We start from the raw sequence: 57,671 nt of genomic DNA on the forward strand, positions 1-57,671 counted from the left end.
CTTCCTGCATCTCGGCAGCGGGCCGGACCAGACCAACAACGTCATGGCCCTGGCCTTCGGCCTGCTCATCGTCGCCCTGGTGCTGGTCGGCTCGCTCTGGATCATGGCCCATCTGAACGGGACCATGATGCCGATGAGCCCGCGCCTGGGGGGCTGAGGCCGCGATGCGGGCACGCCCATGAGCGCCACCCCATGAGCGCCACCCCATGAGCGCCACCCTCGCGCGCCGGGTCCGCTGGGAGGCGGTCCTCGACCGCCTGACGCCCCCGGCCGGCGCTTGGCTCTACGGCCTGCGGATCTGGAGCGCGACGATCATCGCCCTCTACGCCGCGTTCTGGCTGCAGCTCGAGAGTGCCTCCTCGGCCGCGGTCTGCGTCGGCATCCTATCCCAGCCGCGGCGCGGCCAGGCGCTCTCCAAGGCGTTCTACCGCATGGCGGGTACGCTGACCGGCTTCGTGGTCTCGATCCTGTTCGCGGCCCTCTTCGGCCAGGACCGCGTGCTGATGCTCGTCGCCTTCACGACCTGGCTCGGTCTGTGCGTGTTCTTCGCGACCCATTTCGAGGGCGTGCAGGCCTACGGGGCGGTGCTGGCCGGCTACACCGTCGCGATCATCACGATCGTCCACATCGATCAGCCCCTCGACGTCTTCGAGGCGGCCGTCGCCCGCGTGGCGGTGATCACGATCGGCATCGTCACGGTGACGTTCATCAACGACGCGCTGGGCGCCCCGCAGGTGCTCAAACCTCTCCGGGACGGCCTCGGGGCGGCGCGGGCCCAGGTGCGCGGCCTCGTCCGGCGCGGCCTGCGGGGCGAGGCGCCCCCGCCGGACGAGGCCGCAGCCGCCCTGCGCGCGGTCGGGGGCACGCGCGCCGACATCGTGGGCGTGGCCGGCGAGACCGACGACGGACACAACCGGGCCGCCGGGGCACGCAGCGCCGCCGCCGCGCTGATCGGCCAAGTGGGCGCGGGCCGCGCCTTCGCCCGCGCCGCCGCCCGCGAGCCGGCCGCCGCGCGGGCGGTCGGCCGACGCGTGGAGGCGGGACTCGACGGAGACCCCGCGGCCGCCCCGGCGCTGGAGGCGGACCTGCGGGCGGCGACGGCGGGCGGCGCCTCGCCCGAGACCGTCCTGCTCCTGCGCCGCGCCGCGGACCTGCTGCGGCAGGAGGCCTGGATCGCGGACGGGGTCCGCGCGCTCGAGACGGGCCGCGCGCCCCTGCGGGACGTCGATCTGCCCCTGCACCGGGCGTTCCCGGACGCGCTGCGCCAGGCGCTGCGGGCCGTGATCACGGTGGCGGTCAGCGCGGCGCTGTTCATCCTCAGCGGCTGGCCCGAAACCACCCCCGGCCTCATGCAGATCGCGGCGTTCGCGGGCGTCATGGCGATCAACCCCGCGCCCGCCGCCTACGCGCGGGGCGCCCTGCTCGGCATTCCGGCCGCTATCGCGGCGGCCGGGATCGTCCGGTTCCTCGTCCTGGACGGCGGCCAGGGCTTCCCGCTCCTCGCCATCGCGATCGCCCCGGTCGTCTTCACCGGCTGCTTCCTGAGCCTCGGCAAGGGGACCGCGAGCCTCGGCTCCGTGCTGCTCGTCTTCTTCCCGGTGTTCCTCTCGCCCGCGAACCCGCAATCCTACGACCTGCAGGCGTTCCTGGACGAGGCGGCCCTGTTCGCGATCTCCAGCATCGTGGCCTTCCTGAGCACGGGGTTCCTCAACGCCGACGACGCGAAGCGCCGGGCGTGGGCGCTGGGCACCCTGCGCGGGAGCCTTCTCGACACGCTGACGGCCGAGCCGGCCCGGGCCGGGCGGCGCGGGAGCCTGAACGGAGACCGGATCGCCCGGTTCTCCACCCTCAGGACCGCCTCCGAGGTCGCCCACCGCTCCTGGCTGCGGCACGCCTTCGCCCTGGCCGCGCTCGACACGGCGGCGGCCGGCGCCCAGGCGGGCCTCAACGACCTGATCCACGCGCCCGGCTTCGACGGGCCGATCGAGGCCGCGCGCGCCGCCCTGGAAGCCCTGGACGCGGACGCGCTCCGGGGCGCGGCGGCCGACCTCCTCGGGGCAGCGAGGGGGCGGGCCGCCGACGCGCGGACGCTGGAGACCGTCGCCGCGGTCGTGGCCGATCTGATGACCGCCGCCCACATCGCCGCCGACGAGGCCCGGGTCCTGCGGCGCCTGCATCTGCGGCATCCGGACCGGCGGGACGCCGCGTGAGGACCGAACCCCGCGCCGCAGCCGCACGGGAGGCCGTGCGCGGTCCCGCCCCGTCATCCGGCGCCGGGTCGCGACCGCGCCCCGCGGACGGTCGACCCGCCCGCGGGCGGCAGCGCTGCCCCTCCCTCGCCCCGGTCACGCCCCAGGCCGGCGGGCGGGTCCTTCCGCTGTTCGGCCTCGCCCGCAGCGTCCCGGAACGCGCCCGCCCCCGTACGCAGCATGGCCCGTAGGCGGACGACGCGGCCCCGGCGCGTGCGGCGGCTCCTGGCCGCCGGCGTGGTCCTGGCGGTCAGCGCGGCGGCGGCCGCCCTGGTCTGGATCTATCTCGACGCGCGTCCCTGGACCCGGGACGGGCGCGTGCGGGTGCAGGTCTCCAACATGGCGCCGCAGATCAGCGGGCAGATCGTGGAGCTGCGCATCGCCGACAACCAGTTCGTCCACAAGGGCGACGTGCTCTACGTGATCGATCCGTTCGACTACAAGGTCGCGCTCGACCGGGCCCGGGCCGAGCTGGAGAACCGTGCCGCCGACCTCCAGGTGCGGCAGGTCCAGGCCGAGCGCCGGGCGGCGCTGACCACGCTCTCGACGTCGATCGAGGAGAAGCAGCGCTACGCCGGCATGGCCAAGCAGGCGCAGGCCGCCTACGACCTCGCGCAGGCGCAGCTCGCGCAGGCCAAGGTCAACCTCGAGCGCACGCAGGTGCGCAGCGCCGTCAACGGCTACGTCAACAACCTGCTCCTGCGCGTCGGCGACTTCGCCACCACCGGCACCCCCAACGTCTCGGTCATCGACAGCGATTCCTACTGGATCGACGGCTACTTCGAGGAGACGAAGATGCGCAACGTCCGCGTCGGCGCGGACGCTGAGATCCGCCTCATGGGCTATGACGAGCCGCTGCGCGGCCGGGTCGACAGCATCACCCGCGGCATCAGCACGCTCAACGCGACGCCGAGCACCCAGGGCCTGCCGAGCGTCAACCCGGTCTACACCTGGGTCCGGCTCGCCCAGCGCGTGCCGGTGCGCATCCGCATCGAACATCTGCCCGCGCAGATCCCCCTCGTCGCCGGGACGACGGCCACGATCGATATCCGCACCGGCACCTGGGAACCCGGCGGCGGGCTGGCAGGCCTGATCGACGCGCTGCGCGGCCGCGCGGTGCCGGCCGGCGACCCGGCCCAGACCCCGCCGGTGCGCGGCACCGCGACGCCGGCGCGGATCCCAGGGCCCAGCATGCCGAGCCCGGTCCCCGTGGACCACGCGGCGCCGGGCATCGCCCCCGGCATGACGCAACCGCCCGACCAGCCCCGCGCGGGGCAGGGCCGGCGGTAGCCGCCGGCCGCCGCCGGGGGACCGGTCCTGCGGAGGATCGGTCCGCCCCGTCCGCGGGCGCTGCCCGAAGCATCCGCTTCATATCGAAAGACCGACCGTTGCGTATGGCGCGACCGTCCACCCGCCACGTTAAGCTTTGCATCGGCCCTGCCGCACACTGGAGTCACCGAACACGTGGTCAAGATCGTGAACGTGGCGGATCTCCTGACGGAGACACTGCATCAGGTCGGCGTCCGGCGCATCTACGGCGTGGCGGGCGACAGCCTCAACGGCATCACCGAGTCGATCCGTGCGCGAGGCGACATCGAGTGGGTGCACGTCCGGCACGAGGAGGTCGCGGCCTTCGCGGCCGGCGGCGAGGCCCAGGCGACGGGCGAGCTCGCCGTCTGCGCCGGCTCCTGCGGGCCCGGCAACCTGCACCTCATCAACGGCCTGTTCGACGCGCACCGCACCCGCACGCCGGTGCTCGCCATCGCGGCCCAGATCCCCTCCGCCGAGATCGGGTCGAACTACTTCCAGGAGACGAAGCCGACCGAGCTGTTCCGCGACTGCAGTTGCTACTGCGAGCCGATCGTCTCGGCGGCCCAGCTGCCCTACGTGCTCGAGACGGCAGTGCGCGCCGCCATCGGGAACCAGGGCGTCGCCGTCGTGGTCATCCCCGGCGACGTCGCGCTCCAGGACGCGCCCAAGCGCGCCGTCGCGCCGAATGCCGGCCTGATCCCGCCCCGGCCCGTGATCGTCCCGGCGGCCCGGCAGATCGACGCCCTGGCGGATCTGCTCAACGGGGCCAAGAAGGTCACCCTGTTCTGCGGCCGCGGCTGCGCCGGCGCGCGCGAGGCGGTGATCGCGCTCGCCGAGACCTTGAAGGCGCCGGTCGTGCACGCGCTCGGCGGCAAGGAGCATGTCGAGCACGACAACCCCTACGACGTCGGCATGACCGGCCTGATCGGCTTCTCGTCGGGCTACGCCGCCATGGAGGCCTGCGACACGCTCCTGCTGCTCGGCACGGACTTCCCCTACCGCCAGTTCTATCCCGAGGGCGCCAGGATCGCGCAGGTCGACATCCGGCCCGACAATCTCGGGCGCCGCTGCCGGATCGACCTCGGCCTCGTGGGCGACGTGGGGGCGACGATCGCCGCCGTGATGCCGAAGCTGCAGCCGAAGGGCGACGACGGCCACCTGCAGGCCTGCCTGAAGCACTACGCCAAGGCGCGCGAGGGCCTCGACGAACTCGCCACCGGCAAGGCCGGGCGCAAGCCGATCCACCCGCAATACCTGACGCGGCTCCTCAGCCAGGCCGCGGCCCCCGACGCCGCCTTCACGGCCGATGTCGGCACCCCGACGATCTGGGCCGCCCGCTACCTCGCGATGTCCGAAGGCCGCCGCCTGATCGGCTCCTTCGCGCACGGGTCCATGGCCAACGCCCTGCCGCAGGCGATCGGCATCCAGGCGGCGCAGCCCGGGCGCCAGGTCGTGTCGCTCTCGGGCGACGGCGGCTTCACCATGCTGATGGGCGACCTGCTCACCCTGGTGCAGCACGAGCTGCCCGTGAAGGTCGTGGTCTTCAACAACGGCACGCTGGGCTTCGTCGAGATGGAGATGAAGGCCGCCGGCTACCTCGACACCGGCGTGGCGCTGCGCAACCCGAACTTCGCCGCCATGGCGCGGGCCGCCGGCATCCACGCCGTCCGGGTCGAGGATCCGGCCGACCTCGAGGGGGCGATCCGCGAGATCCTCGACCATCCGGGTCCCGCCCTCCTCGACGTGGTCACGAACCGCCAGGAACTCGCCATGCCCCCCAAGATCGAGGCGGCGCAGGTGAAGGGCTTCAGCCTCTACATGCTGCGGGCGGTGATGAACGGTCGCGGCGACGAGCTCATCGACCTCGCCAAGAGCAACCTGCTGCGATGACGCGGGCTCGGCGTTCCGGCGCGGTCGCCGGCGCGGTCACCGGCGCGGCCACCGGCGCAGGGCCCGCGCCGGCCCTCCCGCCCCCGGCCTCCGGGCGGCGCGGCGCCAGGCCTCTCGGCCCGCGCGGCCTGCTGTTCGTGCTGCGCTGCTCGCTCTCGGCCACCGCGGCCTTCCTGGCCGCGACCGCCATCGGCCTCGGCCATCCGGTCTGGGCCCTGATGTCGGCCCTCATCGTGTCCCAGGAGAGTCTGGCCGAGACCCACCGCTCGCTGGGGGGACGGATCCTCGGAACGGTGCTGGGCGCCGCGACCGCCGTCGCGGTCCACGCCGGGTTCCGGGGCGCGGGCCTCGACGCCATGGCGGTGCAGGTCGCGGTCATCACGGCGGCCTGCGCGGTCATCGCCCGGGAGCGCCCGGCCATCCGCGTCTGCATGTGGACCGGCCCCCTCGTGCTGCTCACCGCCACGCCCGAGACGCCGATCGGCGCGACCGCCCTGCACCGGGGCGGGGAGGTGATCCTCGGCGGGCTCGTGGCCGCGGGGCTGCACGGCGCGATCGAGCGGGCCGCGCGGCCGGTCCTCGAACGCGCCCGCGCCGAGGACCAGGAGGCGGGCCGCCCCGGCTAGGGGCGAGCCCCGAGAGAGACGTTCCCGCGCGTCGTGCGCGAACCGGTTGCCGAGGAAGAGACCGCCCATGCGCGTCGGATTGTTCATTCCCTGTTACATGGATGCCTTCGAGCCCGAGGTCGGCATCGCCACCCTCGAACTGCTGCGGCGGTTCGACCTCGACGTCACCTACCCGTTCGACCAGACCTGCTGCGGCCAGCCGATGGTCAATACCGGCTGCCACGAGGAGGCCGCCGCCACCGAGGCGCTCTTCGTCCGCAACTTCTCCGGGTTCGACTACGTCGTGGCGCCCTCCGGCTCCTGCACCCATCAGGTGCGCGAGCACATGACGGCGATCCCGCAGACTCCCGACGTGGTCGCGGTACGCGCGCGGACCTACGAGCTGGTGGAGTTCCTGCACGACGTGCTCAAGGTCGACGCCTTCCCCTGGGCCGAGTTCCCGCACCGGGTCAGCTACCACAACAACTGCAACGCGCTGCGCGGCATCGGCCACGCGCGCCCGTCCGAGCTGCACGCGCCGTTCTACTCCAAGCCCCTGGACCTGCTCGCCAAGGTCAAGGGCCTCGAGGTGGTCGAGCTCGCCCGCCCCGACGAGTGCTGCGGCTTCGGCGGCACCTTCTGCGTGTTCGAGCCGGCGGTGTCGGCCAAGATGGGCCACGACAAGGTCCGCGACCACGCCCGCGCCGGGGCCGCGTACGTCGTCTCGGCCGATTCCTCCTGCATGATGCACCAGCGCGGCTCCGCCGAGCGCCTGGGGCTCCCGCTCAAGTTCATCCACATCGCCCAGGTCCTCAACGGAGCCGCCGCATGAGCCATCCGCAGGAGCCGGACCGCCACCGGATGATCCATCCCGATCTCGCCGTCTCCGACGACGAGGCCCCGCGCAGCCCCGACGGCCACCGGCTGGAGCACGGGGCCGGCACGTCCCGGCCGCTGCGGCCGCGGTCGCACGAGCCCCAGCCGCGGGGGGCCCGCGTCCACGGCCATCGGCCGATCGACCAGAACGAGGCCGCCGCGCGCTTCATCGCGGCACCCGAGCACGAGCAGATGCACGACGAGCGCCTCTGGGACCTGCGCCAGAAGCGCGACCGGCAGATGCGCGCCATCCCCGAATGGGAGGAGCTGCGCGAGATCGCCTCGCGCATCAAGCAGCACACGCTGAGCCATCTCGACACCTATCTCGAGCAGTTCGAGGCGGCGGCCAAGGCCAACGGCGTCCACGTGCACTGGGCCGAGGACGGGGCGGCGCACAACCGCATCGTCCACGCCATCCTGCGCGACCACGGCGCCCGGCGCCTGATCAAGTCGAAGTCGATGCTCACCGAGGAGTGCGGCTTCCGCCACTACATGGCGGCCAGCGGCATCGAGGTGATCGAGACCGACCTCGGCGAGCGCATCCAGCAGCTCGACGACGAGGATCCGAGCCATATCGTGGTGCCGGCGGTGCACAAGCTGCGCGCCGACGTGGCCGACGTGTTCGCCCGCAAGCTCGGCACCGACCCGGACAACGACGACGTGCACTACCTCGCCGAGCGCCAGCGCGAGGCGACGCGGCCCCTGATCCTGGAGGCCGATGCCGGCCTCACCGGCGGCAACTTCGCGGTGGCCGAGACCGGCAGCATCGTGGTCTGCACCAACGAGGGCAACGCCGACCTCTCCGGCAACGTGCCCAAGCTCCAGATCCACTCGGTCGGCATCGAGAAGATCATCCCCCAGGTCGCCGATCTCGGGATCTTCGTGCGCCTCCTGTCCCGCTCGGCGCTGGGCTCGCCGATGACGCAGTACACCTCGCATTTCCGCGGGCCCCGGCCCGGCACCGAGATGCATGTCGTGCTGGTCGACAACGGCCGCGCCGCGCGACTGGGGATGGAGGAGTTCTGGACCTCGCTCAAATGCATCCGCTGCGGCGCTTGCATGAACACCTGCCCGGTCTACCGGCGCTCGGGCGGCCTCTCGTACGGGGCGACCTACTCGGGTCCGATCGGGCTCATCCTCGACCCGACCTTCGACAAGCGCAAATACTCGACCCTGCCGTTCTCCTCGACGCTCAACGGGTCGTGCAGCAACGTCTGTCCGGTGAAGATCAACATCCACGAGCAGATCTTCGCCTGGCGCAAGGTGCTGGCCGAGGCGCGCGAGCTGCCGCTCGTCAAGCGCGCGATGATGTCGGCGGCCGGCAAGGTCCTGTCCCATCCGGCGCTGTACCGCACCGCGATCCGCACGGCGGATTCGGCCCTGAAGGTGCTGCCGCGCTTCGTCGTCTACAACCCGCTCAACACCTGGACGCAGGGCCGCGAGATGCCGCCGGTCCCCAAGAGCACCTTCCACGACTGGTACGCCGCCAACCATCCGGCGCCCGCGGAGGACCCCACCAGCCCGGAGGCGAAGCCGTGAGCGCAGACGACGTCGTGAGCCCTCGCGACACCATCCTGGCCCGCATCCGCGCCAACCGGCCGGCGGGCGAGCACCCGCGGCCGGACGTGCCCCGCTTCCCCGTGCTGCACGCGGGCCGGCCGCTGGAGCCGGACGATTACGTGGGCGTGTTCGAGACCAACCTGAAGGCGATGGGCGGCAAGCCCGCGCCCGAGGACGCGGACGACCTCGCCGCCCTGGTGCGCCGGCTGTTCCCGAAGGCCGGCGTCGTGGCCTCCCGGGTCCCGGAACTGGCCGGGGACATCGACGTCGCGGCCTGCCGCCCGCAGGACCTCGCCGGGGTCGACGTGGCGGTGGTGCGCGCCGCCTTCGCCATCGCCGAGACCGGCTCGATCCTGCTGAGCGAGGCGGAGCTCGGGGTCAACGCGCTCGCCTACCTCGCCCAGCACCTCCTCGTCCTGCTCGACCCCGCCGACATCGTGGCCTCGACCCAGGACGCCTATCACCGCCCCGAGTTCAAGGAGCGGCGCTACGCCGCCTTCCATACCGGCCCCTCGGCCACCGCCGACATCGAGGGCGTGCTGATCCACGGCGCGCAGGGCGTGCGCTCGCTCACCGTGGCGATGCGCCCCCGGGCCTGACCGGGCCCCTCACGATCCTCCCAACCCAGCCGCCACCACGAGGACAGACCGATGACGAAGCGTGCCCACACCGCGCGGGGCGTGGCCCTGCTCGAGAACCCCGTCACCAACAAGGGCACGGCCTTCACCCTGGCCGAGCGCGCGACCCTCGGCCTCGAAGGGCTGCTGCCGCCCTCGGTGGAGGATCTCGACCGGCAGGCGGAACGGGCGGAGAGCCACCTCGCCGCCAAGCCGAACGACCTCGAGCGCTACATCTACCTCACGGGCCTGCTCGACCGGAACGAGACCCTGTTCTACCGCGTGGTGATGGCGGACCCGATGCGGTTCCTGCCGATCGTCTACGATCCCACGGTCGGCGAGGCCTGCCTCAAGTTCGGCCACATCTTCCGCCGCGCCCGCGGGATGTACGTCTCGCTCGAGCACAAGGGCCGCATCGCCGAGGTGCTGCGCAACTGGCCGGTGAACGACCTGCGCTTCATCTGCGTCTCCACCGGCGGACGCATCCTCGGCCTCGGCGATATCGGGGCCAACGGCATGGGCATCCCGATCGGCAAGCTCCAGCTCTACACCGCCTGCGCCGGCGTCCCGCCCGAGACCCTGCTGCCGCTGCTGCTCGACATCGGCACCACCAATGCGGCCCTGCGCGCCGACCCGCTCTATCTCGGCCTGCGCCGCGAGCCGCCCCCGACCGAGGAGCTCGACGCCTTCGTGGACGAGTTCGTGGCGGCGGTGCAGGAGGTCTTCCCCGGCTGCTGCATCCACTTCGAGGACTGGAAGGGCACGGACGCGATCCGCTACCTCGCCCGCTACCGCGACCGGGTGCTCTGCTACAACGACGACATCCAGGGCACCGCGAGCGTGACGCTGGCCGGGCTCGCCACCGCGCTCCAGATCAAGGGCGAGTCCCTGGCCGACCAGCGCATCCTCTTCCTCGGAGCGGGCTCGGCCGGCATCGGCATCGCCAACCTGATCGTCTCGGCGCTGGTCGAGGAGGGCCTGTCGGAGGCGGACGCGCGCGGCAAGATCTCCCTGTTCGACATCGACGGGCTGATCGAGCCCAAGCGCAAGGACCTCTCGCCCGAGCAGAAGGTCTACGCCCACGACGCGAAGCCGTCCGACGACCTCCTCGCCACCGTGAAGGCGCTCAAGCCGAGCGTGCTGATCGGCGTCTCGACGAAGGGCGGCGCCTTCACCCGCGAGATCGTCGAGGCCATGGCCGAGATCAACGAGCGGCCGATCATCTTCCCCCTGTCGAACCCGACCGAGAAGGCCGAGGTCTCGGCCGAGGACGCCTTCACCTGGACCGGGGGGAAGGTGCTCTACGCGGCGGGCGTGCAGTTCCCGGACGTGGAGCTCGACGGCAAGACCTACCATCCGGGGCAGGCCAACAACTTCTACATCTTCCCGGCGGTGGGACTCGCGGTCTACGCGACGCGGCCGGAGCGGATCACCGACGCGATGTTCATCGAGGCGGCCCGCGCCAGCGCCGACCAGGTCGGGTCCGACCTGCGCGACAAGGGCATGCTGTTCCCGTCCCAGCGCAACATCCTGGAGACCGAGATCACCACCGCGGCCCGGCTCGCCGAGTGGATCTTCGACCAGGGCAAGGCCACGGTCGAGCGCCCCGCCGACATCCGGGCCTGGCTCGAGGGGATGATCTACCGGCCGGCCTATGCCGAGCAGGTGGAGGCATGATCGGCACCATCACCCAGGCGCTGGCCCCCGTGGTCTTCGTGACGGTGCTCGGCTGGATCGCCGGGCACTGGCGCGTCCTTCCCGAGAGCGCCGGCGCCGTGCTCTCGGGCTTCGTCGTCCGCTTCGCCCTGCCCATCAACCTGTTCCTCGCCGCAGCGGCGATGGACCCGAAATCCGTGCTGAACGGGCCCTACCTGGCCACCATCGCGATCGGGTTCATGGCCATCTGGGCCATAGGCCTCGCGCTCGGCTACCGCAGGGGACACACGCTCCCCGAGGCAGCCATGCGGGGCGTGACGACGTCCTGCCCGAACGTGGGCTATTGCGGGCCGCCGGTGCTCGTCGCCGCGGTCGGCTCGTCCGGCATGCTGACGGTGGTCGTCGGCAACCTGATGGCGGCGCTCGTGATGATCCCCCTGACCCTCGTCCTGCTCGAGGGCGGCGCGGGCATCGGGAAGTCCCTCCGCAGCGCTCTCGTCAAGCCGCTGGTCCTGCTCCCCCCGGTCGGACTGGTCATCGCCTTCTCCGGCCTGCACCTCCCCGACCTCGTCCGGAACGCGGCCGACGAGATCGGCCGCTCGGCCGGCGGCGTCGCGCTCTTCGCCCTCGGCTTCATCCTCTCGGGCATCGAGCCGCGGATCAACCGGCAGACCCTGCTCAATGTCGGGCTGAAGAACATCCTCCAGCCGCTCGCGATGGTGGGACTCGGGTTCGCGTTCGGCCTGCGGGGCGACCTCCTCAAGGAGGTCCTTCTCCTGGGCGTCCTGCCGGCGGCCACCATCGCCCCGGCCCTCGCGCTGGCGCACGAGACCTACGCCCGGGAAGCTGCCCGCAGCGTCCTCGTGAGCACCGTCCTCGCGCTGCCGGGCATCGCGGCCGGCATCGCGATCGCCGGCCTGATGTGACCGGTCCGACGTGACCGGCCCGACGGGATCGCCCGCGGTCGGGCGGTCACGTCCGCCGTCCCCGGGGCGGCCAGCTCGTCCAAGGAGTCGTTCGATGTCGAAGAAGGTCGGCCAGGTCATCGTCGAGGCGCTCGAGGAGGCCGGCGTCAGGCGGTGCTACGGCATCGTCGGCGACACGCTCAACCAGATCTCGGACCCGATGCGGGCGAGCGGCCGCATCGCCTGGGTCCACGTGCGCCACGAGGAGGCGGGCGGCTTCGCGGCCGGCGCCGAGGCGCTGCTCACCGGCACGCTCACGGCCTGCGCCGGGACCTGCGGGCCGGGCAGCCTGCACTTCATCAACGGCCTCTTCGAGAGCCACCGCAACCGCGCGCCGGTCATCCTGATCGCCACGCAGGTGGCGAGTTCCGAACTCGGCGTCGACTTCCCGCAGGAACTCGACCTGCGCCAGATCTACAGCACCTGCAGCGTCTTCTGCGAGGAGCTGCGCGCGCCGAGCGAGGCGCGGCGCCTCACGGTGCTGGCCGCGCAGGCGGCGCTGACGAAGCGCGGCGTCGCCGTGCTGATCGTGCCCGGCGACATCGCGGCGATGACGACGGACGACGCGGTGCCCTACCGCGTGCACGCGCCGGCCAGCATGCGCCTGCCGCTCCAGGCCGACCTCGACCGGCTCGCCGAGATCCTGAACGCGGGCCGCAAGGTCGCGGTCTACGCGGGCGCCGGCGCCGCCGGCGCGCACGACGAGGTCGTCGATCTGTGCCGCCTGCTCCAGGCGCCCCTGGTCCACACCTCCCGCGCGAAGGATTTCCTCGAATACGACAATCCCTACAATGTCGGCATGACCGGATTGATCGGGGTCCGCTCCGGCTACCACGCCGTCAGCACCTGCGACACGCTGCTGCTCATCGGGGCCGACTTCGCGTGGCGCCAGTTCTATCCCGACAAGGCCCGGGTCATCCAGATCGACCACGAGCCCGCTCATCTCGGCCGGCGCCACCCCGTCGAACTCGGCGTCGTCGGGGACGCGGCGCCGACCCTGCGGCTGCTCCTGCCTCTGCTGAAGGCCAAGACGGACAGCCGCTTCCTCGACGACTGCCTCGCGATCGCGCGCGATGTCCGCGAGAGCCTGGAGCGGGAGGAGCGGCCGGGTCGCGACGGCCTGATCCATCCCCAGCAGGTCGCCGCCCTCGTCGGCCGCCACGCGAGCGAGGACGCGGTGTTCACGGCCGACGGCGGAAGCCCCATGGTCTGGCTTCTGCGCCACGTCGCCGTGAACGGGCGGCGGCGCACGCTGCTCAGCCTGCTGCACGGAACGATGGCGAACGCCATGCCGATGGCGCTGGGCGCGAAGAAGGCCCTGCCGGAGCGGCAGGTCATCGCCTTCAGCGGCGACGGCGGCATCGCGATGCTGCTGGGCGACCTGCTGACCGCGGTTCAGGAGGAGATCCCGATCAAGGTCGTGGTGTTCAACAACGGCACCCTGGGCTTCGTGGAGATGGAGATGAAGGTCGAGGGTCTGCTCGACACCTGGACCAAGCTGAAGAACCCCGACTTCGCCCTGCTGGCCAGGGTCGTCGGCTTCGCCGGCTGGCGGGTCGAGCACGCCGACGACCTCGAACCGGCCGTGCGCGCCTTCCTGGACCACGACGGCCCGGCGCTTCTCGACGTGCGGGTGAACGGGATGGAACTCGTCATGCCGCCCGTCATCGAGGCGTCGCAGGCCGTCTCGACGGCCCTCTACGCCGCCAAGGCGACCCTGAGCGGCCGGGTCGGGGACGTGGTCGAACTCGCCCGGAGCAACTTCCTAGATTGATGGCGTCGCGGCGCGAAGGGCCGGCGCCGGGCCGGCCGCCGCCAGGACGGCCGCCGCCAAGACGGCAAGCCGAGAGGGCGACAAGCCGAGAGGGCGACAGGCGGGCGCCGGATGGGCGCGATCGCGGAGGTCGGGCCCGCCGGCCGCGCGCTCAGATCCCGCCGAGTTGCTGGGTCAGCTTCAGGAAGCGGAGGATCACCGGATCGCGCTCGCCGCGGCGCGTGGCGATGGCGATGGGCGCCGAGAAGGGGGCGTCCGCGATCGGGCGGTAATCGACCTCGTCGGGGTGGATCTGGCTCAGCGAGGCGGGCGTCAGCGTCACGCCGAGGCCGGCGGCGACGAAAGCGAGCGCCGTCGCCTTCTCGGGCGCCTCGACGCGGATGCGCGGCGTGAAGCCGGCGCTGAAGCAGCGCTGGATGATCGCGTCGTAGAGGCCGGGCGCGAGGAAGCGCGGCCAGAGCACGAAGGGCTCCTCGGCGAGGTCGGCGATGCCGATCTGCGCCGCCTGCCGCAGGCGGTGCTCCGGCGGGAGCGCGATCCGCATCTCCTCCTCCGCCAGGACCCGGATGGTCAGGTCGGACGGCGCCTCGATCGGGGGGCGGATCAGCGCGATGTCGTCGGTGCCCGCGCCCAGGGCGGAGCAGAGTTCGTCGGTCGGCGCCTGCCTCAGCGTCAGCTCGACCGCCGGCAACTCGCGCCGCCAGAGGCGGACCAGAGCCGGGATCATGGGATGGAAGGAGATGCCCGGGGTGAAGCTGACCGTCAGCTCCCCGATCTCGCCTTGTCCGACCCGTTCGATCTGCTGGCGCGTCTCCTGGGCCATGGCCAGGACCGAACGGGCGCTCTCGAGCAGGATCCGCCCGGCATCGGTGAGTTCCACGTCGCGGGCATGGCGGATGAACAGCTTGTGGCCGTATTCCTCCTCGAGCCGCATGATCAGCTGGGAGAGGGGCGGCTGCGAGATCCCGAGCTTGTGCGCGGCGCGCCGGAAATTCCGCTCCTCGGCGAGCGTCGCGAAATAGAGCAGATGCCGGAAGTCCACGAAGCTTCTCCCTGACCAAATGCTGTGCGGCACACGCCGTCCCGTTCGACCCGTCGGGACAGCCGGCCTGCAGGACCTGCGATCAGTCGATGCAGTCTACGGACGGGCCGACCCGGTCCTCGCGTACGCATGCGGGGACCGCATCGCGCTCAGGCGTGCTCGGCGACGGCGCGGCATCGCTGCCGTCCGGGCAGGCGCTCGCCTGCTTCAGGTACGCCACGAACTCGGACACGATGACGCGCTGGTCGGTGGTGCGCGTGGCGAGGCTGAGCGGAACCCGCAGGGACAGGCCGTCGATCCGCCGCCGCATCGTGCAGCCGAGGGAGAGCCGTCCGAGCGAGGCCGGGACGACCGCCAGCCCGACGCCGGCCGCCACGAAGCTCAGGAGGCTGATCAGTTGCGGGACTTCCTGGACGATCCGCATCGTGACGCCCGCGCGCACGAAGGCGCTGATCATCGTATCGTACAGCGTCGGGCTCAGGTCCCGACGGAACATGACGAAGGGCTCGTCCATGAGGTCGGCGGCCGAGAGCGCGGACCGCTCCGCGAGGGGATGAGCCGGCGGAAAGATGAGGGCCATCTCCTCCTCGAAGAGGACTTGGCAGTCGAGTGTGGCGCAGGGAACCTGCATGGGCCGCATGAACGCCGCGTCGAGGCGGCCGTCGGACAGGCTGTCGCAGAGATCCTGGCTGTCGCCATCCGAGAGCACGAGATCAATGCCCGGCCTGATCTGCCGGTAGGCCTGGATGGCCGCCGGGATGAACGGGTTGAACGCTGTCGAGTCCGCCAGACCGATCCGCAGAGTCCCGATCTCGCCGCGCGCGCCCCTGTTCACCCGGTCGGGCAGCGCCTCGGCCTCGCCGAGCATCTTGACGGCGGCCTGTCTCAGCACCTGTCCGGCGCGCGTCAGCTCCAGGGTGTGGGGCCGACGCACGAAGAGCCGCGTCTTGAGATCGTTCTCCAGGGCGCGCATGGACCGTTCGAGACTGGCTTGGCCGAGATCCAGGCGACTCGCGCTAAGCTTGTAATTACAAGTTTCTACAACCGTAAGAAAATATCGCAGATGTCTGACTTCCATGTCTGACTCCAGGAACCGGACATTGGGTCCGGCAGCGGGTCTATTAGGCCAGAAGTCATTTCACATTCAACAGAGGCCAAGTTTTAGGCCGGAACGAACGTGTGAGCGCCACGATTATTTCACTGCGAGCGTTAATGTGGCGGCCTGGATTCGAGCGACGAGCGGGCACGAGGGGTGGGAACGTTGCCGGGTCCGGGATATGCCGTTCGCATCGTCTCACGGCCGGCTTCGTCCGCAGGGAAATCCGGCGCCGCGCAGTGCGCGTCGCGTTCGCGCCGGCCGGATCGGCCGGCGCGAACCACGGAACATGCGCGACCCGCCGCGGGACAGGCGCGCCGTTCTCAGCGCGCGCGCAACCGGCGCGGCTTCACGATCGTGGATTGCTTGCCCTTCGGGGCCCGGTATGCGCGACGCGGCCGACCGTTGCCCTCCGCGGCCGCATTGCGGTCGAGCCCGTCACCCGGGCTGTCCATCTGGGCAAGCTGGATATAGCCCCGGTTACCCGAGTGCTCGTTGGCCTGAACGGCCGAGTAGCCGCCGACAAGGATCAGGGCCGCGAATGCGAAGGCCTTCATATCGGGATGTCATCCTCTTCCAATGCTGAGCCCGAAGCTGCCCCTCCGGCACGCTCTCCTGTTGAGCTAGGCTCCGTCGGAGCAGCGCAAAGGTCTCAGCAGACCGAAAGCCGATATGATCTGCAGCGGAATTCGATTGGTCTGAGTATCTGGACGCGTATGCCGGGCGCGGCCTGGACGGAACGCCAGCGCTCTCCCCCGATGCACGCCGACGGGGCGCAGGCGGTGGCCGCCTGTTTCGAGCGCGTCCTGTCGCGGGCGCCGAAGGTCGACCGGACGCCGGGCGGCCGAGGAGAGGCGTGTCCGGCCGGCCTCTCGCCGAACTGGCTGGCCAGGGAGCGTGCGGGTCCCCGTCCGGTCGGACGGGTCGTCCCGGGCGCGGCCTCAGCAGTCGGCGACGTTGACGGCGAGCCCGCCGAGCGAGTCGCAGATCACCGCGTCGCGGACCGCGCCGTCGTCGAGCCCGGCGAGGATGCGGTCGGCGGCGTCCCGGCGACCTCCCGCCGGCCGTGGCGGCGCGGCGGAAGATCCCCGGGCGGCGCTCAGACGATGTCGGCGGCCGTCACCGTCGGCGTCGTGCCGCCGCCGCCCTGGAGGATCAGGCCGGCATCGGCGCGCCCGTCGCCGGTCTCGTCCACGAACAGGTAGCCGTCCGCGCCGGCCGTCCCGCTCGTGACGTAGGCGTAGGTGCGGCCCGTCAGGAGCACGTCGGCGAAGGCGCGGGCGCTGTCGAAATCGGTCACGACGCTGCTGGTGCCGGTCACGAAGTTCTGGTCCGTGCCGTCCTGCCCGAGATCGAGCCTGTCGGTGCCGGAGAGGAAGTTCGCGATCCGGTCGGCCGTCGTCGCGCTCAGGCCCGTGTCGCCCTGGCCGATGACGAAGACGTCGGCTCCGCCCGCGGCGACGAGGCTGTCCGCGCCCGCGCCGCCCACGATGGTGTCGGCGGCCCCCGAGCCGATGATCGTGTCGTTGCCGGCACCGCCGCTGAAGCGCGAGCCGGCCGCCGCGCCCGTGCCGACGATCAGGTCGTCGCCGGCCCCGCCGCTGAACACCTCCGTTCCCGCACCCGCGAGGATCGTGTCGTTGCCCTGGCCGCCGTAAACGGTGTCGAAGCCGTCGTTGCCGTAGATGAGATCGTCGCCGAGATTTCCGTAGATCAGGGCGGTCATCGGGCCGGAGGTGCGCGAGACGATCGTATCGTTACCCTGGCCGCCATAGACCGTGTCGGCCGAGCCGATCAGGTCGATGAAATCGTTGCCCTGGTTGCCGTAGACCAGGTTCGGGCCGAGGCCGCCGGCGATCGTGTCGTCGCCCAGGTTTCCGAAGATGTGCTGCCCTTCGGTCCCGGTCGAGTAGCTGTAGTTGATCAGGTCGTTGCCCTGGCCGCCGTAGACCGTATCCTGTCCGGCCGCGCCGGTGCCGCCATTGATCGTATCGTCGTCCTGGTTGCCGTAGATCAGGTCGGATCCGGCCCCGCCGTCGATCTGGTCCCGACCGAGGTTGCCGAGGATCGTGTCGTTGCCCCCGCCCGACTCGATCAGGTCGTCGCCCTGGCCACCGTAGAGGCGCAGCGCGGCCGCTCCGGCAGCGCGCAGGCTGTCGTTGCCCTGGTTGCCGTAGATGACATTGCCGAGGCCGGTCGCGGAGAGCGCGAAGGCGTCGTTGCCCTCCGCCCCGGAGAGCGTGTCGTTCGCGGAGGTGCCCGAGAGGACGAAGAGGTCGTTGTCCGCCGACCCCGTCACCGAGATGTTGCTCTCCGAAGAAATCAGATAGGTCGCCATCGCGAACGCTCCTCCGAAATCGGGCACTCTATCGCCGTCCATTGGTCGGCGAGGGCCCATCTTCGGGAGTTCTAACCAGATCTTCCGCGCACAACGACCGCTATAGCGAGCCGATCACCAGCCCACATGGCGTAATACGTTCGGTCGTGCGTGCGGGATGGCGTGCGGGGTGGCGTGCGGCGGCAGGGCCGTCGGGATCCGCGCGGAAAGCCCTCCGGACCGGCCGCCGGTTCAGCCGACCACGCCGTCGATGAGGTTGCGGCCGAGCAGGAACTCGGAGCTGAACGCGGTGCGCACCACCGGCTCCAGCGCGACCGACGGCGCCAGCGCGGCGGCCTCGGCGCGGCGGGCCTCCACCGCCTCGGCCAGGGTGACCGCCCGGAAGCGCAGGCGCGTGCCGGCCTGAGCCTGGGCGAGGCGGCCGAGATCGGCCCCGATCACGGTGGCGATCTTCGGGTAGCCGCCGGTCGGCTGCCGGTCGGCCATCAGGACGATCGGCAGGCCCTGGCCCGGCACCTGGATCGCCCCTTGCGCGACGCCGTCCGAGACGATGTCGTGGCCCCGGGCGTGGGCGAGCGGCGCGCCGTCGAGGAAGCAGGCCATGCGGTCGCCGCGCGGCGTCACGGTCCAGTCGCGGTCGAGGAAGGCCGCGATCTCGGAGGGGGCGAAGTGGTCGTCCTGCGGCCCGAGCACCACGCGGATCGTGCCCGGCGGCCGGTCGAGCCAGGGTGCGCCAAGCGCCGCCGGCTCGCCGAGGCCGGCCCGGGCCTCGGCCACGGGGAGCGCGTCGCCCGCCGCCAGCGCCCGCCCGTCGAGGCCGCCGAGGCGCGAGCGGGTGTGGGTCGCGGTGGAGCCCAGCACCGGCGGCACGTCGATGCGGCCGGCCACCGCGAGGTAGCACCACGCGCCGGCCCGCCCCGCACGCAGGGTGAGCGCCGTGCCGGGCCGCAGGGTCAGCGCGCAGGCCGGCGGCAGGGTCCGGCCGTCGCAATCGATCCGGAAGGCGCCGCCGGCGAGCGCGAGGTCGATCGGGCTCCCCTCGACGGTGAGCGCCAGGCCGCCGAGCCCCGCCTCGATCGCGGTGGCACCGGGCGGGTTGCCGAGCGCGCGGTTCGCGGTGGCGCAGGCCAGCGGGTCCATCGGTCCGGCCGGCGTGATGCCGTAGCGCAGGGCGCCGTGCCGGCCCCGGTCCTGCAGGGTGACGCCGGCCCCGGCGGCGAGGATGCGCAGGACCGGCCGCCCGGCCGCCGCCTCGCTCAAGCGGCCCTCCCGGCGACGACCTCGCCCGCAGCGGCGCGCCGCTCCAGGGCGGCGAACGCCTCGGCGCTCACCGGCTCGAACCGCAGCGTGTCGCCGCTCTCGATCAGGAAGGCGGGCTCGCGCTCCGGCGCGAACAGGCGCTCGGGCGTGCGGCCGACGACGTACCAGCCGGTCGGCATCGGCACCGTGCCGATGGCGGCCAGGCCGCCGCCGATCATCACCGCGCCGGGCGGGTGCGGCGGGCGCGGGCTCGGCCGGCGCGGCAGGGCCAGCGCCTCCGGCAGGCCGCCGAGATAGGCGAAGCCCGGCGCGAAGCCGTACATGTAGACCCGGTAGACGCCCTCCGCGTGCCGCGCCGCCGCGTCCGCCCCGGCCAGTCCCACGAGGGCCGCGGCCTCCTCGATGTCCTCGGCCAGCGCCGGATCGTAGCAGCAGGGGATGGTCCAGTGCCGCCCCCCGCCCCGCGCCGCCGCCCGCTCCGCCGCCCGCTCCGCGAGACGGCCCTCCACGGCCGCGACTAGGGCGGCCCGGGAGAGGGTCAGCGGGTCGTAGTGGATCATCAGCGAGCGGTAGGTCGGCACCGTCTCGGCGAGGCCGGGCGGCGGATCGGCGGCGAGCGCCGCGTCGAGGGCCAGCACCCGGTCGTTGGTCGCGGGATCGACCGCCGCGCCGAACTCCACCACCAGCGCCGCCTCGCCCGCGTCGAGGAAGCGGGGCCGGATGGGCGGTTCGGGGTCGGGTGTGGTCATGGGCGCCTTCGCGGGGACATGTCCGGAACCGGCCACCCGGTTCCGGCCCACCATCCTGCCGCCTCCCGCGCCGGCCGTCATCGGCGGAGAGGGGGCCCCGGTTCAGTGCGCGCTCGACAGCTTCATCAGGACGAGCCCGGAGACGATCAGGGCCGCCGCGGCGAGGCGGAGGGCGCCGACCTCCTCGCCGAGCACGGTGATGCCGACGAGGAAGGCGCCGACGGCGCCGATCCCGGTCCAGATCGTGTAGGCGGTGCCCAGCGGCAGCGTCCGCAGGGCCAGCGCCAGCAGGCCGAAGCTGCCGGCCATCGTCACGGCCATGATCGCGGTCGGCCCGGGGCGCGTGAAGCCCGCCGACTGCTTCATCGCGTAGGCCCAGGCGACCTCGAGCAGGCCGGCGGCGGTGAGATAGATCCAGGCCATGTCGGCCCTCCTGAAAGGGCCGGGCCGTCCCGGACTTGTGCCCCGCGCGCGGGGGGAGGACGTGGCCTCGCCGGCCGGCGGGATAGGGCGAGGGCGCGGCGCGGTCAATCCGCGCCCGCGGGCGATCTCGGAGGCCGGGACGGCGGCCGCCGTGTCGCCCGCTCGCGGGGGGGCTGGCCCTCAACCCTGTTCGCCCGCCGCCTCGACGCGCGGATCCGATCCGCCCCCAGAAAAATTACGTTATAACGTTGCGCAATCGCATCCGCCGTGTTGACTGCGCCCGCAGTCAAGGCGAAGGTCTTCCGGCCAAGGTTCCCGCGCGCTCCCGGCGCGCGGGCTAAGAGGGAATTCGGTCGGCTCCCCGGAGCGATGCCGAAGCTGCCCCCGCAACTGTACGCGGCGAGCCCCTGCCGCCCATGGTCACTGGTGCGTCGCACCGGGAAGGCCAGGCCGGGGCGATGATCCGCGAGCCAGGAGACCTGCCTTGCGCGTTGTCACGTCCCCCGGGCGGGGTGTCCCGGCGGAGCGCGTGCGCGGATGCGTACCCTCGGGACGCGCCCGCGCAGGCATCCGCTCGGCCGCCGACCGGCAACCTTGAGCATGCCGGTGATCCGCCGTCCGAGCCCGAACGCCGACCTTGCCGCGAACCGTCCCGCGCCCGCCGCGCGGGGGCGGCGCGCACCGCGCCTCGCGCTCGCGGCCGCGCTCTCGGCCGGAGCACCGCTGCCGGAGGCCCGCGCGCAGGACAGCGTGACGCTGGGAGAGCTGTCGGTCGAGAGCGTCGGGCCCGAGGGCGTCGGCAACGGTGCGGCGCCCGGCACCACCACGGCGCGGGGCGCGATCGGCCTGATCGGGCCGACGCCCGGCTACCGGGCCGACCGCGCGGTGAGCGCGACGCGGACGGACACGCCCCAGCGCGAAGTGCCCCAGATCGTCACCGTGGCGCCGCGCGAGGTGATCACGGATCTGGCCGCCACCCGGGTCGACCGGGTGCTCAGCTACACGCCGGGCGTGGCGCAGCAGAACAATTTCGGCGGCCTCTCGGTGTTCAGCTACGCGATCCGCGGCGTCACCACCTCCGAACTCTACAAGAACGGGTTCCCGATCAACCGCGGCACCCCGCCGCCGCCCGACACCCAGAACGTCGAGCGCATCGAGGTGCTGAAGGGCCCCGGCGGCGGCCTGTTCGGACGCAGCGACCCCGGCGGCCTCGTCAACATCATCACCAAGCAGCCGACGACCGAGCGCTTCGTCGAGATGGGCGGGCTCTGGGGCTCGTTCGAGCAGTTCCGCGGCACGGTCGATGCGGGCGGCGCGCTGAACGAGGACGGCACGCTGCTCTACCGCTTCAACCTCGCGGGCGGGCGCCAGGGGAGCTTTCGCGATTTCGTGGACGGCGACCGGCTCCTCGTCGCGCCCGTCATCAGCTGGCAGGTCACGCCCGACACCCGCGTGACCGTCGAGACCGAGTTCCTGCGCAACCGCATCGTGTTCGACCGCGGCGTCATCGCGATCAACCGCCAGCTCGGCCTGCTGCCGATCTCGCGCTTCCTCGGGGAGCCCGGCCAGAGCACCTACCAGTCGAACGACACGATGCAGATCCGCATCGATCACCGCTTCGACGCCGACTGGCAGATGCGGCTCGCCACCCATTTCAACACCGGGTCGCTGGAGGGCGAATCCGCCGAGATCAGGAGCATCGCCGCCGACAACCGCACGGTGGCGCGCGACCGCAACGTGCGCGACTACCGCTGGGACGTGGCGATCGGCCAGGCCGAACTCGTCGGGCGCTTCGACACGGCCGGCATCGGCCACACCCTGCTCCTCGGCTTCGAGCGCGAGAGCACGGACAGCCGCGTGCTGTATCTCCGCTCGAACTTTCGCACGAGCCCCTACAGCATCGACATCTACAACCCCGGCTACGGCCAGCCGCTGCCGCCGCTCACCATCCCGCGCAACAACCTGGAGCGGGTGACGAACACCGCCCTCTACGCCCAGGACCAGCTGAGCTTGAGCCCCGAGTGGAAGGCGCTCCTCGGCGTGCGCTTCGACTTCTTCGAGCAATCCTTCCTGGAGCGCATCCCGCGCTCGCTCACCGAGCAGTCGCGGGCGGCGGCCTCGCCGCGGGCGGGCCTCGTCTACCAGCCGATTCCGGAACTGGCGCTCTACACCAATGTCGGCACGAGCTTCCGGCCGAATATCGGCCCGGACGCCGCGGCGGTGGCGCGCTCCGGGCCCTTCGCGCCCGAGACCGGGCTCGGCTACGAGGTCGGCGCCAAGCTCGACCTGTTCGGCGGCGCGCTCGGGCTCACCGCGGCGGCCTTCCGGGTCGAGCGCCGGAACGTGCTGACGGCGGACCCCGCCAACAGCGGCTTCTCGCTGGCGGCCGGCGCGGTGCGCAGCCAGGGCTTCGAGCTGACCGCCGCCGGCCAGATCACCCCGGAGATCAAGATCCTGGCTGGCTACGTCTTCGCCGACGCGGTCGTGACCGAGGACAACGTGCTCCCCGTGGGTGCGCCGCTCATCAACGTGCCGCGCCACTCCGGCAGCCTGCTCGCCGTGCACGAGGTGCAGGCCGGCCTCTGGAAGGGGTTCGGCATCGGCGGCGGCGTGCGCGGCGTCGGCGAGCGGGCGGGCGACGCCGCCAACGGCTTCAAGCTGCCGGCCTACATCGCGGTCGACGCGCTCGCCTACTGGCGCTACGAGAATTTCCGCTTCGCGCTCAACGTCGAGAACGTGTTCGACACCGAGTATTACGAAAGCTCGCTCAATGCCTTCCGGGTCTATCCGGGCGCGCCGCGCCGCTTCACCGGCACGATGACGGTGCGGTTCTGATGGCGGAGGAGATGCCCGTCGATCGGACCGTCCTGGCGCTGCAGGGCGTCGTCAAGCGCTTCGGCCCGCGCACCGCGCTCGCGGGCCTCGATCTCAGCCTGCGCCCGGGCGAGGTCTTCGCGCTCCTCGGGCCGAACGGGGCCGGCAAGACCACGACGATCAACCTGATCCTCGGCTTCCTGCGGGCGGATGCGGGCACGGTGCGGGTGCGGGGCGTCGATGCGGGGGCCGACCCGGTGGGCGCACGGGCGCACGTCGCCTACATCCCCGAGCAGGTCGCGCTCTATCCCACGCTCTCGGGGCTGGAGAACCTGCGCTACATCGCGACGCTCGCCGGGCTCGACCTCCCGAAGACGGAAGGCCGCGCGCTGCTGGCCGAGGCCGGCCTCGGCGCGGACGCCCACGACCGGCCGGCCGGCGCCTACTCGAAGGGCATGCGCCAGAAGGTCGGCATCGCGATCGCGCTCGCCCGCCGGGCCGGGCTGCTGCTCCTCGACGAGCCGACCTCGGGCCTCGATCCGGGCGCCGCGGCCGAGTTCTCCGGCACGGTGCGGGCGGCGGCCGCGCGCGGCAGCGCCGTGCTGATGGCGACGCACGACCTCTACCGGGTGCGCGAGATGGCCGACCGGGTCGGCGTGCTCGGCGCCGGCCGCATCGTCGAGGAGATCGACCCGAGGAGCCTCGACCACGTCGCGCTGGAGCGGCTCTACATCGAGCGGCTCGCGGGGAGCGCGGCGTGAGGCGGGTCGCGGCCGAACTCGCCCTGACCTTGCGCGACGTGCGCCTGCGCTGGATCGGCGCCGTGCTCGTCCTGCTCCTCGCCGTCGCCGGGCTCGCCGCGTGGCGGGAGGCCGCCGCCTACGGCGCGGAGGTCGCGCGCATCACCGCCGCGGAGCGCGACCGCTGGCTCGGGCAGGACGCCAAGAACCCGCATTCCGCCGACCATTACGGCCTCTGGGTGTTCCGCCCCTCCGCGCCGCTCGCGGTGCTCGACCCCGGCACCGAGCCCTATACGGGCCGGATGGTGCGGGTGGAGGCGCACCTGTTCAACGACGCCGTCTACCGCGCCGTGCAGGATGCGGGCCCTCTTGCCCGCGCCGGCCTCGGCAGCGTCGCCGACATCGTGCAGCTGGTGGTGCCGCTCGCCGCGATCCTCATGGGCTTCTCGGCCTTCGCGGCCGACCGGGAGCGCGGCACGCTCCGCCTCGCGCTCGGCAACGGCGTGCCGCCGGGCCGGCTCTTCGCCGGGCGCCTCGCCGCCCTCCTCGTGGCGCTGGCGCTCGTGGTCGGGCCGCCGCTGCTCGGGCTCGGGGCGCTCGCGGCCCTGAGCCTCGGCTCGGAGGGCTGGCAGGTCTGGCCGCGCCTCATCGCCTGGGTCGCGGCCCAGCTCGCCTATGCGGGCGCCTTCCTGCTCGTCGCCATGCTGGCCTCGCTGGTCGCCCGCACGGCGCGCGGCGCGCTCTCCGTCTCGCTCGCCGCCTGGGTGCTGCTCTGCGTCGCCGCCCCGCGGCTCGCGGGCGCGGGCGTCGAGCTGGTGCGGCCCGCCCTCCCCTACCGCGCGGTGCGCGCCCGGATCGATGCCGGCTTCCGGGCGCATCGCACGGCGGAGGCGAACGACACACGCGTCCGCGAGGTGCTGGCCCGCTACGGCGCGAGCGATCCGGACGAGCTGCCGGTCGACCTGCGCGGCCTGATGATGTCCGAGAACGAGAGCCACAACTTCGCGGTCTACGACCGCGAGCTCGGCGCCTTCTTCGACAGCCTCGCCGCCCAGGAGCGGGCGGCGGCCTACGCGGGCCTCATCTCCCCGCGCGTCGCCCTGCAGGCCCTGTCGCAGACGCTGGCCGGCACCGACTTCGCCGCGCACGCCCACTTCGTCTGGGCGGCGGAGCGCTACCGCCGCACCATCTCGGAGCGGATGAACGCCGAGATCCGCGACCACCCGCAGGGCGGCGGCCGGGTGCTCGTGGCCGGGCCGGAACTCTGGCAGGAGATCCCGCCCTTCGCGCACGCGCCGCTGCCCCTCGCCCGCGCGCTCGCCGACGCGCGCGTGCCGGCCCTGATCCTCGCCCTGTGGCTCGGGGCGCTCGCGGCGCTCGCCGTGCCGCTCGTCCGGAGGCTGAAGCCCTGAGCGCCGCCCGCTTCTCCCGCCTCGTCGCCGCCGAGCTGCGCCTCGTCCTGCGCGAACGCCTGACCTGGGCGATCCTGGCGGCCCTCCTCGCGGCCCTCTGCCTCGCCGCCCGCACGGGCGCCGAGCGCGTCGAGACGGTGCGCGCCGCAATCGCGCAGGCGGAAGACGACGGCGCGCGCACCGTGCGCGAGGCCCGCGCGGCGCACGCGCGCTACGCCCGGCCGAGCCCGATCACCGTGAACTACTGGCAGGACCCCACCGACGCCTTCGGCTACATGACCTACTTCCTGGCCGCCCACGCGGTGAAGCCGCCGACGCCGCTCGCGCACCTCGCCGCCGGCCAGTCCGACGTGCAGCCCGCCTTGATGCGGATCAGCTTCGGCTTCAGCACGGTCTTCGACGATACCGCCTACGAGCTCGGCAGCGCCGCCCGGCTCCGGCTCGGCGCCTTCGACCTCGCCTTCGTGCTGGTCTACCTCGTGCCGCTCGCCGTGATCGCGCTCGCGGGCACGCGGCTGGCCGCGGAACAGGATACCGGGATCCTGAGGCTGATCGCGGCCCAGCCGGTCGGCCCGCGCCGGGTCGCCGCCGCGAAGTTCGGGGCCGTGGGGCTCGTCGCGCTCGCGGGCGTGCTCGGGGGGACAGGGCTGGCGCTGCTCGCGGCCGGCTGGGCCGGCCCGCTCGCGGGCTGGGGCGGCGTGCTGGCGCTCATCGCCGCATGTCTCGCCGCCTACACCCTGTTCTGGGTCGCGGCCTGCGCGCTCGCCGCAAGCCTCTGGCGCGGGGCGGTCGCGGCGCTCGCGATCCTCGTCCTCGCCTGGGCCGGCCTCACCGTCGCCCTGCCCACCGCGCTCGGCCTCGCGGTGGACCTGCTCGCGCCGCGCCCCTCCCGCATCGCGGCGATCGACACGAGCCGGCAGGCGCAGGCGGCGTTCTACGCGGGCGAGACCGGCACGCGGGTCGCGAGTGCGTGGCTCGCCGCACGCGCCCCCGAGGCCGCCGCTCGGCCGGGCCCATCCGAGAAGCCCGAGATCAAGCGGCTCGCCCGCGACGCCTTCTACGACGCGGCGCTCGGGCAGACCCGGGCGGCCCTCGGCGCGCATGCCCGCGCCCTGGCGGCCTGGAGCGGGCGCCTCGCCCTGCTCTCGCCCGCGAGCGCGCTGGCGCTGGCGCTGGAGAAAGCCGCGGGCACGGACGCCGCCCGGCACGCCGCCTTCCTGGCGGCGAGCACCGCGTATCGCCGCGACCTGCGCGCCTTCTTCGAGCCGCGCATCCTCGCCCAGGCGCTCGATCCGGTCCCGGTCTGCGCCGGCTGCCCGGCGCGGCTCGACTTCGACGCCTACGACGCCGTGCCGGCCTTCGCGCCAGCCCCGGCCCTGGCGGCGGCCCGGCACCAGGCCGGGCTCAGCCTCGCGGCGCTCGTCGCCATGGCACTCGCGCTGGCGGCGCTCGCCCATCGCCGGCTGCGCAGGTGGCCGGCCTGACCTCTCACGAGACGGTGACCCGGATGATGCCCAACACGGCCGCGCCCCCCGCCGTGCGAGCCCGCATCGGCTCGATCGACGCGCTGCGCGGCCTCGTCATGCTGCTGATGCTCGTCGATCACGTGCGCGAGTTCTTCTACCTGCACGCGCAGGTCGGCGACCCGATGAACCTCGCCGCGACGCCGCCCGACCTGGTCCTGACGCGGGCCGCCTCGCACGTCTGCGCGCCGGTCTTCCTCCTGCTCACCGGCCTCTCGGCGAACCTCTACGGGCAGAAGCACGGCGACCGGGGCGCCGTCAGCCTCTTCCTGCTGAAGCGCGGGCTGCTGCTGATCCTGCTCGAGATCACCCTGGTCAACCTCGCCTGGACCCGAAGCCTCTTCCCGCCGATCCTCTACCTGCAGGTGATCTGGGCGATCGGGATCAGCATGGTGGCGCTCGCCGGCCTGCTCTGGCTGCCGCGCCGGCTCCTCGCCGGCCTCGCGCTCCTCGTCATGTTCGGCCACAACCTGCTCGACCCGGTGCGGCTCGCGCCGGAGGAGACCGGCTACGCGCTCTGGTCGATCCTGCACCAGCGCGGGATGCTGCCGCTGCCCTGGGGCGCGGCGCGCACCTCCTACCCGGTGCTGCCCTGGATCGGCGTGATCGCGGCAGGCTACGCGCTCGGGCCGCTCTTCGCGGGAACCACCTCGCCCGCGCTCCGGCAGCGCCGGCTGCTCGCGCTCGGCGGGGCGCTGCTCGGGGCCTTCTTGGTCCTGCGCGGGCTCGACGGCTACGGCGAGCCGGTTCCGTGGCAGGCCGGTCCGACGCCGCTCCTGACCGTCCTGTCCTTCGTCAACCTGACCAAGTACCCGCCCTCGGCCGACTTCCTGCTGCTGACGCTGGGTCTCGGGCTCGCGCTCCTCGCGCTGTTCGAGCGGCTCCCCGCCGCCGGCCTGGGCTGGCTGCGCAGCTTCGGCGGCGCGCCGCTGTTCTTCTACCTCGCCCATCTCTGGCTGCTGCGGCTGATCCACGACGCCGCCCTGGCGCTCGGCCTCGGCGGCCGCTCCGGCGGGGTCGAACTCGCCGCGCCGTGGCAGATCTGGCTCGTCACGGCGTGTCTGAGCCTGCCGCTCTGGCTGGCTTGCCGCTGGATGGTCGGGTTGAAACGCCGGGCCGCTTGGCCGGGGCTGAGCTATCTCTGAGGCCGCTTTCACGGTGCTGAGGTTCGTTCCCCCTTCCCCGTGCGAAGCTATCGATGTTCACACATCCCGGGCGAAGCCCTTCGCGCTCTTCCCTCCCCCCTCTGCGGGGGAGGGAAGCACCCGAAGGGTGACGGGAGAGGGGTGAACGCTTCAGGCAGAGGCGGTGCCCTGCATAAGGCCGCGCCGTTGCCTGAAGCCGGGTTCCCCTCTCCCGACCCCTGCTGACGCAGGGGCCACCCTCCCCCGCAGAGGGGGGAGGGAAGAGCGCCGAGGATATCAGCAAGGCGTTGCGTGCCTCCCGTAGGAGCGCGGGGAGAGGGGGGCGCGCACCCTACCGCGTTGTGGGCAGGAGGGTGTCGGGCAGCCACATGGCGATGCCGGGCACGAGGCAGAGCACGAGGATCGCCACCGCCATCAGGATCACGAAGGGCAGCGTGCCCCAGATGATGTCCGAGAGCGGGATATCGGGCGCGATGTTCTTGATCACGAAGATGTTCAAGCCCACCGGCGGGTGGATCAGCCCCATCTCCATCGTGATCGTCATCACGACCCCGAACCAGACCAGGTCGAAGCCCGCCGCCTTCAGGGGCGGCAGGATGATCGGCGCCGTCATCAGGATGATCGAGACCGGCGGCAGGAAGAAGCCCAGCGCGATCACCAGCGCCAGGATCGTCACCAGCAGCAGCCAGGGCGAGAGCTGCATCGCCACGATCGCGGCCGCCGCCGATTGCGAGATGTGCAGGTAGCTCATCACGTAGGCGTAGAGCAGCGACATGCCGATGATCAGCATCAACATCGTCGATTCGCGCAGCGTCGCCGTCAGGATCGGCCCGACGTCCTTCGTGCGCCACACCCCGTAGATCAGCGCGATCAGCGCGAGCGCCAGAAGCCCGCCGAGCCCCGCCGTCTCGGAGGGCGTGGCGTAGCCGCCGTAGAGCGCCACCATCACGCCCGTGAGCAGCACCACGAAGGGCAGAACCCGCGGCAGGGTCGAGAAGCGCTCGCCCATGCTGTAGCGGTCCTCCGCCAGGATCGGCGAGGCGGGGCCGCCGGCCGCGTAGGCGGCTTTCGCCACCCCGTACTCGTGCCGGAAGCGGTAGACCGACCAGGCGGCGAACAGCCCGACGAGCAGCAGGCCCGGCCCGATCCCGGCCAGGAACAGCCGGCCGAGCGACTGCTCGGCGGCCACCGCGTAGAGGATCATGGTGATGGAGGGCGGCAGGAGGATGCCGAGCGTGCCGCCCGCCGCGATGATGCCCGCGGCGAATCCCGGCGAGTAGCCGCGCTTGCGCATCTCCGGGATGCCGGCCGAGCCGATGGCCGAGCAGGTGGCGGGCGAGGAGCCGGCCATGGCGGCGAACAGCGCGCAGGCGAAGACGTTGGCGATGCCGAGGCCCCCGGGGATGCGGTGCATCCAGGCGTGCATGGCCGAGTAGAGGTCCTGGCCCGCCTTCGAGCGCCCGATGGCCGCGCCCTTGAGGATGAAGAGCGGGATCGAGAGCAGCGTGATCGAGGCCATCTCCTCGTAGACGTTCTGGGCGACCGTATCGAGGGAGGCGCCGGGCATGAAGGCCAGCATGAAGACCAGCGCGACGGCACCCAGCGCGAAGGCGATGGGGATGCCGGCGAGCATGGCGGTGAGGGTGGCGCCCGCGTAGAGGGCGCCGATGGCGGCCACGCTCATCGCTTGGCTCCTGCGTTGGGGTTGGCGGTGGCGACCGTGGTGCCCATCGGGTCGGGTCCGCGGGGGGTGAGGTCGGGACGGTCGCGGACGTCGCGGTTGAGGTCGGCTCCGACGCCGATCTTGGGCTCGGCCCAGCCGGCGCTGCGGGGCCCGCGGGCCAGCGCCGCGGCGATCTGCAGGGCGAGCTGCAGGCAGAGCAGGCTCATGCCGAGCGCCATCATCGTGTAGGGGATCCAGAGCGGGGGCCCCCAGGTGGATTGCGAGACCTGGCCGTCGACCCAGGCCTCGTGGTCGAGCGACCAGCTCTTCCAGGCGAAGAACAGGCAGAAGGCGAGGCTGACGGCATCGACCAGGACGAGGCGGACGCGGTTGACGCCGGCCGGCAGGAGACCGGTCAGCGCCTCGATGGCCACGTGCCCGCGCTTGGCCTGGACGGCGGCGGCGGACCCGAAGGTGGCGCCGATGATGAGGAAGACGGCCATCTCGTCCTGCCACTCGGTCGGCTCGTGCAGGACGTAGCGGATGAGGACGGAGTAGCTCAGCACGAGGCAGGCGGCGACGAGCGCGAGCCCGCCGAGGCCGAGGATGAGGCGGTTGAGCAGGCCGATGGCGTGCTCGACCGCGCCGAGGAGGCCGGGCAGACGCGGGGCGGGCCCCGCCTGCGTCTCGGTGGCGGCGGTGGCCGCGTCGAAGCCGTGGCTCACGCGACCTGCTCCGCGAGCTTGAGGAGCTCCGCGCAGGTCGCGCTCTTGTTGGCGTAGTCCTTCCAGGCGGTGTCGCGGGCGATGGTGCGCCAGCGGCCCATCGTCGGCTCGTCGAGGTTCTGCACCTTGGCGCCGGCCTTGGCGAACAGCTCCTCGACGCGGGTGTCGTCGGCCTTGGCGCCCTCCTGGCCGAAGGATTCCAGCTCGGCGCCGACCGCCATGATCAGGTCTTGGCTGTCCTTGGGCAGGCGCTCGAACACGATCTTCGACATCATGATCGGCTCCAGCATGAACCAGTAGGAGCGCTCGCGGCCCGACGTCAGGGCCTTCGACAGCTCCTCCAGGCGGAAGGAGATCAGGCTGGTGGAGGAGGTGATCACCGCGTCGCAGGCGCCCGTCTGCATGGCGGCGTAGGACTCGTTCGAGGGGATCGAGAGGGTCGCCGCCCCCGCCTGCTTCATCATCAGGTCCATCTCGCGCGAGCCGCCGCGGACCTTCAGGCCCCGGGCGTCGTCGGGCGTCACGAGCGGGCGCTCGCGGCTCGCCACGCCGCCGGCCTGCCAGACCCAGGAGACGAGGACGATGCCCTTGGCCTCGAGGATCTCGGTGAGCTTGCGGCCGACGGGGGCCGCCTTCCAGGCGAGCGCCTGCTGGTAGGAGGTCACCAGCGCGGGCATCAGGCCGATATTCGTCTCCGGCACCTCGCCGCCCGCGTAAGGCGAGGGGTAGAGCGACATGTCGAGCGCGCCCTTGCGCATGGCGCCGAACTGGGCGTTCGTCTTCATCAGCGAGGAGCCCGGATAGACCTGCACCTCCAGCGCGCCCTTCGAGCGCTCGGTCACCGCCTTGGCGAACTTGCGGCACATCCGGTCGCGGAAATCGCCCTCGTCGATCGTGCCGCCGGGGAACTGGTGCGAGATCTTCAGGGTGGTCGCGGCCTGGGCCGCGCCCAGACCGAAGCGGAGGATGGCCGGCGCGGCGAGACCGGCGGCGAGCAGGGTACGGCGTGTCGGCGTCATCGTTCTCTCCCGCACCGCACAAGGGCGGCTCTGTTATTTATTGCAGCGCATCACGTATACTTGATGCCACTTCGAATATGGAGAAAAGACCGCCTTGTATATTTTGTCAACGCGTCCGTAGAATGCCGACGGAACGGCCGGGCCGCGCGACCGGAACGACGGACGGGGATGTCGGGAGCGGCGGACGGGACGGCGGACGGGACGACGGACATGAGCCAGGCACAGCGTCTCCGGCAGGTGATCGAGGAGGAGATCGTGGCGGGGCGGCTCGCCGCGGGTTCCCGGCTCGACGAGGCGCAGCTCGCCGAGCGCTTCGGGGTCTCGCGCACGCCGATCCGGGAGGCGCTGCTGCAGCTCGCGGTGACCGGGCTGGTGGAGACCAAGCCGCGCCGGGGCGCCGTGGTGAGCGCGCCCGCACCCGACCTCCTGTTCGCGATGTTCGAGACGATGGCCGAGCTGGAGGCGTCCTGCGGGCGCTTCGCGGCCCGCCGCCTCGTGCAGGCGGACGAGGCGGCGCTCCGGGCGGCGCTCGCGGCCTGCGCCACGGCCGCGGCATCGGGCGACACGGAGGCCTATTACGAGGAGAACCACACCTTCCACACGGTGATCTACCGGGCGAGCCGCAACGCCTTCCTGTGCGAGCAGGCCTACAACCTGCACCGGCGGCTGGCGCCCTACCGGCGGCTGCAGCTGCGGGCGCGGCACCGGCTCGGCCAGTCGCTCGCCGAGCACGAGGCGGTGGTGGCGGCGATCCTCGCGGGCGACGAGGCGGCGGCCGCCGAGCGCCTGCGCGGGCACGTGCTGGTGCAGGGCGACCGCTTCACCGACCTGATGATGAGCCTGCGGGCGATCGGCGACGCGGCCTGATCAGGCGGCGCGCCGCTCTCGCGCGCGGACCTGCGCGTAGGTGTCGAGGTAGCGGGCCGCGACCCCGGCCCAGGCGTAGCGGGCGAGATCCTCGGCGGGCGGTTGTCCCCGTGCGGCCAGGGCACCGTAGGCCTCCCGCACCGCCCGCGCCGCCGCGGCCGGGTCCGCGAAATCGCAGAGCGCGATGCCGGGGTGCCGGGCCGCGAGGTCCGTGAAGGAGGCGTTCGGGTGGACCACCGGCACCAGCCCGGCGCTCATCGCCTCGACCAGCGCGATGCCGAAGCCCTCGTACTCGGAGGCCGAGACGAAGAGGCTGGCCTCCCCGATCAGGTCCCGCACCCCGGCGGCGTCGAGCCCCGCATGGACGCCGACCGCCCCGACGAGCCCCGCCGCCTCGATCTGCGCCGTCAGGTCGGCGACCGTCAGGTCCGAGGGCACGCCGACGATCCGGAGCCGCCAGCCGGCCTCCTCCGCCCGGAGTTCGCGCATCAGCGCGATCAGCCGGTCGAGGCGCTTGTTGTGCGAGAAACGGCCGAGCGTCAGCAGGGTCCGGCAGGGCGCCGGGCTCGCGGCCCCCGCGAACTTGGCGAGATCGACGCCGTTCTCGATCACCGGCACGCCCCCCGGCACGATCGCGGCGAACTGGCGCGCGTCGCTCCCGCTGCAGCCGACGACGGCGCCGTAGGCGCGCGCCGAGGCGCGGGTCGGCCCGTTGAACCAGAGCCGCTTTAGCCCGGCATGGGCCTGGGTGTGGAAGAAGCCGCCATGGGTCGTGGCGACCAGCGGCAGGCGGTGCAGAGGTCGCGTCAGGGCGAGCGCGTCGAAGAAGAAGTCGATCGCGTGGACGTGGACGATGTCGGCGCCCTTGAGCCGGCCCAGGAAGCCCGGCGCCAGGGGGTAGCGCGACGAGCCGCGGAAGGGCATCCGCTCGACCGCGACGCCGTCGATCGTCTCCCGGGCCGCGAGCCTCCGGCCCGGTTCCGAGAACAGGCGGTCGAGGGTCAGCACCCGGACGTCGTGGCCGAGGCGCACCTGCGCGCGGGCGAGGTTGGCGACGAAGTCCTCCAGCCCGCCGCGGTTCGGCAGGAACTGGCGGACGACGTGCAGGACGGCGAGGCGGTCGGTCACGGGCGCCCCCCGCAGCGGGGCGCCGCGCGGGCGGCGGCCTCGATCACCGCGGAGAGCGGGCCCGCGCCCGGCTCGATCCGGAAGTGGTAGGATGGCGGCCACCAGTCGCCCGCGCCCCAGGCGGCCCAGCCGACCCACTGGGCGGGATGGGCGTTCACGTGGGCCAGGATGGCGGCGAGGTGCTCCGGGCAGCCGGCCTGCGCGGAGGCGCCGACCTCGCCGAGATAGGCCCGGGCGCGGTTCCGCAAGAGCCAGCCGGTCAGGCGCTCGACGGCAGCGAGCGCGTCGGCGCCGCGCGGGCAGGCCCCCGAGCCGCCCGAGAAGTCGGCGTCGAGATACTGGTGCACGTCGTAGGCGGCGTTCTCGCCCGGATCGACGAGGCCCGGCATCGTGCGGGCGTTGTTGCCGAGCGGCGTGTCGGCCTCCCAGCTGTGCACCCCCGTCCAGAGCGTGCCCGGCACCAGCACGAGCTGGCGCGCGCCCACGTCGCGGATCGCCGCCACCGCGGCGTTCGCGGCCGGGAGCCACTCCGCCGCGGGGATGTCGTAGGGCTCGTTCATCAGCCCGAAGGCGACGGCGGGCTCGCTGCGGAAATGCGCGGCGAGCCGGCGCCAGACATCCGCGAAGGCGGCCCGCGTCGCCGCGCCGGTGCCGATGCGGTCCCGGCCGTGATAGGCGAAGTTGTGCAGGTCGATCACCGTGCGCATCCCGGCGAGCTTGGCCGCGACCACCGCCGCGTCGAGGCGCAGCAGTTCCGCCGCGTCGAGGGGCTCGGCCGTCCGCGGCTGCAGCCGCTCCCAGCGCACCGGCAGCCGCACGGCCGTGAGGCCGAGGGCACCGAACCGGGCGATCGTCCGCGCCGACGGATAGGCGTAGTCGGTGCCGTGGCGGCCCGGCAGGGCGCCGAACTCGGGCCCGCTCAGGTTCACCCCGCGCAGGCAGGCCGGCTCCGCGGCCCGCGCGGCCGGGACGCTCGCCCCGGCGAGGGCGAGGCAGACCGCGACGGACGGCGGCGCGAGCCGGAGGCCGCGCGGCCCGCACTCAGCCGGCCGCATGGGGCACCGGATGCGGCGTCGGCCGGGGCAGGCCGCCCCCGACGGAGGGACGCAGGACCGCCGTCGCCATGTTGTCGACGCCCCAGCGCCGCCGCACCCAGGAACTCATCCGCAGGTTGTAGCTCAGCGTCAGCACGAGGTTGGCGACCGCCACCCCGAGCATGCCCAGGACGTCGGCGAGGCCGCAGAGCAGCAGCCCGTAGATTGCGAACAGCACGGCGTTGTTGACGAGCAGGAAGCGCTCCCCGCCGCCGATCATCAGGAGGGACACGCCCGACCCGAAGAAGGCCGTGACGACGGAGGAGAGGCAGAGCACCAGCAGGACGTCGAGATGGGCGACGAAATCCGGCTTGAACAGGGCGAGCGCGTAGGGCCCGACGACGAGCATGCCGAGGGCGCCGGTCACGGAGATCAGGAAGCTCGCGAGGGAGAGGCGGGCGACGAGGCGCTGGAGGCCGGACCAGTCCGCGGCCTGGATACGCGCCGCGGCCATGGGCAGGCCGACGGTGTCGATGGCCGCGACCGGCAGCAGCAGCAGCGTCGCGTAGCGCAGGGCGACGAAGTAGAAGGCGGCCTCCTCCATGCCGAGCACCGCGCCGACGATCACGGTCTCGAGGTAGAGCGAGAGCGCGTGCACGCCGTTGTTGGCGGTGAAGTACAGGCTCTGTGAGCGCCAGACGGCCCGCTCGGCCGGGGCCGCCACGGCGCCCCCCGGCCGCAGGTCGGACCCGTGCAGGCGGACGAGGTGAACGAGCTGGAAGGCGGTGGCGGCGACGAACAGGGCCAGCACCAGCACCATCGCCTCGGTCGCCCCGTGGAGCACGCCCGCGAGCGCGCCGAGCCAGAGCAGCAGCGCTGAGCCACCCCGCCACACGATCTCCCGGGGCAGCAGCGCCAGGGCGAAGCGGCGCTGGATGCGGAAGAAGTTCTGCAGGTACTCGCTCACCGCGAACACCGCCGCGAAGGCGAAGGCGAGATGGAGCCTGTCGTAGGGATCGGGCAGGGAGCGCTCCGCCACCACGACCACCGCGCCCGAGGCCAGCAGGAACGCCAGCGCGAGGCCGAGCCAGACGACGTTGTGGCGCACGAGCACGCCGTTGGCCGCGCCGGAGCCGGCGTCCATCCGGTAATGCTTCAGCAGGAGGTTGTGCTGGCCGAGCACGGCGACGAGGCCGAGGCCGCTGCCGATCGCGAACAGGAAGACGTAGATGCCGTACTCGTAGGTGCCGAGCAGGCGGCTGGCCGTCAGCAGCGTCAGGAAGCCGAGGATCGCGCTCGCGAAGCGCGCGACGAAGGCCGTAGCGAACTGGCCGGACAGGGCCGAGCGCCGGATCGTTGCGACGAGCTTGTGCATGGGGCGCCGCGTCTCCCTGACGGGTCTCGGTCGGCCACCCCACCCGGCAGCCGACCGGAAACCGGCTATCACGGGGCGGACTAGCGCGGGATTAACGGGACGCCCTGAAAAGCCGCAGGTCCCTTCACGATTTCGACAAGTTTCGCACACCCTCGCGACCCGCCATTAACCACAGCGAACGTTAATCATCTTCGCGCGCGTCGAGTTCACCTCCAATCCACCGGGCAATGGTTAGATTTCGCAGGAATGACGGCCCTGCAACCCGTCGCGATGCGACGGCCCCGGAGCGCTCCATGTCACAGTCGAAGGTCGATCCGAGCCCGCCTTCCTGGCCCGACGACCGCTTCGAGATCGAGGCGGTCGCGGTCCACGATCTCACCCGCGCGGCGGCGTTCGAGCATCTGCGCGCGGCCATGGACCAGGGGCGGCAGGTCGCGCTCGGCTTCTGCAACGCCAACATGCTGCTGAAGGCGCTCTGCTCGGCGAGCTACGCGGGGACCCTGAAGAACCTCGTCCTCCTCAGCGACGGGGTCGGCCTCGACCTGTGCTCGCTCCTGTTCCGCGGCCGCTTCTTCCGGGAAAACCTCAACGGAACGGATTTCGTCCCGGCCCTGCTCGGCGGCGACGCGCGGGAGCGGACCGTGTTCCTGCTCGGCGCGCGGCCCGGCGTCGCCGAGGCGGCGGCGCGCAACCTCGCCCTGCGCTATCCCCAGCACCGGGTCGTCGGCACGCGGCACGGCTACTTCGCCCCCGCGGACACCGACGCGGTGATTGCCGAGATCAACGCGGCGGCGCCCGACATCCTGCTCGTCGCCCTGGGGAACCCGGACCAGGAGACCTTCATCGCCGAGCACGCGCACCGGATCGACGCGCGGCTCCTCATGGGGGTGGGCGCGCTGATCGACTACACGGCGGGCATCGCCGTGCGGGCGCCCGCGCCCGTGCGGCTCCTGCGGCTCGAGTGGCTCTACCGGCTAATGCGGGAGCCGCGCCGCCTCGGGCGCCGCTACACCGTCGAGGCCGCGCTGTTCCTCGGCATGATCGTGCGGCTCCGCCTCGCGACGCTGGTGCGGGCGCGCCGCGCCGACGCGCTGAGCGCGCCCTGACCGTGCCGCGGAGCCGTCCCGTGTCGCAGACCCACGCCCCCCGCGCGCAGGCCGCGGACGCGCGCCGGCCGGAGCCGGAGATCCCGGTCGCGTTCGAGGGCCTGCACGGCTGGTTCGCCCCCGGATCGAGCCGCCGCGGTGTCCTCCTGTGCGGAACCTACGGCTTCGAGCAGCTCTGCGCCTACCGGGCGTGGCGCGGCCTCGCCCGCTCGATCGCGGCCGCCGGATGCGCCACGCTGCGGCTCGATTACCCGGGCCAGGGGGATTCCCGGGACGCATCCCCGGGCGAGGACGCGATCGCCGCCTCGGTCCGGGCGATCCGGCAGGGCATCGCCTTCCTGCGCGCGGAGGGCGGGGCGGACGAGATCGTGCTCGTCGGCCTCCGGCTCGGCGCCACCCTGGCGGCGCTCGCCGCGCGGGAGGGCGGCGTCGAGCGGCTCGCGCTGCTGGCGCCCTTCGCGACCGGCAAGGCCTACCTGCGCGAGATGACGATGCAGGCGCGCCTGCTCGACGTCCTGCCGGACCGCACGCCGATCGCGCAGCCCCCCGGCTCCCTCCTCGTCGGCAGCTTCCATCTCGGGCCGGACGCGCTCGCCGCGCTGGCGCGGCTCGATCCGGCGGCGGAGCCGGCCGCGGAGTCGGCTGCCGCGCCCGCGCGGGTGCTGCTGCTCGGCGCCCGCACGGACGCGCTCGCGGGCCACTACCGCAGCCTCGGCGGCGCGGTGGAGGCGGGCCCCTTCCCCGACCTCACCCAGCTCGTCTCCGACCCGCTCTTCGCCACCGCGCCCGAGGCGACCTTCGCGGCGGTCCGGGACTTCGCCTGCGCGGGCGCGCTCCCGCGGAGCATGCCCGCGCGGGCGCCGAGGGCGCCGTGCCGCATCGCGGGCGCGGGCTGGACCGAGGAGACCGCCCGGTTCGGGCCGGGCCTCGTCGGCACCCTGTGTGGGCCGCCGGACGCGCACCCGGCCGGACCGGCCGTCCTCTTCGTGAATTCCGGCCGGAACGTGCGCTCGGGCCAGGGCCGGCAGACGACCCGGCTCGCCCGCAGGCTCGCCGCGGACGGCGTCGCCTCCCTGCGCTTCGACGCGCGCGGCATCGGCGACAGCGCCGACCGGCCCGACGGCGGGCTGCCGGTCTACGCCGCGGACGCGATCGACGACGTGCGCGCCGCGCTCGACCACCTCGCGAGCCGGCAGGCCGGACCGGTCGTCGTCCTGGGCACCTGCAGCGGCGGCTACCTGGCCTTCCGCGCCCTCTGCGCCGAGGCCCGCCTGGCGGCGGCGGTCCTGGTCAACCCGTACTGCTTCGCGCTGAAGCCCGGCACCGACGTGGAGGCGATGATCCGCGACGCGTTCCGCGGCACGGTGAGCTACGCCGAGCGGGCCCGGCAGGGCCGGTTCTGGCGCCGGATCCTCGGCGGCGAGATCCGTCTCGGGACGGTGGTGCGGGCCCTCTGGCGGGACGGGCGCGCGATGGCGGCGCGCGGCGCGGCGCGGCTCGCCCGCGCGCTGCCGGGCCGCGGGAGCGTCGTCGGCGAGATCGCACGGCTGCGCCGCCGCGGCGCACGGATCCGGCTGGTCTACAGCGCGGGCGACATGGGCATGCCCGCCCTGCGCACGCATCTGGGGGCCCATACCGGCCGGGCGGCCGCGCGCCTCGCGCGCCGGCTCGGCTACCCGGTCACGGTGCTGGAGGGGGTCGATCACAGCTTCAGCCTTCCGGCCGACCAGGACCGCCTGTTCGCGATCCTGACGCAGGTCCTGCGGGACGCGGCCGACACGACCGAACGCGCCCGCATCCCCGCCCGACGGTCGGCCCGCGGGCCGGCGGACGCGCGGCAGCGCGCGGAGGCGCAGGGCGCGGTGCCCGCGGGCGCGGTGTCGGCCCGGATCTGACGGACGGAAGACGGATCGAGCGATGACGGGCAGGACCATGTTCGGACACGGGGCGACGCAGGAAGCCGGCTCGGGCCCGCGCGCGCCCGCCAGCCTCGGCCGGCTGGTGCGCCGCCTCGGTGCCGCCGTACCTGCGCGCGCGGCGGACGGCACCGCGCGGCGCGCCGTCCTGGCTGTCACGGGGCGGGAGGGGGTACGCTGCGGCGTCGCCGACTATGCGGACCGGCTCCGCGCGGTCGTCGCCGCCCGCGGGATCGACGTGCGGCTGGAGCGCCTGCCGCGCTGGTCGCTCGCCGGCCTGGCGCGGATCCGGCTGCGCTGCGGCCTCGGCGGGCGTGACGTGCTGCACATCCAGTATCCCTCCCTGGACATGGGCCGCTCCCCGGCGGTCGGGCTCGCACCGCTCACGATCGGCGGATCGCGGCTCTACCTGACGCTGCACGAGTTCACGATCTTCGGGCGGGTCCGCAAGCTCTACATGCTGCCCTTCGCCCTCTCGCGGGCGACGGTGATCTTCTCGAACGCCCACGAGCGGCAGGCCTTCGAGCGCTTCTTCCCGGTCCGACGCTGCCGGACGCAGGTGGTGCCGATCGGCTCGAACATCGCGGTGCGGGGCGCTCCCCCGGCCTCGGAGCGGGCGCGCGCGCTGGTCTATTTCGGTCAGATCGGCCCGGGCAAGGGGCTCGAAGCGTTCCTCGACGTGGCCGAGCGCGTCCGGGCCGCGGCGCCGGATGTCGAGGCCGTCGTGATCGGCTCCGCCCCGGACCGCGCCTGCCCGGTCTTCCGGGCGGTGGCGGAGCGGGCGGGGGCACAGGGCCTGCGGCTCGTGCTCGACGCCGAGCCGGAGCGGGTGTCGGAGGAGCTATCGCGGGCGCGCGTCGCCCTGCTGCCCTTCCCGGACGGCGTCAGCGAGAAGCGCGGCTCGGCCATCGCCTGCCTGGAGCACGGCCTGGCCGTCGTCACCACCCACTCGGACAAGACGCCGGACTGGCTCCGGAGCGCCACCGTCCGGCACGACGGCACCGCGGCGACGGCATCGCGGATCCGCGCCCTCCTGGATTGCCCGTCCGCGGCGGCCCCGGACCTCGACGCCGCCGCCTTCCGGGCCCTGCGCTGGCCGGACATCGCCGAGCGGCACGCGGGTCTCTACGGCTTCGGGTGAGCCGGCGGCGCCGCGCCGGCACGCCCCTCCCCCCGAGCGGCGACGCGGCGCGGGACGACGGCGGCGGGGCCGAGGACGAGGCGAAGCACAGGATCGGGGGACGGGCCGCGCGGCTCGGCACCCGGCAAAATCTGCAGCCCCATATCGGGACACGGACCGCAACCGCGGCAAACCCGGCCTTTACCGTACCGGCGGCATGGTCCCCTGGTCAGTCGCGTAACCGGTGTTTGCCATGGCTTCCCCGCGTACCGTGGTCGCTGGCGCACCCGCCCGGAAACAGGTCTCGCGTACCGGGCGGACGCCGGCGCCGCGGATGGGTCTCGTACCCGCCCAGCGCCTACCTCTCGACGAGGTGCTCCTCGGCGACTGCGTCGCCCGGATGAACGCCCTGCCGGCGTCCTCCGTGGACTGCGTCTTCGCGGACCCGCCCTACAACCTCCAGCTCGGCACGGCGGGCCTGCTCAGGCCCGACCAGAGCCGCGTCGACGCGGTCGACGACGACTGGGACAAGTTCGATACGTTCGGTGCCTACGACGCCTTCACGCGCGACTGGCTCGCCGCCTGCCGCCGGGTGATGAAGCCGAACGCGACCCTCTGGGTGATCGGGTCGTACCACAACATCTTCCGGGTCGGGAGCGCGTTGCAGGATCTCGGTTACTGGATCCTGAACGACATCGTCTGGCGCAAGGCCAACCCGATGCCGAACTTCCGCGGAAAGCGCTTCACCAACGCCCACGAGACGCTGATCTGGGCCTCCCGCTCGGCCGAATCGAAGGGCTACACCTTCCACTACGAGGCGCTCAAAGGAGGCAACGAGGACCTCCAGATGCGCTCGGACTGGTTCATCCCGCTCTGCACGGGCGAGGAGCGCCTGAAGGGCTCCGACGGCCAGAAGCTGCACCCGACGCAGAAGCCCGAGGCGCTGCTCGCCCGCACGCTCCTCTCCTCGACCAATCCCGGCGACGTGGTGCTCGACCCGTTCTTCGGCACCGGCACCACCGGCGCGGTGGCCCGGCGCCTCGGGCGCCGCTTCATCGGGATCGAGCGGGAGGAGAGCTACGCCGAGGCCGCGCGCGCGCGCATCGCCGCGGTGACGCCGCTCTCGCAGGCCGCCCTGATGGTGGCGCTGCCTAAGCGCGCCGAGCCGCGCGTGCCCTTCCTCAGCGTGATCGAGGCCGGGCACGTCCGGCCGGGCGAGACGCTGACCGACGAGCGCCGCCGCTTCAAGGCGACGGTGCGCCCGGACGGCCAGCTCGGCGTCGGCCCGGTCGCCGGCTCGATCCACAAGATCGGCGCGCTGGTCCAGGGCCTGCCGGCCTGCAACGGCTGGACCTTCTGGCACGCCGAGCGCGACGGCCGCCCGGTGGTGATCGACGCCTTCCGCGAGAGGATGCGCGCCGCGATGGCGGGGTGAGGCCGTCTCCCCGGGAAGCGGCGCTGCGGTCTCGGCCGCACCACCCTTTCCCGGACGCCCGGAGCGTCAGCGGAGGGTGATCCGGGACCCAGCGCACAAAGTCGCGCAGCGTCCGAGTTCTGCAACGTCGCCGAAGATCGGGCCGCTTCGCGGCACATCGCTCTCTGGATCCCGGATCACCGTCCACTCCGTTCCAGGCGTCCGGGAAAGCGGTTCCGGTTCATCCGCGAAGGCACCCCTTCAAGCGGAAAGTCAGGTCCTCTCCCCGTCCGCCTCCTTGCCCTCCTCGACTTCGGGCGCGACCTGCCCGAAGTTCAGCACCGCGACCAGGGCGACGCCGCCGAAGACGTTGCCGAGGAGCGTCGGCACGAAGAAGCGGAACGCGTAGTCGTTGAGCGAGGCCGCCCCGGTCATCACGAGGTAGAACGCCTCGACCGAGCCCGCCACGATGTGCTCCAGGCCGCAGAGCGCGACGAGCCAGGTCATCAGCACGATGACGAGGGTCGCGGCCGTGCCGGTCGCGGGCAGGATCCAGACCATCAGGGCGATGATCCAGCCGGCGAAGATCGCCTTGACGCAGGTCGGCCAGAAGTCGAACGCGACCGTGAGGTGGCTGATCTCCGCGAAGGCCGCGTGCAGCTCCGGCGGGAAGGCGCCCGCATGCACGATCACGGCGGCGACGGCCGCCGTCGCCAGGATGTTGCCGGCGAGCACGATCGCCCAGAGCCGAGCCAGGCGCCACGCGGTCTTCGGCGTGCGGTCGTGCAGCAGCGGCAGCACCGGCGTGATGGTGTTCTCGGTGAAGAGCTGCTGCCGGCCCAGGATCACCACGAGGAAGCCGACGGCGTAGCCCATGGTGCTGAGCGCCTTGGCCCATTCGGCGGCGGGCAGGTGCGCCTTCAGCGCGCCCGGCACGATCAGCGACAGGGCGATGCTCAGGCCCGCCGAGAAGGCCGAGAGGAACAGCGCGCCCCCGTGGCGGCGCAGCTCCTGGTCGCCGTTGCGGCGGATGACCTCGTGCAGGACGTAGGCGTCGGGCCGGCCGATCGAGCGGACGATGTCGTCGAGCGCCTCGCGCTCCTCCGCGCGCTCGCCCCCGTCCCGCTCGCCCATGCCGCCTCCCCCGCCCGCCGGATGCCCCTGTGAGGAAAGACGCCCGTCAGGCGGAAAGTTCGGCCACCAGCGCCTCGATCTCGGCGCGGGCCGCTCCCAGCGCCGCCGCGTCCTTCGAGCGGACCACGATGCGGTTCTGGAAGCCGGTCTGCGTCATCGAGGGGTAGGAGCCGACCGACACGCCCGGGTGCCGGCCCGCGATCTCGCCGAGCCGGCCCGCATAGGTGCCCTCCGGCAGGCCGCGCGCCTCGATCGTCTCGGAGAGCATCGCCGCGCCGCGGGCGAGCCCCGGCCCGATCTGGTCGAGCATCGCCTGCATGATCGCGGGCACGCCCGCCATGACGAAGACGTTGCCGATGTGGAAGCCCGGCGCCTTCGAGATCGGGTTCGGGATCAGCGCCGCCCCGTCCGGGATGCGGGCCATGCGCAGGCGCGCCGCGTTGAGATCTTCCGGCTTGTGCCGCTCCAGCAGCATCGCCCTGGCGCGCGGATCGACGTCGATGCCGACCCCGAAGGCCTCGGCCACGCAATCGGCCGTGATGTCGTCGTGGGTCGGCCCGATGCCGCCGGTGGTGAACAGGTAGGTGTGGCGGGCGCGGAGCTGGTTCACCGCCTCGACGATCGCCTCGGCGACATCCGGCACGATGCGCACCTCGCGCAGGTCGATACCGATGGCGGTGAGGTAGTCGGCGATGGTGCCGATGTTCTTGTCCTTGGTGCGCCCGGACAGGATCTCGTCGCCGATCACGAGGACGGCGGCGGTGACGGCGTCGGAATCTGTGCTCATGCGGCCCTCGGGATGACGCGCCGCAGATAGCGCGCGGGGTGGTCCGCGGCCACGGTCTTCCCGCGGGGCTGCGCGCGCCGTAAGCGGGGCGGATGCAGTTTCCCTCTCCCCTCGTCGAGGGCCGGCTGGTGCGGCGCTACAAGCGCTTCCTCGCCGACGTCGCGCTCCCCGACGGCACCGAGATCACCGCGCACTGCGCCAATCCCGGCGCGATGCTGGGCCTGAACCAGCCCGGCGCCCGCGTGCTGCTCTCGGTCTCCGACAACCCGGCGCGCAAGCTCGGCCATTCCTGGGAGCTGGTGGAGGCGGACCTGCCGGGCGGCCCGCAATGGGTCGGCATCAACACCGCGCGCCCCAACCACCTCGTCGCCGAGGCGTTTCGGGCGGGCCTGCTCGCGCCGCTCGCGGGCTACGACGGGCTGCGGCCGGAGGTGCGCTACGGCCGAGCGAGCCGCGTCGATTTCCTGGCCACCGGTCCCGGCCTGCCGCCCGCGCATGTCGAGGTGAAGAACTGCCACCTCATGCGCACGCCCGGCCTCGCGGAGTTCCCGGACTGCGTCGCCGCCCGCAGCGCCCGGCACATGCGCGATCTGGCCGACGTGGTCGCGGCGGGCGGGCGCGCCCTGGTGATCGTGGTGGTGCAGATGCGGGCGGAGGCCTTCGACGTCGCCCGCGACCTCGACCCGGCCTTCGACCGCGCCTTCCGGGAGGCCCGCGCCATGGGGGTCGAGACCCATGCCTACCGCTGCGCGGTCGGCCCCGAGGGCGTGCGCGTCGCCGAGCCCATCCCGGTGGTGACGCCGCCGTAAGGGCGGCTCCCCGGGGGAGGGACAGCTACGCCCGCTCGAACACCACGTTCAGTCGGGTGCGGGTCAGTTCGCGGTAGCCGTGGCTCTCGAGGAGCTTCGGCAGGTCGAGCTGCCACTGGTCGGTGCCGTTCTCGAGGAGCAGCAGCCGGGGCAGCAGCCTGGCCGGGGCCTCGCGCAGGAACGGCTCGAGGATCAGGTCCTCGGCGCCCTCGACGTCGAGCTTGACCGCGTCGATGCGCGTGAGCCCCTCCGCGCGCACGAGGTCGAGCAGCGTCACCGCGGGCACCCGGATCTGGGCGCCCTCGTTGGTCCCCACGATCTTCAGGCTCGACTCGCCGCGGTTGCGCGGGTCGATGAACAGGGTCAGCTCGCCCGCCTTGTCGGCCACCGCGCAGGCTACCGCCTTGACCGTGTGGAACGGGTTCTGGGCGATGTTGTAGCTCAGCCGGTCGAACACGTCGGGCTGCGGCTCCACCGCGACGATGCGGGCGGACGGGCCCGCGAAGGCCGCCACGAACAGCGCGTAGGCGCCGATATTGGCGCCGATGTCGAGGAAGACGCAGCCGGGTTGCAGGCGCTCGCGCAGGATCGCCCGCTCCGCGGGGTCGAAGAACTGCGGGGTGAAGAGCACCTTCTTCTCGCAGTTGTTGTTGTAGGGGTGCAGCCGCATGCGCGCGCCGTAGCGCTCGACGTCGAGGGGGCGTCCGCGCAGCAGCGAGATGGCGACGCGGCGCAGGAAGAGCGCGAGGCGGCGCCCGCCCCAGCTCTCGGCCGGGATGCTGGCGGTGCGCCGGGCGATCGCGGCCACGAGGCCGGTCGGGGCGTAGGTGCCGTAGGGTGAGGCGTCTGTCATCGCGCGGCGTGATGACAGCCGAACCGCCCGACGGCAAGCATCCGCGCGTTGCGGGGTCGGCACGCACCGTTCTAAGCCGGGCGGACGACGTGAGAGGACGCGACCAGGAATGCAGAGCTTCGATTCGGACGGCGTGCGGATCGCCTATATCGACGTGCCGCCAGAGAGCGGGACGGGCGCCCCCGTGCTGCTGATCCACGGCTTCGCCTCGAACCACGCGGTGAACTGGGTCAACACGCTCTGGGTGCGCACGCTCACCCAGGCGGGCTATCGGGCGATCGCGCTCGACAACCGCGGCCACGGCGAGAGCGAGAAGCTCTACGACCCCGCCCTCTACGGCTCCGACCAGATGGCGGGCGACGCGGTGCGGCTCCTCGACCATCTGGGCATCGAGCGGGCCGATGTGATGGGCTACTCGATGGGCGCGCGCATCGCCGCCTTCCTGGCGCTCGACCACCGGGCGCGGGTGCGCTCGGCGCTCTTCGGGGGCCTCGGGCTCCACCTCGTCGAGGGCCGCGGCCTGCCCGCCGGCATCGCGGAGGCGCTGGAGGCGCCCGCCGGGACGCCGGCCCCGAACCCGACGGCCGCCGCCTTCCGTACCTTCGCCGAGCAGACCCGCAGCGACCTGCGGGCGCTGGCCGCCTGCATGCGGGGCTCGCGCCAGACGCTCTCGCGCGCGGAGGTCGCACAGATCGAGGTGCCGGTGCTGGTCTCGACGGGCAGCCTCGACACGGTCTCGGGATCGGGCCCGGCGCTCGCCGCCCTGCTGCCGGACGCGCGCGCGCTCGAGATCCAGGGCCGCGACCACAGCACGGCGGTGGGTGCCAAGGAGCACCGGGACGGGGTGCTGGCGTTCCTGGCGGCGCAAGCCTAGCCGACGCGCTCCCTCCCCCCTCTGCGGGGGAGGGTGGCCCCCGAAGGGGGTCGGTCGGGACGAAGTCCCGCAGAGAGGGGAACCCGGCCGCCGGAAGAGGCTAGCACTTCATGAAGGGCGTGCCTGATCCTGAAGCTGGGGTCCCCTCTCCCGGCTCGCACGCGCGAGGCACCCTCTCCCGCAGAGGGGGGAGGGTCGGCGATGCGCTCAGCTCTTCAGCCGGTAGCCCGTGCGGAAGATGTACGTCACCGCCCCGAGGCAGAGGACGAGGAACAGCGTCGTCATGCCGAGGCTTGCCGCGATGCCGATGTCGGCCCGGCCGAAGAAGCTCCAGCGGAAGCCGCTGATCAGGTAGACGACCGGGTTGGCGAGGCTCACCGTCTGCCAGAAGGGCGGCAGCATCTCGATGGCGTAGAAGCTGCCGCCTAAGAAGGTCAGCGGCGTGATGATGAGGAGCGGCACCATCTGCAGCCGCTCGAACCCGTCCGCCCACAGCCCGATCACGAAGCCGAACAGGCTGAAGGTGACGGCCGTGAGCAGCAGGAAGGCCAGCATCCAGAACGGGTGCTCGACCCGCAGCGGCACGAAGAGCGCCGCGGTCGCCAGGATGATCAGCGCGATGATGATCGCCTTCGAGGCCGCCGCGCCCACGTAGCCCAGCACCACCTCGACCGGCGAGATCGGCGCGGACAGGATCTCGTAGATCGTGCCGGCAAACCGCGGGAAGTAGATGCCGAAGGAGGCGTTGGTGATGCTCTGCGTCAGCAGCGAGAGCATCATCAGGCCCGGCACGATGAACAGGCCGTAGGGCACGCCGTCGACCGTGTTCATGCGCGCGCCGATCGCCGCGCCGAAGACCACGAAGTAGAGCGAGGTCGAGATGACGGGTGCCAGGATGCTCTGCGTCGCGGTGCGCAGGAAGCGGTGCATCTCGAAGACGTAGATCGCCCGGACGGCGGGCCAGTTCATTCGGCTCATGATCTAGGCGCGCTCCCGCATCAGCCCGACGAAGATGTCCTCCAGCGAACTCTGCCGCGTCTGGAGGTCGGTGAAGCTGACCCCGGCCTGTGTGAGGTCGTTGAGGAGCCGGGTGATGCCGGTGCGCTCGGCTTGGCTGTCGTAGGTGTAGATGAGTTCGCGCCCTGCCGCGCCGAGTTCGAGGCCGCGGTCGGCCAGCGCCGGCGGCAGGGCGGCGAGCGGCTCGGCGAGCTGGAGGGTGAGCTGCTTGCGGCCGAGCTTGCGCATCAGCTCGGCCTTCTCCTCGACCAGGATGATGCGCCCCTTGCGGATCACGCCGATCCGGTCGGCCATCTCCTCGGCCTCCTCGATGTAGTGCGTCGTCAGGATCACCGTGACGCCCTGGTCGCGCAGGCGCCGCACGAGGCGCCACATGTCCTGGCGCAGTTCCACGTCGACGCCCGCCGTGGGCTCGTCGAGGAACAAGAGGCGCGGCTCGTGGGAGAGCGCCTTGGCGATCAGCACGCGCCGCTTCATGCCGCCGGAGAGCTGCATCATCCGGCTGTCGCGCTTCTCCCAGAGCGAGAGATCGCGTAGCACCCGCTCGATATGGGCCGGATCGCGCTTCAGCCCGAACAGGCCTCGGGTGAAGCTCACCGTCTTGATGACGGTCTCGAAGGCGTCGGTGGTCAGTTCCTGCGGCACGAGGCCGATCGTGGCCCGCGCCCGCCGGTAGTCGCGGGCGATGTCGTGCCCGTCCACCGTGATCGTGCCGCCGGTCGGCGTGACGATCCCGCAGATGATGTTGATCAGTGTCGACTTGCCCGCACCGTTCGGCCCGAGCAGCGCGAAGATCTCGCCGCGGGCGATCTCCAGGTTCACGTCCGCGAGTGCGGAGAGGCCGGAGGCGTAGGTCTTGTGGAGGTTCTGGATCTGGAGAATCGGCGGCATCGCGGTCTGAGCTTCCGGTCGGCGCCGAGGTAGCGCAGGCGTGGCATGGTGGCGACCACGGCGGCGGTGATCGGCTCGCCGGACGGTCCGCCGCGTGCCGAACGGCACATCGAGGGCGGGATTATCCTCTCACGCGATGGGCCTTCGATCGGCTCGGCCGACTCCTACGGATAGAGCGCGACCTTTTCCCGGACGCCTGGAGCGCCAGCGGAAGGTGATCCGGGACCCAGCACAGAGAGTGTCGCGCAGCGGCTCGATCTTCGACACGGGCGCAGGATTCGGTCGCTTCGCGTCGTCCCGTGCTGGGTCCCGGGTCGCATTCCGCTCACGCTCCATGCGCCCGGGAGAAGGGCGGTGCCCGCACCTGAAGGGTGGCACCCGTTCCCGCGCGGCCTCAGGTCGATGCCGGGCCTAGGCCGACAGCCGCCAGCGCCGCATCGACCTCCGCCGGCCCGAGCGCCCGGATCACCGGCCCCGAGGTCCAGACCAGGTGCGGGCGGATCGCGTGGCCCGGATAGATCCGCGCGAGCAGGCTCGCGTAGAGGGCGATCTGCCCGGCATCGGCCTCCGGCAGCGCGTCGCCGTCCGGCGGGCGGCCGGTCTTGAAGTCGCAGAGCCAGACCGTGCCATCCGCCACCGCGAGGCGGTCGACCCGGCCGAAGACCGGCCGCTCGACGCCGCCGACCACGACCCGGCCCGACAGGCTCACCTCCGCGCGCGCCCCGGCCGCGAAGAGCGGCGCGAGGCCGGGATCCTCGATCACCCGCAGCGCCGCGCGCACGATGCGCTCGCGCTGCGGCTCGGGGAGCGCCGGGGCGCGGGCGCCCACATAGGTGCGGGACGCGGCCAGGCGCCTCTCCGGCTCCAGCCGGGGCAGGTGTTCCAGCAGGGCGTGGATCAGGATGCCGCGGCGGCGCGCCTCGGCGTCGGCCTGCCGCGGCGGGATCAGGCGCTGGCCGTCGGCCGCCTGCAGGGCGCCGGAGGGGCTGAGCGGCGGGGGCGCCTCGGCCTCCGCCGGGGCCGGCGCGTGCAGCCACGCGGGAACCGGAGGCGGTTCGGGCGCGGGCGTGCCCTCGGGCGAGGCCGCGGCCTCGGCCTCGCCGTCGTGCCAGAGCGTGACCGGGCCGTAGGGCGTCTCGCGCGCCTCGCCCGCGCCGAGCGCCCCCTCCAAACCGGCCCGGATCATCCGGCACCACGCGGCCTCGGTCTCGCGCTCGTGCCCGCGATAGGGCGCCACCACGAGGCGGTCGGCCGCGCGGGTCATCGCCACGTAGAGCAGGCGGTTGTGCTCCTCCCGCCCCCGGGCCTGCAGCGCCGCGCGGGCTTGCGCCAGCGCCGCGCAATCGTGGGCGCGCGCGCCCGACCAGACCGGCGGCAGCGCCTCCTCGACCATCGGCAGCAGCGGCGGGTCGTTGCGCCCGAGCGGCTCGCAGCCGTCGATCACCACCACGACCGGTGCCTCCAGGCCCTTGGCACCGTGCACGGTCATCACCCGGACCTCGTCGCGGCCCGATTCCATGTCGCGCTTGACCGTGTGGCCCTCCGCCGAGCCGTGGTAGCGCGCCAGGAACCCGCCGAGCGAGGGCGCGTCGATGCCCTGCTCGGCCTGGGCGGCGGCGGCCAGGAACACGTCGATGGCGTCGCCCGCCTCGCCGCCGAGCCGCGAGACGAGCTTGGCGCGCCCGCCGCGCGGCCCGAGCAGCGTCGCGTAGAAGCCGAACGGCCCCTCGGCGCCCGCGAGCGCGATCCAGCCGGCGAGCGCGTCGCGACCGCGGATCGCGGCCGGGTCGCCCGCTTCCGCGTGGCGGTGGAGCGCATCCTCCAGCGTCTCGGCGAGGTCGCGCCGGGCGGCGATGCGCACGAGGTCGTCGTCGTCGAGCCCGACCAGCGGGGTCTTGAGCGCAACCGCCAGCGTGAGGTCGTCGGCCGGCAACAGCCCGGCGCGGCCCACTGCCACGAGGTCGGCCACCGCGATGTGGGCGGCCACATCCAGCCGGTCCTGCCCGGCCACCGGCACGGCGAGGCCCTTGAGCGCCCGGATCACCTCCTCGAAGGCGGCACCGCGCTTTCGCACCAGCACCAGGATCTCGCCCGGGCGCCAGACGCGGCCCTGCGCGTCGCCGGTGGTCGTCCAGGTGCGGATCGCGCGGGCGATGCGCCGGGCCGTGAGCAGCGCGGGCGCCCCGGCCTCCGGCGCATCGACGGGCGCCGCCCAGGCGTCGGGCTCCGCCTCCTCGGCGGGCTCGGCGATCGGCCAGAGCTCGACGGCACCGGGCGCCGAGGGCCGCGCGCTCGCGTGCACGGTGCCGACCGCCGCGTCGCCGAAGGCGAGGCCGCTGTAATGCGCGGGCACGGCGAAGACGGCATCGACCGCCCGCAGCACCGCGCGGGTCGAGCGGAAGGAGAGCGTCAGCGGCACGTCCTCGAAGACGAGGTCGGCGCTCTGCGCCTCGCCCACCCAGGCGAGCCGGGTCGCGGCGAACTCGCGCGGATCCGCGCCCTGGAAGCTGTAGATCGACTGCTTCGGGTCGCCCACCGCGAAGCGGGTGCGGTTGAGGGCGCGCGCGCCCTCCCCCACCGCGAACTCGGCGGTGATGCGGCGCAGAATCTCCCACTGTTGCGGGTTGGTGTCCTGCGCCTCGTCGATCAGCACGTGATCGACACCGCGGTCGAGCTTGTACAGCACCCAGCCGGCGCCGACCCGCTGCAGCAGGTCGAGGGTCTTGTGGATCAGGTCGTCGAAATCGAGCGCGCCGAGCCGAGCCTTCTGGGCCTCGACGCGGCGGTGGATCTCGTCGGCCAGCACGAACAGGGACCGGGTCCGCTCGTGCGCGCGGGCGGCGCGCAGGCGATCGAAGAGCGGCACGAGGCGGTCGCGCTCGGCCTGCATCGCGGCGCGCACCGGCTCGGGCACCGCCTTGGTGCCGAGGCTGCGGTCGGCCTTGGGCGCGTCCTTCTCGGTGAAGAAGATCCCGCGGTAGAGGTCGAGCGCCCCTTCCGTCTCGCGGGCCGCGCGGGCGGCTTCGAGCGCGTCGGCCAGCCCCTCGTCGGTCTTGGCGCCGGTGCGCAGGCCCGCGATCAGTTCGGGGAGGTCGACGGCGCAGCCGTCGAGGATCGCGGCCTCCAGGCTCTCGTCGGTCTCGCCGGGCGCGAGACCGAGCGCCCGGCGCAGGCGGTCGAACCGGGTCTCCAGACCGGCCGCGTCGCCGAGGACCGCACGGGCCGCCATCGCGCCGCGGATCGCCCGGCGCAGCGCGTCGCCCGTCGCCTCCGGGGCGACGCGGGCCAGCGCCTCGCTCAAAGAGAGGTTGCCCGCCACCGCGTCGGCCAGCACGTTGGCGGTCTCGACCTCGAAGGCCTCGCGCGACTGCGTGTCGTCGAGCACCACGAAGCGGGCCGGCACGTTCGCCTCGAAGGGGAACATGTGCAGCAGGCGCTCGCACAGCGCGTGCAGGGTCTCGATCTTCAGCCCGCCCGGCGTCTCGACCGCGCGGGCGAACAGGCGGCGGGCCGCGTCGAGCCGCTCGCGCGAGGCGCGCTCGCCGGTCAGGCGCTCCAGCTCCTCGCCGAGCGCGGCGTCGTCCAGCGTCACCCAGCGCCCGAGCCGCTGGAACACCCGGATCGACATGTTGGCGGCCGCCGCCTTGGTGAAGGTGAGGCAGAGGATCCGCCCCGGCGCCGCCCCGTCGAGCAGGAGGCGCACCACCCGGTCGGTGAGCACCTTGGTCTTGCCCGCGCCGGCGTTCGCCGAGACCCAGGCGGAGGCGCGCGGGTCGGCGGCGCGGCGCTGGTTGGCCTCGGTGAGGGCATCGACGACGAGGCGGTGCAGCGTGGGCGCCTGGGCGTTCATCGGGATTGGCCCACAACCGTACCGGGAAGGGACGCGGGCAGCGCCGCGCTCTCCCTCCCCCCTCTGCGGGGGAGGGTGGCCCCTGCGTCAGCAGGGGTCGGTCGGGACGAAGTCCCGCAGAGAGGGGAGCCACGCTTCAGATCAAGGCTGTGGCCTTCACATCTGCTCAGCCCGATCCTGAAGCTGGGGTCCCCTCTTGCGGGACTTCGTCCCGGCCCCCCCTGCTGCGCAGGGTACCCTCCCCCGCAGAGGGGGGAGGGAAGATGCGGCAGCGTCGCGTCCATCACGCCTCCCCCTCCCCCGCCTGCGACCATTCGAGCACCCGCGCGAGGTGATCGTACGCGCCGTAAGCCCGCGCGTATTTCGGATAGGGCCGCGAGACGTAGGCCGCCTCGCCGGTCATGAAGCGGGCCACCAGCCCGCGCAGGCGCTCCGCGTGCTCCGCCACGACCTCCGGCACGCCGCGGGTCTCGCCGCGGGGCGTCTTCACCGGCATCGGCGTGAAGGCCTTCCGCCCGCCCGAGGCGTAGACGTAGAGCAGGTCCGGCGCGGTCGCGGTCCTTGGAAAACCCTTGAAGGCGCCCGCCATCAGCATCGCGGCCTCGAGCGTCAGCTGCGGCGAGAAGCCGGCGAAGACCTCGCGGTTGCTCGGCGGCAGGCCGGTCTTGAAGTCGACGATGCAGGCGCTGCCGTCGGCGCGGGCCTCGATCCGGTCGGCACGGGCGCGCAGGGTGAAGGTCTCGCGGCCCATCGGGATCTCCCAGCGGCCGTAGATCTCGGGATGCACCTGCCGCAATCCCGCCCGCCGCTCGACCTCCCAGGGCAGGTAGGCCGCGGCCATGCGCTCGTAGCGCGGCCACCACTCGGCGTAGAGCTCCGGATAGGTGTTCTCGATCTCCGCGAAGGCGTTCACGGCGATGTCGGCGAGATGCTGGGCCGCGAGGTCGAAGGCGGGCAGAGCCTCGGGAAAGCGCTCGGCGAAGGTCCCGAAGACGTCGTGCACGAGGGAGCCGCGGTCGCTGGTGCCGGGCTGGGCCGCCAGCGGATCGAGCGGGTCGAGCCCGAGCACGTGGCGGGCGAAGATGCTGTAGGGGTCGCGCACCAGGGTCTCGACCTCGGTGACGCTGAGCGAGCGCGGGAACAGCGCCGGGTCCGGCCGCGGCTTCGGCTGGGTGAGGCGCGGCTGCGGCGGCAGGCTGTCGATGGCGCCCACGTAGCCGAGGAAGCGCCGGCCGCGGGCCACCGCCTCGCCCCAGCGCGCCTCGCCCGCGAAGGCGCGCACGCGCTGCAGGAGCCGCGAGGGCACGGTCGGCGCGCCCTCGCGCTTGGCCGCGCGGGTGATGATCGCGTCGCGCGGGCCCAACCCCTGCACGAAGTCGTGCGCCATCTGGCCGATGCGGCGCTCGGGCGGGTCGAGCCCGACGCGCTCGCGCATCGGCCGGTTGAGGAAGGCGTCGGTCGTCGCCCGCATCGGCCAGACGCCCTCGTCGAGGCCGCCGAGCACGATCCGGTCGGCCGTCAGCAGGCGCGCTTCAAGCAAGCCGAGGACGCGCAGGCGCGGGTGCGGAGTTGTCCCTGCGCAGGGCACCATCCGCTCGCGGGCGAGCGCGGTGAAGAAGGCCGGGTAGTCGTCGAAGCGGCCGGGCAGGAGTTCCGGGTCGGTGAGTTCGAGGTCGTCGAACAGGGCGTCGAGGCAGTTCAACGAGGCGTCGGCGGTCTCGGGCGATCCCTCGGGCGCGGCGGTCAGCCGGTCGCAGGCGGCGCGGTGGCGGCCGGCGAGCGCCACGAGGTTGCCCTCCGCGGCCTCGCCCGGTCCGGGGAAGTCTGCGAACGCCTCCTCCAGCCGGTCAAGGAGCGCGGCGGCGAGGTCCCAGTCGATCGCCTTCAGGCGGCGCTTCGCCCGGGGCTGGCGCTCGGGCGCGCCCGCGCGCTCGGCGGCGAGCACCTGCCGGATCCCGTCGAAGCCGGGTTTCGGGGCGAGGCCGCGCAGCACCCCGATCTCCAGGGCGGCGGCGCCGCGCACCACGTCGGCGCGGGGCAGCCCGAGCAGCACGAGCGGGTGGGCGAGCAGGGCCAGCAGGCGGGGGGGGATGGCGTCGCCCTGCTCACGCAGGAGGTCGGCGGCGAGTTCGGCCGCGAGCCGCGCGAGGCGGCCCGCCGGGCTGCGGGCGAGGGGCACCCCGGCGCTGTCCTCCGCGACGATGCCCCAGCGGGCGAGTTCCTGGGCGACGCGGGCGGCGAGCCCGCGGTCGGGCGTGACGAGGGCCGCCGTGAGGCCGGGCGTTTCCAGCGCCTCGCGCAGCGCGATCGCGGCGGCCAGCGCCTCCTCGCGCTCGTCGGCCGCCTCGACCACGCAGAGATGGGCGAGGCCGAGGGCGGCGGTCCGGTCGCGCTCGGCCGGGTCGAGGCGGGCCCAGGCGTCGGTGGTCTCGGCCGGGCGGAGCGCCTGCGAGAGCAGCGCGGCGCGCGCGGCGGATTTCGGGTCCGGTCGCCCGAGCTCGACGACGGCGTCCCGCGCCACGTTCAGGCCCTGGCGGCCGACGAGCCGGTGCAGCACCGCCTGCGGATGGCCGTGGGCGATCTCGCGGTCCTCGCCGGTGCCCGTCTCGATCGCGTCCCAGCCGGCGGCGTCGAGGTCGCGGTCGAGGCCCGGCAGCACCACGGCGCCGCGGGGCAGGGCCGCCACCGCGGCGATGAGCCGGGCGGTCGCCGGCACCGAGCCGGTCGAGCCCGCCACCACCACGGGGTCGGCGGGCCGCTCGCGGGCGAGGCGCTTGGCCTCGGCCAGCACGAGCCCGCGGGCGCGCGAGACGGGATCGCTCATCCCGCGCTCGTCGAGGATTCCGGGCCAGAACTCGGCGGCGATGCGCACGAAATCGAGGGTGAGGCCGAAATAGCGCGAGTACTCCGCCTCGACGGCGCTGCCGATCTCCGACCAGGGCAGGCCCTCGACGGTGAGGGCATCCATCAGGCGCTCGAGATCGGCCGCGAGCCCGACCGCGTCGGCGGGCGAGGAGGGCACGAGGAACGGCACCTCGGCATCGAGCGGCAGCAGCGTGCGGTCGACGGTGGCCGCCCAGGACTGGACGAGGCGCGCGAGGATCAGCCGCCGCTCCAGCGGCGGCATCGGCGCGCTCAAGGGGTCGGGGCCGTTTTCCAGGAGCGGCTCGGCCGCGAGGTCGAGTTCCGCCTCGTCCGCCTCGCCGAGCGGGATCATGCGCGGCAGGAGCGCCGCCCCGCCGAGCCGCCCGCCGAGGATCGCGGCGAGGCCCCGGGCCGCCCGCCGGGTCGGCAGGAACAGCGTCACGCCCGCCAGCGCCAGCGGGTCGGCGCCCAGATCGCCGACGAGCCGCCCGTCGAGCAGCGCGTCCGCGAGCGTCGGCAGGAACGGAGCGCCGCGGCCGATGGTGAAGATGTGGGACTCGGACATGGATACGCCGATCTAGAGACCGAGCCAGCTCTCGCGCGCGTGCGAGAAGTTGATGGGCTTGCGGCCTGCCGCGAGGCTCGCCCGGTACAAGTCGAAATCGTCCGTCAGAAGCGCGACGTCGTCCGCATCGATGCTCGGCAGCCCTGCATCGGTCAGCCCGAGATAGCGAAATTCGGGGCGCTGAACCGCATCGGCGCTGGCGACGGCGATTTCCCTGCTCTGCTGGATCATACGGCCAAGCACGCTCACGATGGTGTCGACGCCCGGCTTCGCGAATTGGCGGACGAGGTTCGAAGTCTCGGATAGAACATGCGGAGTGAAGACGATCCCGTCCGCATCGAGCAGGATCTGCCGCAGCAGTTGGAAGTCGTCCTTGACGAATGTGTTCGTGCGCTTGTGCCGCGCGATGAAGTCCACTGAAGCGGATCCGACGACCAGCAGAACCAGAAGGTTCGTGTCGATCGCGATCAGCCGGCCCATCTAGTGCTCGACGGCTCTGTTGGTGATCGAGATCATGTCGCCATCCTGATTGCTCAGGGTCACGACCTTGTAGACGCGCGGCAGGTCCGGATTGTAGCCGAGGATGCTGTTTTCCTTGATCCTGGACGCTCTGAGCCTCGGGGACGCGCGCGAGAAGCCGACCGTGATCAGCCAGTGGCGGCCATCCTCGTCGCGGCGGACCTCCTCGAGGCCCACATCAATGATGTCCTCGTCCGAAAAAGTTTCGGCGACATAAGTCTTCGCGCGCTTGATGGCTTCCTTCACATCCATCCTGCAGCTCCTTGCGGCACCGCATCGGGCACGCCGAGCGAATGTAGACGTTCCGGCTCCGTTCCACAATCGCGCCGGCGCCCTCAGGGGTGGCGCGCGCTCGCCTTCACGCGCTCCTCGGCGGCCTGGATCGCCTCCGGGGTGCCGACATGCAGCCATTGCCCGTCGAGGCGCAGGCCGTAGAGGCGCTCGCGGGCGATCGCCCGGTCGAACAGCAGGTTGAGCGAGAAGGCGCCCTCCGGCGTGTCGGCGAAGAGTTCGGGCTTCACGATCGCGACGCCCGCGTAGATGAAGGGCGCCACCGCCCGCTCGCCGCGCCGCTCCAGGCGCCCGTCGCCTGCCATCACGAAGTCGCCCGCGCCCTCGTAGCCGAGGCTCGTCGCGGTCGGCGCCACGAGGAGCAGGATGTCCATCGCCTCCGCGTCCCAGCGCGCGATGAGGCGGGCGAGGTTCGGGGTCGGCCCCTCCAGCCAGAAGGAATCGGAGTTCATCACCACGAAGGGTGCCGCGCCCACGAGGCCGAGGGCCTTCTTCACGCCGCCGCCGGTCTCGAGGAGCGCCGCGCGCTCGTCGGAGACCAGGATCCTCAGCCCGTCCGCGCGCCGCGCGACGTGCCCCTCCACGAGGTCGGCGAGGTAGTGGACGTTGACCACCGCCGTGTCGATGCCGGCCTCCGCCGCCCGGTCGAGGGCGTGGTCGATCAGCGCCTTGCCGGCGACCTCGACCAGCGGCTTCGGGGTCGTGGCCGTGACCGGCCGCATGCGCTTGCCGAGGCCCGCCGCGAGGACGAAGGCGCGGGTGATGCTGGGCTCGCTCATCGGAGGATCCTGGAGGGCGGGTCTGCGGTCGTGAGGGGTCAGGCCGGCGCGAGGAGGCCCGGCATGTGCCGCGCGTGCCAGTCGCGCAAGCCCGCCAGCGCCGGGTGTTCGAGGTTGCGCGCGAGGTAGCCCTCGATGCGCGGCAGGTGGGCGAGGTAGCCCGGCTTGCCGTCGCGCTTGTCGAGGCGCGCGAAGATCCCGAGGATCTTCGTCGCCCGCTGGGCGGCGAGGAGCGCGTAGGCGGTGGCGAAGGCCGTGACGTCGAAGTTCGGCTCGCGGGCGCGGCGCTCGCGGGCGTAGAGGCCGAGCAGGCGCAGCTCGAACTCGGCGCTGGCATCGACGCGGGCGTCCTGCAGCAGCGAGGCGACGTCGTAGGCCGGGTGGCCCATCACCGCGTCCTGGAAGTCGATCAGGCCGACGCGTTCCAGCCCCTCGCGGTGCGGCAGCCAGATCAGGTTCGGCGAGTGGTAGTCGCGCAGGGTCCAGGTCGGGCGGGCGGGAAGCGCGCCGCGCAGCGCCTCGGCCCAGAGGTCGAGGAACTCGGCCCGCGCGTCAGGCGAGAGCGCGACGCCGCGGATGCCGGGGGCGTACCACTCGGGCATCAGCTCGGTCTCGAACAGCAGCGCCTCGAGGTCGTAGGCCGGGATGCGGTGCTCGATGCCGGCCGCCACCGGCACCACGGCCGGCAGCTCGGTAGCGTGGAGCTTGGCGAGCAGCCGGGTCGCCTCGGCGTAGCGCTCGGGCCGGGGCCCGGCGGCGTCCACCACCGGCTCGCTGCCGAGATCCTCGAGGATCAGGAGCCCCGCGTCGAGATCCTCGCCGTAGATGCGCGGCGCCGAGAAGCCGAGCGCCCGAAGGGCCCGGTCCATCGCCACGAAGGCGTGCACGCTCTCGGCGAGCTTGACGATGGCGCTGTAGGGCTTGCCGTCCCGCACCGGCGGGCCGTCCGCGCGCGGGGGCGAGATCATCAGCACCGCCGTGCCGCCGTCCGGGTTGGTCAGGCGCTGGTAGGCGCGCGAGGAGGC

General features: G+C 73.0%; 46 protein-coding genes, 1 pseudogene and 1 riboswitch (1 of these 48 running past the window's edge). Of the genes and pseudogenes, 23 read left to right on the plus strand and 24 right to left on the minus strand.

Going from position 1 to position 57,671, the window contains the following annotated elements; genetic code table 11:
* From MFF56_RS25840 to MFF56_RS25890, 11 genes and pseudogenes are all read left to right on the plus strand, one after another.
* Positions 1–157 (plus strand): annotated as a pseudogene (locus MFF56_RS25840) (cytochrome o ubiquinol oxidase subunit IV); the annotation flags it as partial.
* A gap of 49 nt (positions 158–206) precedes the next feature.
* Positions 207–2,210, plus strand: a complete 2,004-nt coding sequence (locus tag MFF56_RS25845) for an FUSC family protein (protein WP_238231688.1) — start codon at positions 207–209, stop codon at positions 2,208–2,210.
* A 219-nt stretch (positions 2,211–2,429) separates the two neighbouring features.
* Entirely contained in the window at positions 2,430–3,539 is a 1,110-nt protein-coding gene (locus MFF56_RS25850; protein WP_373324177.1) for an HlyD family secretion protein, read from the plus strand.
* A 183-nt stretch (positions 3,540–3,722) separates the two neighbouring features.
* On the plus strand, positions 3,723–5,450 hold the full coding sequence (gene poxB / locus MFF56_RS25855; protein WP_082772923.1) for a ubiquinone-dependent pyruvate dehydrogenase: 1,728 nt from the start codon (positions 3,723–3,725) through the stop codon (positions 5,448–5,450).
* Positions 5,447–6,076, plus strand: coding sequence for an FUSC family protein (locus MFF56_RS25860; protein ID WP_238231692.1), 630 nt, complete (start codon positions 5,447–5,449; stop codon positions 6,074–6,076). The genes poxB and MFF56_RS25860 overlap by 4 nt, the downstream gene beginning before the upstream one ends.
* Positions 6,077–6,143: 67 nt before the next feature.
* Positions 6,144–6,887, plus strand: coding sequence for a (Fe-S)-binding protein (locus tag MFF56_RS25865; protein WP_066922772.1), 744 nt, complete (start codon positions 6,144–6,146; stop codon positions 6,885–6,887).
* 29 nt (positions 6,888–6,916) lie between these two features.
* Positions 6,917–8,470, plus strand: a complete 1,554-nt coding sequence (locus MFF56_RS25870; RefSeq protein ID WP_373324186.1) for a lactate utilization protein B — start codon at positions 6,917–6,919, stop codon at positions 8,468–8,470.
* Positions 8,471–8,484: 14 nt separating this feature from the next.
* The gene (locus MFF56_RS25875; RefSeq protein ID WP_066926595.1) at positions 8,485–9,090 is read left to right on the plus strand and encodes a LutC/YkgG family protein; all 606 of its coding nucleotides are present in this window, start codon (positions 8,485–8,487) and stop codon (positions 9,088–9,090) included.
* A gap of 51 nt (positions 9,091–9,141) precedes the next feature.
* A complete protein-coding gene (locus MFF56_RS25880) occupies positions 9,142–10,785 on the plus strand; it encodes an NAD-dependent malic enzyme (RefSeq protein WP_066926583.1) in 1,644 nt (547 codons plus the stop codon).
* Positions 10,782–11,690 carry an AEC family transporter gene (locus tag MFF56_RS25885; protein ID WP_066926585.1) on the plus strand — a complete coding sequence of 303 codons (909 nt, stop codon included), beginning with the start codon at positions 10,782–10,784 and terminating at the stop codon, positions 11,688–11,690. Before MFF56_RS25880 ends, MFF56_RS25885 begins: the two co-directional genes overlap by 4 nt.
* Positions 11,691–11,784: 94 nt before the next feature.
* Positions 11,785–13,503, plus strand: a complete 1,719-nt coding sequence (locus MFF56_RS25890; protein ID WP_066926587.1) for a thiamine pyrophosphate-dependent enzyme — start codon at positions 11,785–11,787, stop codon at positions 13,501–13,503.
* Positions 13,504–13,654: 151 nt separating this feature from the next.
* Here the strand turns inward: MFF56_RS25890 and MFF56_RS25895 are convergent, their stop codons facing one another.
* The 7 genes from MFF56_RS25895 to MFF56_RS25925 all read right to left on the minus strand — a co-directional run bounded on the left by MFF56_RS25895 (position 13,655) and on the right by MFF56_RS25925 (position 20,411).
* The gene (locus tag MFF56_RS25895; RefSeq protein WP_066926589.1) at positions 13,655–14,545 is read right to left on the minus strand and encodes a LysR family transcriptional regulator; all 891 of its coding nucleotides are present in this window, start codon (positions 14,543–14,545) and stop codon (positions 13,655–13,657) included.
* Between the two features lie 82 nt (positions 14,546–14,627).
* A complete protein-coding gene (locus MFF56_RS25900; RefSeq protein ID WP_082773308.1) occupies positions 14,628–15,623 on the minus strand; it encodes a LysR family transcriptional regulator in 996 nt (331 codons plus the stop codon).
* Positions 15,624–15,964: 341 nt separating this feature from the next.
* Positions 15,965–16,198 carry a hypothetical protein gene (locus tag MFF56_RS25905; protein ID WP_066926593.1) on the minus strand — a complete coding sequence of 78 codons (234 nt, stop codon included), beginning with the start codon at positions 16,196–16,198 and terminating at the stop codon, positions 15,965–15,967.
* A gap of 542 nt (positions 16,199–16,740) precedes the next feature.
* Positions 16,741–17,979 (minus strand): calcium-binding protein, encoded by a 1,239-nt coding sequence (locus MFF56_RS25910; RefSeq protein ID WP_238231696.1) that lies wholly within the window; start codon positions 17,977–17,979, stop codon positions 16,741–16,743.
* A gap of 231 nt (positions 17,980–18,210) precedes the next feature.
* Entirely contained in the window at positions 18,211–19,239 is a 1,029-nt protein-coding gene (locus tag MFF56_RS25915) for a 5-oxoprolinase subunit C family protein (RefSeq protein ID WP_238231698.1), read from the minus strand.
* Positions 19,236–19,988, minus strand: coding sequence for a 5-oxoprolinase subunit B family protein (locus tag MFF56_RS25920; RefSeq protein WP_238231700.1), 753 nt, complete (start codon positions 19,986–19,988; stop codon positions 19,236–19,238). The genes MFF56_RS25915 and MFF56_RS25920 overlap by 4 nt, the downstream gene beginning before the upstream one ends.
* A gap of 102 nt (positions 19,989–20,090) precedes the next feature.
* On the minus strand, positions 20,091–20,411 hold the full coding sequence (locus tag MFF56_RS25925; RefSeq protein WP_066920858.1) for a DMT family transporter: 321 nt from the start codon (positions 20,409–20,411) through the stop codon (positions 20,091–20,093).
* Positions 20,412–20,703: 292 nt separating this feature from the next.
* A riboswitch (cobalamin riboswitch) is annotated at positions 20,704–20,912 on the plus strand.
* 99 nt (positions 20,913–21,011) lie between these two features.
* Here MFF56_RS25925 and MFF56_RS25930 point away from each other — a divergent pair.
* Genes MFF56_RS25930 through MFF56_RS25950 form a run of 5 tightly spaced genes read left to right on the plus strand, consistent with a single transcriptional unit; the run spans position 21,012 to position 28,045 of the window.
* Positions 21,012–23,246 (plus strand): TonB-dependent siderophore receptor, encoded by a 2,235-nt coding sequence (locus MFF56_RS25930; protein WP_066920856.1) that lies wholly within the window; start codon positions 21,012–21,014, stop codon positions 23,244–23,246.
* Positions 23,246–23,986 carry an ABC transporter ATP-binding protein gene (locus MFF56_RS25935; RefSeq protein ID WP_197430522.1) on the plus strand — a complete coding sequence of 247 codons (741 nt, stop codon included), beginning with the start codon at positions 23,246–23,248 and terminating at the stop codon, positions 23,984–23,986. Before MFF56_RS25930 ends, MFF56_RS25935 begins: the two co-directional genes overlap by 1 nt.
* On the plus strand, positions 23,983–25,377 hold the full coding sequence (locus MFF56_RS25940) for a DUF3526 domain-containing protein (protein WP_066920854.1): 1,395 nt from the start codon (positions 23,983–23,985) through the stop codon (positions 25,375–25,377). The genes MFF56_RS25935 and MFF56_RS25940 overlap by 4 nt, the downstream gene beginning before the upstream one ends.
* On the plus strand, positions 25,320–26,861 hold the full coding sequence (locus tag MFF56_RS25945; RefSeq protein WP_066920852.1) for an ABC transporter permease: 1,542 nt from the start codon (positions 25,320–25,322) through the stop codon (positions 26,859–26,861). The genes MFF56_RS25940 and MFF56_RS25945 overlap by 58 nt, the downstream gene beginning before the upstream one ends.
* A 23-nt stretch (positions 26,862–26,884) precedes the next feature.
* Positions 26,885–28,045, plus strand: a complete 1,161-nt coding sequence (locus MFF56_RS25950; RefSeq protein WP_066920860.1) for an acetyltransferase domain-containing protein — start codon at positions 26,885–26,887, stop codon at positions 28,043–28,045.
* 331 nt (positions 28,046–28,376) lie between these two features.
* Here the strand turns inward: MFF56_RS25950 and MFF56_RS25955 are convergent, their stop codons facing one another.
* From MFF56_RS25955 to dctP, 3 genes are read right to left on the minus strand one after another with little or no spacing between them, the layout of a single operon-like run.
* Positions 28,377–29,729 carry a TRAP transporter large permease gene (locus MFF56_RS25955; protein WP_066920308.1) on the minus strand — a complete coding sequence of 451 codons (1,353 nt, stop codon included), beginning with the start codon at positions 29,727–29,729 and terminating at the stop codon, positions 28,377–28,379.
* A complete protein-coding gene (locus MFF56_RS25960) occupies positions 29,726–30,433 on the minus strand; it encodes a TRAP transporter small permease (protein WP_066920310.1) in 708 nt (235 codons plus the stop codon). The genes MFF56_RS25955 and MFF56_RS25960 overlap by 4 nt, the downstream gene beginning before the upstream one ends.
* The gene (gene dctP, locus MFF56_RS25965; RefSeq protein WP_066920312.1) at positions 30,430–31,452 is read right to left on the minus strand and encodes a TRAP transporter substrate-binding protein DctP; all 1,023 of its coding nucleotides are present in this window, start codon (positions 31,450–31,452) and stop codon (positions 30,430–30,432) included. Before dctP ends, MFF56_RS25960 begins: the two co-directional genes overlap by 4 nt.
* Before the next feature lie 210 nt (positions 31,453–31,662).
* Here dctP and MFF56_RS25970 point away from each other — a divergent pair, with 210 nt between their 5' ends.
* Complete coding sequence (locus MFF56_RS25970; protein ID WP_066920316.1) at positions 31,663–32,319, plus strand: GntR family transcriptional regulator; 657 nt, start codon at positions 31,663–31,665, stop codon at positions 32,317–32,319.
* Here the strand turns inward: MFF56_RS25970 and MFF56_RS25975 are convergent, their stop codons facing one another.
* From MFF56_RS25975 to MFF56_RS25985, 3 genes are read right to left on the minus strand one after another with little or no spacing between them, the layout of a single operon-like run.
* Positions 32,320–33,447: a glycosyltransferase family 4 protein gene (locus MFF56_RS25975; RefSeq protein WP_238231702.1), complete on the minus strand. Its 1,128-nt coding sequence runs from the start codon at positions 33,445–33,447 to the stop codon at positions 32,320–32,322.
* Positions 33,444–34,502, minus strand: coding sequence for a glycoside hydrolase family 5 protein (locus MFF56_RS25980; RefSeq protein WP_066920314.1), 1,059 nt, complete (start codon positions 34,500–34,502; stop codon positions 33,444–33,446). The genes MFF56_RS25975 and MFF56_RS25980 overlap by 4 nt, the downstream gene beginning before the upstream one ends.
* Entirely contained in the window at positions 34,489–35,856 is a 1,368-nt protein-coding gene (locus tag MFF56_RS25985) for a lipopolysaccharide biosynthesis protein (protein ID WP_238231704.1), read from the minus strand. Before MFF56_RS25985 ends, MFF56_RS25980 begins: the two co-directional genes overlap by 14 nt.
* Positions 35,857–36,149: 293 nt before the next feature.
* Here MFF56_RS25985 and MFF56_RS25990 point away from each other — a divergent pair, with 293 nt between their 5' ends.
* From MFF56_RS25990 to MFF56_RS26005, 4 genes are all read left to right on the plus strand, one after another.
* Positions 36,150–36,962, plus strand: a complete 813-nt coding sequence (locus MFF56_RS25990) for a WecB/TagA/CpsF family glycosyltransferase (protein ID WP_066924513.1) — start codon at positions 36,150–36,152, stop codon at positions 36,960–36,962.
* A 20-nt stretch (positions 36,963–36,982) separates the two neighbouring features.
* Positions 36,983–38,857 carry an alpha/beta fold hydrolase gene (locus MFF56_RS25995; RefSeq protein WP_082773177.1) on the plus strand — a complete coding sequence of 625 codons (1,875 nt, stop codon included), beginning with the start codon at positions 36,983–36,985 and terminating at the stop codon, positions 38,855–38,857.
* Positions 38,858–38,879: 22 nt separating this feature from the next.
* On the plus strand, positions 38,880–40,019 hold the full coding sequence (locus MFF56_RS26000; RefSeq protein WP_238231706.1) for a glycosyltransferase: 1,140 nt from the start codon (positions 38,880–38,882) through the stop codon (positions 40,017–40,019).
* 232 nt (positions 40,020–40,251) lie between these two features.
* Positions 40,252–41,433, plus strand: coding sequence for a site-specific DNA-methyltransferase (locus MFF56_RS26005; RefSeq protein WP_082773121.1), 1,182 nt, complete (start codon positions 40,252–40,254; stop codon positions 41,431–41,433).
* A 252-nt stretch (positions 41,434–41,685) separates the two neighbouring features.
* On the opposite strand, the gene MFF56_RS26010 is transcribed toward MFF56_RS26005, so the two are convergent.
* Together MFF56_RS26010 and MFF56_RS26015 are read right to left on the minus strand one after the other, a co-directional pair.
* Positions 41,686–42,546, minus strand: coding sequence for a formate/nitrite transporter family protein (locus MFF56_RS26010; protein WP_066923813.1), 861 nt, complete (start codon positions 42,544–42,546; stop codon positions 41,686–41,688).
* Between the two features lie 46 nt (positions 42,547–42,592).
* On the minus strand, positions 42,593–43,333 hold the full coding sequence (locus tag MFF56_RS26015) for a competence/damage-inducible protein A (protein ID WP_066923811.1): 741 nt from the start codon (positions 43,331–43,333) through the stop codon (positions 42,593–42,595).
* A 92-nt stretch (positions 43,334–43,425) separates the two neighbouring features.
* Between MFF56_RS26015 and sfsA the strand changes: the two genes are divergently transcribed.
* The gene (gene sfsA / locus MFF56_RS26020) at positions 43,426–44,142 is read left to right on the plus strand and encodes a DNA/RNA nuclease SfsA (RefSeq protein ID WP_066923808.1); all 717 of its coding nucleotides are present in this window, start codon (positions 43,426–43,428) and stop codon (positions 44,140–44,142) included.
* A 25-nt stretch (positions 44,143–44,167) separates the two neighbouring features.
* On the opposite strand, the gene MFF56_RS26025 is transcribed toward sfsA, so the two are convergent.
* Positions 44,168–44,995 (minus strand): FkbM family methyltransferase, encoded by an 828-nt coding sequence (locus MFF56_RS26025; RefSeq protein ID WP_066923806.1) that lies wholly within the window; start codon positions 44,993–44,995, stop codon positions 44,168–44,170.
* Positions 44,996–45,104: 109 nt separating this feature from the next.
* Here MFF56_RS26025 and MFF56_RS26030 point away from each other — a divergent pair, with 109 nt between their 5' ends.
* Positions 45,105–45,869 (plus strand): alpha/beta fold hydrolase, encoded by a 765-nt coding sequence (locus tag MFF56_RS26030; protein ID WP_066923804.1) that lies wholly within the window; start codon positions 45,105–45,107, stop codon positions 45,867–45,869.
* A 207-nt stretch (positions 45,870–46,076) separates the two neighbouring features.
* On the opposite strand, the gene MFF56_RS26035 is transcribed toward MFF56_RS26030, so the two are convergent.
* From MFF56_RS26035 to tsaE, 8 genes are all read right to left on the minus strand, one after another.
* Positions 46,077–46,838 (minus strand): ABC transporter permease, encoded by a 762-nt coding sequence (locus MFF56_RS26035; RefSeq protein ID WP_066926388.1) that lies wholly within the window; start codon positions 46,836–46,838, stop codon positions 46,077–46,079.
* Positions 46,839–46,850: 12 nt separating this feature from the next.
* Entirely contained in the window at positions 46,851–47,777 is a 927-nt protein-coding gene (locus MFF56_RS26040) for an ABC transporter ATP-binding protein (protein WP_066926386.1), read from the minus strand.
* Positions 47,778–48,171: 394 nt separating this feature from the next.
* Entirely contained in the window at positions 48,172–51,627 is a 3,456-nt protein-coding gene (addA, locus tag MFF56_RS26045) for a double-strand break repair helicase AddA (RefSeq protein ID WP_238231708.1), read from the minus strand.
* 283 nt (positions 51,628–51,910) lie between these two features.
* The gene (addB, locus tag MFF56_RS26050) at positions 51,911–55,057 is read right to left on the minus strand and encodes a double-strand break repair protein AddB (protein WP_238231711.1); all 3,147 of its coding nucleotides are present in this window, start codon (positions 55,055–55,057) and stop codon (positions 51,911–51,913) included.
* A gap of 12 nt (positions 55,058–55,069) precedes the next feature.
* Entirely contained in the window at positions 55,070–55,537 is a 468-nt protein-coding gene (locus MFF56_RS26055) for a PIN domain-containing protein (protein ID WP_066921731.1), read from the minus strand.
* Complete coding sequence (locus tag MFF56_RS26060) at positions 55,538–55,828, minus strand: hypothetical protein (protein WP_066921729.1); 291 nt, start codon at positions 55,826–55,828, stop codon at positions 55,538–55,540.
* Positions 55,829–55,911: 83 nt separating this feature from the next.
* Entirely contained in the window at positions 55,912–56,646 is a 735-nt protein-coding gene (locus MFF56_RS26065) for a nucleotidyltransferase family protein (RefSeq protein ID WP_066921727.1), read from the minus strand.
* A 38-nt stretch (positions 56,647–56,684) separates the two neighbouring features.
* Positions 56,685–57,671 carry the 3' portion of a tRNA (adenosine(37)-N6)-threonylcarbamoyltransferase complex ATPase subunit type 1 TsaE gene (tsaE, locus tag MFF56_RS26070; RefSeq protein ID WP_066921725.1) on the minus strand. Its footprint extends 579 nt past the window's final position, so the window shows 987 of its 1,566 coding nt (coding positions 580–1,566); its start codon lies beyond the right edge, outside the window; the stop codon is at positions 56,685–56,687.

The sequence above is a fragment of the Methylobacterium hispanicum genome, from assembly GCF_022179285.1.
GTDB lineage: Bacteria > Pseudomonadota > Alphaproteobacteria > Rhizobiales > Beijerinckiaceae > Methylobacterium > Methylobacterium hispanicum.

Bases quoted from the DNA above. Each gene is read 5' to 3' on its own strand.
- MFF56_RS25845 (WP_238231688.1), top strand. From the start codon at position 207: ATGAGCGCCACCCTCGCGCGCCGGGTCCGCTGGGAGGCGGTCCTCGAC.
- MFF56_RS25850 (WP_373324177.1), top strand. From the start codon at position 2,430: ATGGCCCGTAGGCGGACGACGCGGCCCCGGCGCGTGCGGCGGCTCCTG.
- MFF56_RS25860 (WP_238231692.1), top strand. From the start codon at position 5,447: ATGACGCGGGCTCGGCGTTCCGGCGCGGTCGCCGGCGCGGTCACCGGC.
- MFF56_RS25865 (WP_066922772.1), top strand. From the start codon at position 6,144: ATGCGCGTCGGATTGTTCATTCCCTGTTACATGGATGCCTTCGAGCCC.
- MFF56_RS25870 (WP_373324186.1), top strand. From the start codon at position 6,917: ATGATCCATCCCGATCTCGCCGTCTCCGACGACGAGGCCCCGCGCAGC.
- MFF56_RS25880 (WP_066926583.1), top strand. From the start codon at position 9,142: ATGACGAAGCGTGCCCACACCGCGCGGGGCGTGGCCCTGCTCGAGAAC.
- MFF56_RS25885 (WP_066926585.1), top strand. From the start codon at position 10,782: ATGATCGGCACCATCACCCAGGCGCTGGCCCCCGTGGTCTTCGTGACG.
- MFF56_RS25890 (WP_066926587.1), top strand. From the start codon at position 11,785: ATGTCGAAGAAGGTCGGCCAGGTCATCGTCGAGGCGCTCGAGGAGGCC.
- MFF56_RS25900 (WP_082773308.1), bottom strand. From the start codon at position 15,623: ATGGAAGTCAGACATCTGCGATATTTTCTTACGGTTGTAGAAACTTGT.
- MFF56_RS25905 (WP_066926593.1), bottom strand. From the start codon at position 16,198: ATGAAGGCCTTCGCATTCGCGGCCCTGATCCTTGTCGGCGGCTACTCG.
- MFF56_RS25910 (WP_238231696.1), bottom strand. From the start codon at position 17,979: ATGGCGACCTATCTGATTTCTTCGGAGAGCAACATCTCGGTGACGGGG.
- MFF56_RS25920 (WP_238231700.1), bottom strand. From the start codon at position 19,988: ATGACCACACCCGACCCCGAACCGCCCATCCGGCCCCGCTTCCTCGAC.
- MFF56_RS25925 (WP_066920858.1), bottom strand. From the start codon at position 20,411: ATGGCCTGGATCTATCTCACCGCCGCCGGCCTGCTCGAGGTCGCCTGG.
- MFF56_RS25930 (WP_066920856.1), top strand. From the start codon at position 21,012: ATGCCGGTGATCCGCCGTCCGAGCCCGAACGCCGACCTTGCCGCGAAC.
- MFF56_RS25935 (WP_197430522.1), top strand. From the start codon at position 23,246: ATGGCGGAGGAGATGCCCGTCGATCGGACCGTCCTGGCGCTGCAGGGC.
- MFF56_RS25950 (WP_066920860.1), top strand. From the start codon at position 26,885: ATGATGCCCAACACGGCCGCGCCCCCCGCCGTGCGAGCCCGCATCGGC.
- MFF56_RS25955 (WP_066920308.1), bottom strand. From the start codon at position 29,729: ATGAGCGTGGCCGCCATCGGCGCCCTCTACGCGGGCGCCACCCTCACC.
- dctP (WP_066920312.1), bottom strand. From the start codon at position 31,452: ATGACGCCGACACGCCGTACCCTGCTCGCCGCCGGTCTCGCCGCGCCG.
- MFF56_RS25970 (WP_066920316.1), top strand. From the start codon at position 31,663: ATGAGCCAGGCACAGCGTCTCCGGCAGGTGATCGAGGAGGAGATCGTG.
- MFF56_RS25980 (WP_066920314.1), bottom strand. From the start codon at position 34,502: ATGCGGCCGGCTGAGTGCGGGCCGCGCGGCCTCCGGCTCGCGCCGCCG.
- MFF56_RS25985 (WP_238231704.1), bottom strand. From the start codon at position 35,856: ATGCACAAGCTCGTCGCAACGATCCGGCGCTCGGCCCTGTCCGGCCAG.
- MFF56_RS25990 (WP_066924513.1), top strand. From the start codon at position 36,150: ATGTCACAGTCGAAGGTCGATCCGAGCCCGCCTTCCTGGCCCGACGAC.
- MFF56_RS26000 (WP_238231706.1), top strand. From the start codon at position 38,880: ATGACGGGCAGGACCATGTTCGGACACGGGGCGACGCAGGAAGCCGGC.
- MFF56_RS26005 (WP_082773121.1), top strand. From the start codon at position 40,252: ATGGCTTCCCCGCGTACCGTGGTCGCTGGCGCACCCGCCCGGAAACAG.
- MFF56_RS26010 (WP_066923813.1), bottom strand. From the start codon at position 42,546: ATGGGCGAGCGGGACGGGGGCGAGCGCGCGGAGGAGCGCGAGGCGCTC.
- MFF56_RS26015 (WP_066923811.1), bottom strand. From the start codon at position 43,333: ATGAGCACAGATTCCGACGCCGTCACCGCCGCCGTCCTCGTGATCGGC.
- sfsA (WP_066923808.1), top strand. From the start codon at position 43,426: ATGCAGTTTCCCTCTCCCCTCGTCGAGGGCCGGCTGGTGCGGCGCTAC.
- MFF56_RS26025 (WP_066923806.1), bottom strand. From the start codon at position 44,995: ATGACAGACGCCTCACCCTACGGCACCTACGCCCCGACCGGCCTCGTG.
- MFF56_RS26030 (WP_066923804.1), top strand. From the start codon at position 45,105: ATGCAGAGCTTCGATTCGGACGGCGTGCGGATCGCCTATATCGACGTG.
- MFF56_RS26035 (WP_066926388.1), bottom strand. From the start codon at position 46,838: ATGAACTGGCCCGCCGTCCGGGCGATCTACGTCTTCGAGATGCACCGC.
- MFF56_RS26040 (WP_066926386.1), bottom strand. From the start codon at position 47,777: ATGCCGCCGATTCTCCAGATCCAGAACCTCCACAAGACCTACGCCTCC.
- addA (WP_238231708.1), bottom strand. From the start codon at position 51,627: ATGAACGCCCAGGCGCCCACGCTGCACCGCCTCGTCGTCGATGCCCTC.
- addB (WP_238231711.1), bottom strand. From the start codon at position 55,057: ATGTCCGAGTCCCACATCTTCACCATCGGCCGCGGCGCTCCGTTCCTG.
- MFF56_RS26055 (WP_066921731.1), bottom strand. From the start codon at position 55,537: ATGGGCCGGCTGATCGCGATCGACACGAACCTTCTGGTTCTGCTGGTC.
- MFF56_RS26060 (WP_066921729.1), bottom strand. From the start codon at position 55,828: ATGGATGTGAAGGAAGCCATCAAGCGCGCGAAGACTTATGTCGCCGAA.
- MFF56_RS26065 (WP_066921727.1), bottom strand. From the start codon at position 56,646: ATGAGCGAGCCCAGCATCACCCGCGCCTTCGTCCTCGCGGCGGGCCTC.